The sequence below is a fragment of the Litorisediminicola beolgyonensis genome (assembly GCF_042679605.1).
Taxonomy (GTDB): Bacteria; Pseudomonadota; Alphaproteobacteria; order Rhodobacterales; family Rhodobacteraceae; genus Litorisediminicola; species Litorisediminicola beolgyonensis.
Genome location: NZ_JBHTMU010000005.1, coordinates 55,786 through 109,851, shown reverse-complemented (window position 1 = coordinate 109,851; position 54,066 = coordinate 55,786). Strand labels below are relative to the sequence as shown.

The window sequence follows — 54,066 nt, the reverse complement described above, 5'->3', positions numbered from 1 at the left end:
AGGCCGAGCTTGAGCTCGACCACCACCGGATCGTCGCCGTCGCGGCAGGCGACCAGATCGGCGGCACCGACCTCGCCCTTCACTATGTATCCTGCCCGTTCGAACAGCGCCTTGACCGGCGCGTAGAGGTCCTGCTCGCGTGTCATCCCCCAAGTCTCGCGCGGCGCCTTGCCGGTGACAAGATCCGCCTCTAGCCTGAACGCGTTTCCCCTGCACCTCCCGGAGCCTTCGCCATGCGCCGTCTCGCCTGTTTGCTTGCCCTGCTCTTTTCCGCCAGCGCGCTTGCCGCCGCGCCCTGCCAGGGCACCGACCTGCGCCCGACGCTGACCGAGAGCGAGCGCAGCGAAATCGACGCCGCCGTCGCGGGCCATCCCTACATGACCGGCAACCACTGGATCGCGCGCCGCGGGGACACGACGCTGCATCTGGTCGGAACGATCCATGTCGACGACCCGCGGCTCGATGGTGTCGCCCAGCGCCTTGGCCCGGTGCTCGAGAGCGCCGATCTGCTGCTTCTGGAGATGACGCTCGAAGACCAGGAGACGCTGCAGACCGAGCTGATGAACGACCCCGAACTCCTGCTCCTCGCCGACACGACGCTGCCCGAGATCATGTCCGAGGACAGCTGGCAGGCGCTCTCGAGCGCCCTGGCCCAGCGCGGCATGCCCGGGTTCATGGCGGCCAAGATGCGGCCCTGGTATCTGGCGATGATGCTGTCGCTGCCGTCCTGCGCGCTCGACGGCGCGCAGGCGGGCAAGTCCGGCCTCGACCAGCGCCTGGCCGAAGCGGCCGAGGCGGCCGATGTGCCCACGGCGGCGCTTGAGGATTTCCGGACGATCTTCCGGACCTTCAACGCCGCCCCCATCCCCGAGCAGATCGAGATGCTGGAAGCCGCGCTCTACGCCGCCGACGAACAGGGCGACGGGCTCGCCACGCTGCGCGCGGCCTATTTCGACGAGCAGATGGGCGAGAGCTGGGCGCTCTCCAAGGTGATCGCGCGACGCCATTCGCAGCAGAGCCGCGAAGAGATCGACCGCAGCTTCGACGAGATGGAAGAAGGCCTCCTGATCGCCCGCAACCAGGATTGGATGCCGGTGATCCTCGAGGCCGCCGAGGAGTACGACCTTGTCGTGATCGCCTCGGGCGCGGCGCATCTGCCCGGGCCGCACGGCCTCCTGACGCTCTTGGAGGCCGAGGGCTTCACCCTCGAACGCGCCCCCTTCTGAGAGCGGACGGAGGAACGCCCCTCCGTCCTATCAGCACTCTCAGCCGCTCAGGCCGCCAGCCCCCGCCCCTTCAGAAGCGCGTCGACCCCCGGCATGCGGCCGCGGAAGCCCATGTAGAGATCCTCGGCCTCGGCCGAGCCGCCCTTGGACAGCACGAACCGCTCGAGCCGCTGCGCCACCTCCGGGTCGAACGCGCCGCCCGCCTCGGTGAAGGCGGCGAAGGCGTCGGCGTCCATGACCTCGGACCACATGTAGCTGTAATAGCCCGAGGAATAGCCGTCGCCTGCGAAGACATGCGCGAAATGCGGCGTCGCGTGGCGCATCGCGATGGCCTCGGGCATGCCCATCTCGGCCAGAACCTCCTGCTGCCGCGCCATTGCATCCGCGGGCGGCGTGCCCTCGTGGAAATCGAGATCGACGAGCGCCGAGGCGACATATTCGACCGTCTGGAACCCCTGATCGAAATTCGCGGCCTCAAGCACCGTCTCCAGCATCTCGGGCGGCATCGCCTCGCCGGTCTCGACATGGGTCGCGTAATCGCGCAGCACCTCGGGCACTTCGAGCCAGTGCTCGTAAAGCTGCGAGGGAAGCTCCACGAAATCGCGGGCGACGCTCGTCCCGGCGACCGAGCCGAACTCCACGTCCGACAGCATCTGGTGCAGCGCATGGCCGAACTCGTGGAAGAGCGTGCGCGCGTCGTCATAGGACAGAAGCGCCGCTTCGCCCGCGCCGGGCTTCGAGAAGTTGCAGACATTGACCACGATCGGCGTCTTCTCTTCGGGCCGCCGCGCCTGCATGCGCATTGCCGAGCACCAGGCGCCCGAACGCTTCGAGGCGCGCGCGAAGTAGTCGCCCACGAAGACCGCCACATGGCGCCCGTCCCGGGTCACGTCCCAGGCGCGGCAATCGGGATGGTAGAGCGCCGCGTCGAGCGGCTCGAACTCGAGCCCGAAGAGCCGCGTGGCGCAGCCCATCGCCGCCTCGAGCATCCTGTCGAGCTGGAGATACGGCTTCAGCCCCTCCTCATCGAGATCGAACTCGTCCTTGCGCCGCTTCTCGGCGTAGTAGCGCCAGTCCCAGGGCATCAGCGCACCGTTATAGCCGTCGGCCTGCATCCGCGCCTCAAGCGCCTCGGCATCGGCCAGGGCGCGGGCCTTGGCGGGCTCCCAGACCTGCATCAGGAGAGACCGCACCGCTTCGGGGGTCTTGGCCATCTCGGTCTCGAGCTTGTAGGCCGCGAAGCTCTCGTAGCCCAGAAGCGCGGCCCGCTCGCGGCGCAGCTCGAGGATCTCGTTGGCGATGGCGCGGTTGTCGGTCTCGCCGCCATTCGCACCGCGCGAAGTGAAGGCGCGCCAGGCCCGTTCGCGCAGATCGCGCCGCGGCGAAAACTGCAGGAACGGCACGACGAGCGACCGGGAGAGCGTGATCACCGGCCCCTCTGCCCCGCGCTCGGCCCCTGCCGCACGCGCCGCCGCTTTCAGGAATCCGGGAACACCGTCGAGATCGTCCTCGCTGAGCTCCATCTGCCAGCTCGCCTCGTCCGCCAGAAGGTTCTGGGTGAATTGCGTGCCCAGCACCGAAAGGCGCGACTTGATCGCCCGCATCCGCTCGGCCTCGCCGCCGGACAGACCCGCACCGGCGCGCACGAAGCTGCGATGGGTGAGCATCAGCACGCGCGTCTCCTCGGGAGACAGGCCGAGAGCATCGCGCCCGTCCCAGAGAGCCGCCACGCGGGCGAAGAGATCAGCATTGCTGGTGATCTCGGAATAATGCTCGGCGAGCTTGGGCGAGAAATCGCGCTGCAATTCCTGCCGCCGCGGCGTGCTGTCGGCGCCCGCAAGCGAGAAGAAGACCGACAGGACCTTGTCGAGCGCCCCGCCTGCGCCTTCGAGCGCGACGATGGTGTTCTCGAAGCTCGGAGGCTCCGGGTTCTGCGCAATCGCCGCGATCTCCGCCAGGTGTTCGATCCGCGCGGTCTCGAAGGCGGTCGGGAAATCCTCGTCCGAGATGGCATCGAAGGGCGGCAGGCCGAACGGGGTCGTCCAGTCGGCGAGAAGCGGGTTGGCCATGAAGATCTCCTGAAGCGTTTCGCCAGAGGTAAGCGCTCCGCCCCCGGACGACAACGTCCGTCAGCCGATCCGGGAGCCGCCTCCGCAGACCGCGCAATCGGCGCGGCGCTTCAACGCGATCTTGCGGGTTTCGCCCCAGAGCGCGTCGTAGATCAGCATCTCTCCCCGAAGCGGCTGTCCCGCTCCGGTCACGAGCTTCACCGCCTCGACCGCCATCATCGCGCCGATCACGCCCGGCAGCGGTCCGATCACCCCGGCTTCGGCGCAGGACGGCGCGAGCCCGGCGGCGGGCGGTTCGGGGAAGATGCAGGCGTAGCAGGGCGCGCCCGAGGCCGGATCGAAGATCGACAGCTGCCCCTCCCACTGGCTGAGCGCGCCCGAGACGAGCGGCCTTCCTGCCGTCACGCAGGCCGCGTTCGCGCGGTAACGCGTGTCGAAATTGTCGGTCCCGTCGAGGACGAGATCGTACTCGGCCACCAGCTCTTCGGCGATCTCGTCATCGAACCGGCGATGATAGGGCTTGATGTCGACATAAGGGTTCAGCGCCTTGAGCGCCTTTTCGGCCGAGAAGACCTTGGGCTGGCCGATGGCGTCGTCTCGGTGGATGACCTGGCGTTGCAGATTGGCGTTCTCGACCACGTCGTCGTCGATCACGCCGACAGTGCCGACGCCCGCGGCGACCAGATACTGCAGCGCCGGAGCGCCCAGGCCGCCCGCGCCGATGACCAGCACCTTGGCCTCCTTGAGCGCCTTCTGGCCGGGTCCGCCGATCTCGCGCAGCACGATATGGCGCGCATAGCGCTCCAGTTCCGCGGGACGGAAGATGCCGCCCCGCGGCGCCGGTGTCTCTGCCGCCTCGCGCGCTTCGGCGCGCGCTTTCAGGCGGCGCAATCCCGCGCGGTAGAAGAGCGCAAGCGCCAGGAAACCGCCGAGGATCAGCCACTCGGCCGCGCTGCCGCCGGTCGCCTCGCGCAGGGGATGGCCTGCCGGAAAGATGATCTGTACCGCGAGAACCGCGACATAGAGAAGGCCCAGCATCAGGACGCGCGCCTGTCGCGGCGCGCCCATCACATGCCCCACGCCCCAGAGCGCCGCACCGAGACCCAGCACCAAGACCATCAGCCGCGCCCCGTCGAGCCGAACCCGCCCGCGCCGCGCGTGGTGTCATCCAGCGTCTCGGCAATGGTGAACCGCGCTTGCACGACCGGCGCGATCACGAGCTGCGCGATCCGGTTTCCGTGGCGGAGCGTCACCGGCTCCTGCCCCGCGTTCATCACGATCACGCCCAAGGGGCCGCGATAGTCGCTGTCGATGGTGCCGGGCGCGTTGGGAAGCGTGAGCCCGTGTTTCAGCGCAAGCCCCGAGCGCGGCCGCACCTGCGCCTCGAAGCCCGGAGGGATGGCGATCCTGAGACCGGTCGGCATCAGCGCGCGCGCCCCCGGCAAAAGCGTCACCTCGCCCCTGTCGGCAAGGTTGGCGCGCAGGTCCGCCCCCGCCGCGCCGGAGGTCGCGTAGACCGGCAGGCCCAGAGACTGGTCGGCCTCGTCCGTCCAGGCGAAGAAAACCTCGACCACGCCCGTCACCCGGCCTCCAGCGCCTCGGCGATGCGGCGCGCGAGCCGCGAGGCGACCTCGGTCTTGGTCATCCGCGGCCATTCCTCGGCGCCCGCGTCCGAGATCAGCACGATCGCATTCTCGGTGCCGCCCATGATCCCGGTGCCCGCCGAGACATCGTTGGCGAGGATCCAGTCGCAGCCCTTCCGCGCGCGCTTCTCGGTGGCGTGGCGGATCACATCGTCGGTCTCCGCCGCGAAGCCGATGACAAGCGCGGGCCGTGAATCTTCCAGACCAGCGACGGCTTTCAGGATGTCGGGGTTCTCGGCGAACTCGAGCACCGGAAGGCCGCCCGCGGTCTTCTTCATCTTGGAGGTCGCCTCTTTCGCAACGCGCCAGTCGGCGACCGCGGCGGCGAAGACCCCGGCATCGGCGGGCAAGGCCGCCATGACCGCGTCATGCATCTGGCGCGCCGTTTGAACCTTCACGAGCGTCACGCCTTCGGGCGGCGGCACCTCGGCGGGGCCGGTCACGAACACGACCTCCGCGCCCAGCGCGACCAGCGCGCGTGCGATGGCCGTGCCCTGCGCGCCCGAGGACCGGTTGGCGATGTAGCGCACCGGGTCGATGGGCTCGTGCGTCGGCCCCGAGGTCACGACGATGCGCCGCCCCGCGAGAGGTCCGCTGGCAAGCCGCGCCTCGATGGCCGCGACGATCTCCAAAGGCTCGGCCATGCGCCCGGGCCCATGTTCGCCGCAGGCCATGTCACCCGAGTTCGGGCCGACGACCGCGACACCATCTCCCTGCAAGGTGGCGAGATTGCGCTGGGTCGCGGGATGCTCCCACATCCGCACGTTCATCGCCGGGGCGATCAGGACCGGCGTGTCGGTCGCCATGAGAAGCGTCGAGGCCAGGTCGTCCGCCTGCCCGCCCGCCATCTTGGCCATGAGGTCGGCGGTCGCCGGGGCGACGACCACGAGATCGGCGACACGCGAGAGCTGGATGTGACCCATCTCGGCTTCCTTGGTCAGGTCGAAGAGATCGCGATGCGCCTCTTCTCCCGCCAGTGCCGAGACCGAAAGCGGCGTGACGAATTCTTCGGCCGCGCGGGTCAGCACGGGCGTCACCGACACGCCACGTTCGCGCAGCCGCCGGATCAGGTCGAGGCTCTTATAAGCCGCGATCCCCGCCGCGATGATCAGAAGTATGCGTTTGCCAGCCAGCATGAATGCCGTCCCGTCCGGTTCCGGTCTGCAAGTCGTAGGACGGGAGCGGTCGACGGGCAAGCGCCTCCCGGAGATCGCGGCAGAAGCCCGGCAACACGATCGCGTGGCGGGTCCAGCGTCTGAGCAGGTAGCGGCGCGACGCGATGCAGACGCGGTCGCCCGTTCGCAGATGCAGAAGCGGATCGCCGGTCGGCAAGGCCCGCCGCATGCTCTGACCCCAGGACACCACCACCAGACGCTCGGCCATGGAACCGCCGGGCAGCTGCAGCACGTCTTCCACCCGGCCGACGCTGTGCTCGACATGGGTGATCATGTCGTAGCGGATCAGCCCCGCGGCGGCGATGGCCGCAAGACATGCCAGGACAAGGGGAAAACCGCGGAACTGGCGCAGCCGGAGGATCGGGTCGGAGCGATGCATGACACCGGTCTGACCGGAGAAAGCGACAGAAGCTTGGCGCATTCCCGGCCTGCCGGTGGCGCGCGGTCAGCGGAACGCCTCGCAGGGATCGCCACGGTCGACATCCGGGGCGATCTCGACCAGATCGAACCCGCCATCGGGGTCGCCCGATCCGGTCTCGCCCTGCCCGAAACTCGCGACCGAAACCTCGGGCGCCGCGCGTTTCAGAACCGCCGGAGCGCCCCAGTCGAGCCGCGCATGACCGTTTCCGGTGATGACGACCACCGGCCCGCCCGATGCCTCCAACGCCGCAAGGGCGACCCGCGCAAGCTCGGCGTCCCGCAGGCGCTGGATCTCGACCATGCTGGGCAAGAGCTCTTCGGGAAGGGCGTCGCAATGCGCCGCGCGCTGCAGGTCCTCGCGCCGCTCCTGGTCTTCGGGCAACAGCGCCTCAGTCAACCCGAAGCGCGTCGCATCCCCGGCGAACGCCGCCGCGCCGCCGGTCTCCATCGCCGAACGGGCCGCCTCGCGGGGTACGGCGGCGCCGAAGACTTGCGCATCCGGAGCGGCGGCAAAGATCGGATAATACATCGCGAAATCGGGCCAGCCGCTGTCGTTCCAGCCAAGCGTGGCTTCCAAGCCAGCCTCGTCGCCGACCAGCTCTGGTGTCACGCGTCCGGCCTGCTCTTCGGTCAGCATCTCGAAGACCAGCGCCCGAGGCGCGATCTCGGCGACCAGGTCGGCCTGCCGCGCGTGATGCGCCGGATTGTCGTGCTGCTCGCCGAGGAAAATGACGTCCCTCCCCGCAAAAACGCCCCCGTCGGCAAAAGCCGCGGAGGCGATGAACATGGCGGCGAGAGACAGTCTCACACGAGGAATGCGCGCACCTCGCGCGACTGCGATTCCAGGGTCTTCCGCATCTTGGCGAAGGCTGCCGCTTCGAGCTGACGCACCCGCTCTTTCGACAACCCAAGCTCGTTGCCGAGGCTCTCGAGCGTCCGGGCATCGTCGCGCAGCTTGCGCTCGCGCACGATGAACCGCTCGCGGTCATTAAGCTGACCCATCGCGACGACGAGCCACTCGCGCAGACGTTCGGTGTCGTGGCTTTCCTCGACGAGCTCCGCCGCCTGGGCGCTGTCATCCTCGAGCGCGTCGATCCACTCGCGGCCCTCGTCATCGACCGACTGGGTGGCGTTCAGCGAATAGTCGGAGCCGGACAGACGCCCTTCCATCATCTCGACATCGTGCAGAGGAACGCCAATCTCGGTCGAGATCATCTGGCGCAGCTGGTGCCGGTCCAGAAGCTCACCCGAAGCCGCCGCCTCGCGCTCGAGTCGCGCCTGAACGCGCCGCATGTTGAAGAAGAGCGATTTCTGCGACGAGGTCGACCCGGTCCTGACCATCGACCAGTTCCGCATCACGTAGTCCTGGATCGAGGCCTTGATCCACCAGACGGCGTAGGTCGAGAAACGGACACCGCGGTCGGGGTCGAACTTGTCGGCCGCCTTCATGAGACCGAGACCGGCCTCCTGGATCAGGTCGTTCATCGGAGCGCCGTAGCGTTTGAACTTGGACGCCATGGAGATGGCGAGACGCATATAGGCGGTGATCAGTCGGTGGAGCGAGGCTTCGCAGCGGTCGTCGCGCCACGCGTAGGCAAGTTTGAGTTCGGTTTCGGCGTCGAGCAGTTCCGCCTTCATTGCACGGCGTGACAGGGTCTGATCGTTGAATGCGTCCAGTGCCATCTTCACTCCCCAAGTGAACTTTGCTGTGTCCTTATTTCGGACGCCCGGCTGTGCGGGCTTTACTCGGCGTGAACGCGCCGAACGGGAAATGGTTTCAAAAAAATTTCCGCCCCGCACTCGACAAGCGTTGGCAGAGACTTAACGCAGCGTGATGAAGTTCATCAGGAATTGTCGTTTTGCCGGGGCGCTGGAAGGGCTTAACGGTGGTCGCGGTATCGGAGATCATGTCATGCAAAACATTCTCGTTCTGGGCGACTACAGTTATTCGAGCTGGTCGCTGCGCGGTTGGCTGCTGTTCGATCGTTGGGGCATCGACGTCTCGACCCGGATGATCGATTTCTTCGAGGACGCCTCGGTCGGGGCGCGGCTCGCCGACCTGCCACCCGCCAGGACCGTTCCGACCTGGGTCACGCCCGAGGGCACGGTCATCTGGGACAGCCTCGCCATCGCCGAGGAGCTGGCCTCCCGGTTCCCGGATCGGGGCTACTGGCCCGCAGATCCCGCGGCCCGCGCCGTGGCGCGCAGCCTGTCGGCGGAGATGCATTCGGGGTTCACGACGCTCCGCTCCGACTGCCCGATGAACCTGCGCGTCGCCTATCGCGATGTCCCGGTCTCCGACGCGCTGGCCGCCGATCTTGCCCGGCTCGAGACGATCTGGAGCTTCGCGCGCGGACGGTTCGGCGTAGACGGCCCCTGGCTCTGCGGCGACTATTCCATCGCCGATGCGTTCTACGCGCCGGTCGCGGCCCGGACCGCGGGCTACGGTCTGCCGGTCAGCGAGACGGCGCAGGCCTATGTCGACGCGCATCTCTCGGACCCATCCTTCGTCAAATGGCGCGCGATGGGCCTCGCCGAGGGCGCCGATCTGCCCTGGTACGCCAAGGACTTCCCGCAGGTCGCCTGGCCCGGCCCGAGCGGCGATTAACCCCCTGCTAACCCTGTCCGGCGCACAGTCGGCGGGGTCGGTTCGGAGGGGTCATGGTGTCGCAAGCCCATACGGTCGCGTTCCTCGGCGTCGAGGCGCGGCCGGTCGAAGTGCAATGCGCGGTCACTCCGGGCATGCCCGCCTTTTCGATCGTCGGCCTGCCGGACAAGGCAGTATCAGAGGCGCGCGACCGCATCCGCGCAGCACTTGCCGCGATGACCATCGCCCTGCCCTCGAAGAAGATCACCATCAACCTCGCGCCCGCCGACCTTCCCAAGGAGGGCGCGCATTTCGACCTGCCCATCGCGCTCGGCCTGCTCGCGGCCCTCGACATCCTGCCCCGCGACGCGGTGGATGGGGCCGTGGCGCTTGGCGAACTGGCGCTCGACGGACGGCTGATGCCCGTGCAGGGCGCCCTGCCCGCCGCGATGACGGCGGCGGAGGACGGGCGCTCGCTTCTCTGTCCCGCCGCGTCGGGGGCAGAGGCCGCCTGGGTCGCGGCCTGCACGGTCATCGGCGCCCGCTCGCTACTCGAATTGGTGCAACACCTGACCGGACAGGCTCCGATCGCCGCATCCGAGCCCGGGACGGTGGACGCCGGCGATCTCTCCCGCGACATCGCCGAGGTGCGCGGACAGGAACGTGCCAAACGCGCCTTGGAGATTGCCGCGGCAGGCCGTCACCACCTTCTTTTCGTCGGACCTCCCGGCTCGGGCAAATCGATGCTCGCGGCGCGCCTGCCCGGCATCCTGCCGCCGCTCTCGCCTGCCGAGGCGCTCGAGACCTCGATGATCCACTCCATCGCCGGTCTGATCGACGCGGGCGGCATCTCGCGACAGAGACCGTTCCGCGAGCCGCATCACACCGCAAGCCAGGCCGCGATCATCGGCGGCGGGCGGCGGGCCGGACCGGGTGAGATCAGCCTCGCGCATAATGGCGTCCTGTTCCTCGACGAGTTGCCCGAGTTTCCGCGCCAGGTGCTCGAGACGCTGCGCCAACCCATCGAGACCGGCGAGGTCATGGTGGCGCGCGCCAACGCGCATGTGCGCTACCCGTGCCGCTTTCTCCTGGCCGCTGCGGCGAACCCCTGTCGCTGCGGCCACCTTTGCGATCCCGAGCGCGCCTGTTCCCGCGCGCCGAATTGCGGCGAGGAGTACATGGCACGCCTCTCCGGCCCGCTGATGGACCGGTTCGATCTCAGGATCGAAGTGCCCCCGGTGTCGATGTTCGATCTCGAGCGACCGCCCGAGGGCGACAGCTCGGCAGTGGTCGCCGCGCGGGTGGCCGATGCTCGCGACCGGCAGACGGCGCGCTTCGCAGACCATCCGGGATGCCGCACCAATGCCGACGCAAGCGGCACGCTTCTCGACGAGATCGCCGAGCCGGACACGGAGGGCAAAGCGCTGCTCCTGCGCGCGGCGGACCGGCTGGGGCTGTCGGCGCGGGGCTATCACCGCGTCTTGCGCGTCGCGCGAACGATTGCCGATCTCGACGGCGAAGACACGCTCCGGCGCGCCCATGTCGCCGAAGCCCTGTCCTTCCGCATCGTCGGGGCGCGCGAGGATTGACGGTTTAAGCTCTCAGGAGTGCGGAGAGCGCGGCCCGCGCTTCAGACCGCCGCTTCTGCGGTGAAGCGGTACTCGACATCCGAGAACCGGTCCTTCGGGAAACCGTAGAGGAAGCGCAGACCGTCGGGACCCGCGACCGTGCCGTGCTCGGCATCCGACGGGATGAAGAGCGCGACGCCCGGCGCCAGCTCATGCGCGACACCGTCGATTGTCACTGTGCCAAACCCGGTCAGTCCGAAATAGAACTCGGCAGGCTCGTGGCGGTGCGGCTTCAGCGTGCCCTCGGGGCCGAACTCGGCGACGCCCAGAACCATGCCCTGCGTCTCGGTGCGGTCCGACGAGAAGAGCGTCCGCCAGCGCACCGTTCCAAAGGCCGGATCCTCGCCGCCTTCGAGAGGCGCGTGGTCGGCATTGGCAACGACCGGCAGGGCCCGCATCAGAGCGGTCGCGTTCATCATCGGCGCCAGTTCGGCAGCCATTCCTTCCATGACGTCCTGCATCGGGCCCTCCTTGGATCACAGGGCCCGGATATCGCGGCGCAGGAGATCCGGTCGCGTCCATGAACGACGCGCTGCGCGTCGAATTCAGACGGCCTGAAAGCGACGCCATGTCGCTTTCAGATCACGCGCGGATGCGCCAGCCGGTGCGGAAGATCCACCAGATCACGCCCAGGCAGAGCGCGGTGAACGCCGCGATCGCCAGAAGAGACAACCCGACCGGCACATCGGCCAGACCGTAGAACGACCAGCGGAAGCCCGAGATCAGGTAAACCACAGGGTTGAAGAGCGCGACGGTCTGCCAGATCTCCGGCAGCATCGAGATCGAGTAGAACGCGCCGCCGAGGAAGATCAGCGGCGTCACCACTAGAAGCGGCACCAGCTGGAGCTGTTCGAAATTCCCCGCCCAGATACCGATAATGAAGCCCAAAAGCGCGAAGCTCGTGCAGGTCAGCAGCAGGAACGCCACCATCGCGACCGGGTGCTGGATGGTCACATCGACGAAAAGCGCCGCCGTCCCCAGGATCACCACCCCGATGAAGAGCGCCTTGGTCGCCGCCGCGCCCACGAACCCGAGGACGATCTCGAGAAACGAGATCGGGGCCGAGAGGAGCTCGTACATGGTGCCGATGAATTTCGGGAAATAGATCCCGAAGGACGCGTTCGAGATCGCCTGCGTGATCACCGACAGCATGATCAGCCCCGGCACGATGAAGGCGCCGTAGCTCACCCCTTCGACCTGGTCGATCCGGCTGCCGATGGCCGCACCGAAAACGACGAAATAGAGCGAGGTCGAGATCACCGGAGAGATAAAACTCTGCATCAGGGTGCGGAAGAACCGCGCCATCTCGAAGCGGTAGATTGCGCCGATCGCGGTCCAGTTCATGCCGCGTCCTCCCCGTCATGCACCAGTCCCACGAAAATCTCCTCGAGCGAGCTCTGCCGCGTCGAGACGTCCCTGAGCACGATCCCCTTCTCGGCCAGCGCCGCGATCAGCCGCGCGATGCCCGTCCGCTCCGCGGCGGTGTCGTAGCTGTAGACCAGCGCGCGGCCCTCGTCAGCGAGCGCGAGATCGTAATCCGAAAGGCTCTCCGGAATCGCGTCCAGCGGCGCCTGCAACTCGATCCGCAATTCCTTGCGCCCCATCCGCGCCATCAGCGCGGATTTTTCCTCGACGAGCAGCAGCTCGCCCTTCGAGATCACGCCGATCCGGTCGGCGATGGCCTCGGCCTCTTCGATGTAATGGGTGGTCAGGATGATGGTCACGCCATCGGCGCGCATGTCCTCGACGATCCGCCACATGTCGCGGCGCAGCTCGACATCGACGCCCGCCGTGGGTTCATCAAGAAAGAGAACGCGCGGGTCATGCGCCAGCGCCTTGGCGATGAGCACGCGGCGCTTCATGCCACCGGAGAGCTCCTTGATCTGGTTGTCGCGCTTGTCCCAGAGCGACAGTCGCTTGAGGAGCGCCTCGATATGCGCGTCGTCGCGCGGCTTGCCGAACAGCCCGCGCGAGAACCGCACCGTGTTCCAGACCTTCTCGAAGGGCTCGAGATTGACCTCCTGCGGCACGAGCCCGACCAGGGACCGCGCCTCGCGGTAGTCCGAGACCACGTCGTGTCCGCCCACGCGGATCGCTCCGCCGCTCGGCTGCGATATTCCGCAGATGCAGGAAATCAGCGTCGTCTTGCCCGCCCCGTTCGGACCGAGAAGCGCCAGGATCTCGCCTTCGCGGATCGACAGAGTCACCCCTTTCAGCGCCTCGAACCCACCCTCGTAGGTCTTCATGGCGTTGTCGATCTCAACCATTGCCGACATGCCGTCCCTCCTGCCCGCCGTTTGGCGCCAAGCTATCGCGGCTGGCGCGCGTGACAAGGCGCTGGTCCCGGGCATGCGCGCACGCTAGGACGCCGCTCATGCACAGAGCCGACCGCCCGGCCCTCGGGATCCTTCTCATCCTTCTCGGCGTGACCGCGATCTCGATCAACGACATGCTGATCAAGTCGTTGTCCGACGCTTACCCCTTGCACGAGATCGTCGCGATCCGCTCGGTACTGGGCCTGATCGTGACGCTGACGCTTCTGCGCTGGGATGGCGGGATCGGGGCGCTCAGGACCAGGACGCCGGGACTGCACCTCATGCGCGGGCTTCTGATCGTCGCGGCCAACATGACCTTCTACGCCGCGGTCGCCGTGCTGCCGCTGGCGCAGGCGACGGCGCTCTTCTTCGTGGCGCCGCTCTTCATCACGCTCCTGTCGATCCCGCTTTTGGGCGAGCGGGTCGGAGCGATCCGGCTGGCCGCCGTCGCGCTCGGGTTCCTCGGTGTCCTGGTGATGGAGAGCCCCGAGAACAGCGGAGCAGGTGCCGCGATCCTGGTCCTGCCGATCCTCGCGGCGCTTCTCTACGCGCTGACGCAGGTGATGACGCGCAAGCTTGGCCTGACCACGACCGCCGCGGCGCTTGCGGTCTATATCCAGGCGACCTTCATCCTCGTGTCGCTCGGCGTCTATCTCGTCGCCGGAGACGGCCGTTTCGCGGAAGACGTGCAATCAGACAGCCTCGTCTTCCTGCTGCGCGCCTGGAGCGTGCCGCCCTCGAGCGACTGGCCCGTCCTGGTGGGCCTTGGTCTGCTGTCCGGGCTCGTGGGCTATTGCCTCGCGGCGTCCTATCGGCTGGCCGACGCCTCGGTGATCGCGCCCTTCGAATATGTGGGGCTGCCGCTCGCGGTGCTCTGGGGCTGGCTGGTCTTCGGAGAATGGCCGACGCTCTCGACCTGGGCGGGATGCGCGCTGATCACGGCCGCGGGGCTCGTCGTCTTCCTGCGGGAGCGACAGCCGCGACCCGGCACACGGGCGCGGCTTTTCCGGCGATAGCGCTCTAGACTACGAAGAGGCCTGCCCTCAGGCCGTCGCCCGCACGGTGTCGATCATCAGCTGGACGTTCTCGGGACCCGCATCGGGCGTGATGCCGTGGCCGAGATTGAAGATATGCGGGCCGCCCCGGAACGCTTCGACCACGCGCCGCGTCTCGGAAACTAGCTGGTCGCCGCCGGTCACCATATGCGACGAGGCGAGATTGCCCTGCACGCAGCCCGAGACCTGGACATGCGCCGCCGCCCATTCGGGGCTGACACCATCGTCGAGCGCGATGCAGTCCGCGCCGATGGCCGCATGAAGCCCCTCGTAGCTTTCCCCCGCGCCGCGCGGGAAGGCGATGACCGGCAGGCCTGGATGACGGCGCTTGAGCTCTTCGGTGATGATCCGCGCCGGGCGCACCGCGAAAGCCTCGAAATCGGCACCATTCAGAGATCCGGCCCAGCTGTCGAAAAGCTTCACCACCTCGGCACCCGCCTCGACCTGCCGCGAGAGATACTCGATCGTGCCTTCGGTCAGCCGGTCGATCAGCCCTTCGAAGAGCGCGCGGTTCTCGGCCTTGAGCCCATGCGCCGGGCCTTGATCCGGCGTGCCCCGCCCGGCGATCATGTAGGTCGCGACGGTCCAGGGTGCTCCGGCGAAGCCGATCAGCGTGGTCTCCTCGGGCAGATCGCGGGAAAGATTGGCAACCGTCTGGTAGACCGGCCCGAGCGTGTCGTGGATATCCGTGACCCTGCGAAGCTTGCTGAAATCCTCTTCGGTGGTCACGGTCGAGAGACGAGGTCCCTCCCCGGTCACGAACCACAGATCGAGCCCCAGCGCCTGCGGCAAGAGCAGGATGTCAGCGAAGAGGATCGCCGCGTCGAACCCGTAGCGCCGGATCGGCTGCAGCGTGACCTCGGTGGCGAGCTTGGGATTGTAGCAGAGCGACAGGAAATCCCCGGCCTCGGCCCGTGTTTCACGGTATTCCGGCAGGTAGCGCCCGGCCTGACGCATCATCCAGATCGGCGGCGAGGGCAGGGTTTCACCGGCGAGCGCGCGCAGGATGGTCTTGGTCATCGGGTTCTCCTCTCCGGTCGGGCACTCTCGTCCCGCGTCGCAGGACACAAGTCAAGCCCGGTTGTCAGGCTGTCTGGACGCGTCTAAGCATCTGATTCATGACCCTTGCGCTCCCAACCCCCGACGCTCCGCTGAAGATCGGCACCCGAGGCTCGCCTCTCGCACTGGCCCAGGCCAACGAGACCCGCGACCGGCTGGCCACCGCGTTCGACCTGCCCTTCGAGGCGTTTTCCATCGTGGTGATCAAGACCACGGGCGACCGGATCATCGACCGGCCGCTCAAGGAAATCGGCGGCAAGGGCCTGTTCACCCGCGAGATCGAGCAGGCCATGCTGGCCGGTGAGATCGACATCGCCGTGCATTCGATGAAGGACATGCCGGTGCTGCAGCCTGAGGGTCTGGTGCTCGAGTGCTACCTGCCGCGCGAGGACCCGCGCGACGCCTTCATCTCGCCCGCCTATGGCGCCATCGCCGAATTGCCCGAAGGCGTGACGGTCGGCACCTCGTCCCTGCGCCGTCGCGCGCAGCTTCTGGCCCGGCGGCCCGATCTCGACGTGGTGGAATTCCGCGGCAATCTGCAGACGCGTCTGGCCAAGCTGGCCGATGGCGTCGCCTCCTGCACCTTTCTCGCCATGGCCGGTCTGAACCGCCTCGGCATGCACGACGTGCCGAGCCATCCGATCGACGAGACCGACATGCTGCCCGCCGTCGCGCAAGGCGCCATCGGCATCGAACGGCGCGGCGACGATGCGCGCGCCGAGGAGATGCTCGACGCGATCCACGACCGCGCCACCGGAGAGCGGCTGGCCGCGGAACGTGCCTTCCTCGCGGCGCTGGACGGAAGCTGCGAGACCCCCATCGCGGGGCTGGCGACGCTGCGGGGCGACCGCCTTTATCTTCGGGGCGAAGTTCTGCGCCCCGATGGCAGCGAAACGAATGCCGGAGAACGCGAAGGCCCTATCGCCGAAGGCGCCGAGATGGGCCGCGACCTCGCCCGCGAGCTTCTGGAACGGGCGGGGCCGGGTTTCTTCGATTGGATCGAGCCCCGCTGAGCGCGGGGCCTTACTCGGGCACCTCGAAGGTCAGCGACGCCCAGAGGCTCTCCCACTCCGCGCCGTTGGTCTCGGCCGGATCGGATTCGCGCAGGACCACCGAATCCACCAGGTATTGGTGACCGGGCGCGACGGGGATCGTCACGCGGCCCTCGCCGTCGGTGCGGTGCAGCGTGACCTCGACGGTGCCGTCCGGGGATTTGGCGAAGAGCTCGATCTGCGCGTCTGCCCGCGGCGCTCCCTCGAAGAGGACCTGCACCGGCAGCCCGTCGGCAGGATCGATCGTGTAGGGGTTCGCCTCGGCCACGATCTCGATCAGAAGGCCGCGGTCCTGATCCATGCCACCGCCGTCGCCTATGGCGATCAGGCTCTTTGCGTATCGGATGTAGCTCTCGCGCACCGGCTCGTCCGCCAGCCCGCGCTCGACCCGACGCGCGACGGCCCATTCGGCATCCTTGTGTCGCACGAAACTCTCGAAGTTCTCGACGCTGTCATAGGTCAGATCATAGGCGCGGGTCTCGTGGATCACCGTCAGAAGACCCTCGGCATCCGGCGGCACCATGTTGAGCGCGGGACGGTCACCGGGCCGGCCCTCGACAGCGACGACGGTGTCGCCCATCGCGAGATCGAAGCGCACGAAATTGGGCGGAAGGAACGAAAAGGCCGCGCCCTTGAAGTTCTCTCCGACGCGGAGATCGGCCACCGCGGGCGCGCTCGGCGCCACTGTGTAATCGACCGGCGAGATCCAGAACTCGTGGGCGGAAAGCGGTGCTGCGGCGAAGGCCAGCAGAGCGGCGAGGATGTAACGCGCGCTCATGATGCGGCCTCGCAGACCTGGCGTTGACGACCGAGACCCTCGACTTCCATCTCCAGCACATCGCCGGGACGCAGGAAGCGCGGAGGCTCCTGACCCATGCCGACACCCGAGGGCGTGCCGGTGACGATCACATCCCCGGGCAGCAGCGTCATGAACTCGGAAAGATGCGAGACGATCTGCGCGACGCCGAAATGCAGCTGCTCGGTCGAGCTGTCCTGCTGGCGCTCGCCGTTGAGATCCGACCAGATCTTCAGGGCCTGCGGATCCGGCACCTCGTCGGCGGTCACGAGCCAGGGGCCGAGCGGACAGAAGCTGTCATGCGACTTGCCCTTCACCCACTGGCCGGAGCGGCGCAGCTGGAAATCGCGCTCGGAGACGTCATTGGCTGTGGCGTAGCCCGCGACGTGATCCATCGCGGTCGCTTCGGTGACGTATTTCGCGCGTGTGCCGATGATCACCGCAAGCTCGACCTCCCAGTCGGTCTGCACCGAGCCGCGCGGGATCTCGATGGGATCGTCGGGGCCGGACAAGGACGTCGTGGCCTTCATGAAGACGATCGGTTCCTTGGGCAGCTTCGCCCCAACCTCGGCCGCGTGATCGACATAGTTGAGGCCGATGGCGATGATCTTCGAGACGCCCGCGACACAAGGGCCAAGCCGCGGAGTGCCGTCGACGTTCGGCAAGCTCTCGGGATCGAGTGCGCGAAGGCGGTCGAGCCCGTCCGGTGACAGCACGTCCCCGCCAATGTCGTCGATCTCGCCCGACAGATCGCGCAGGTTGCCCGCCGCGTCGATCAGTCCTGGCTTTTCGGCACCCTTCGGCCCGTAGCGCACAAGTTTCATGCTGCGTTCCCCATCTACTCTACTGACGGGCAGCTTAGCGCATGGGTCTGGCGCGGCAATCGCTCCCTCTGGCGGGGTCAGGCGGACCGGCGTATGCGCGCTTCGAGCTCGCGGGCCAGACCGGTCGAGCGGGCGTGCAGCTTCTTCTCGATCGTGCCGCGCGCCAGCTTGAGCGACTGCACCATGATCCGCGCAGACAGCGTCCGGGGCTGCAGAACGATGTCGATGGCCACGCGGGTCCGGCTGCGCGAGAGCGCGACAAATTCCATTTGCGTGAGCACTTCGAGACCGTCGAGCCGCGACTCGAACACCATCAGCGACGGCGGTTCGTATCGCGTCAATGTGATCTCCGCCCGGCGCTTCTTGCCGCGAAAGGTGAAGCCCGCCTCCCAGCTCGCGCCTGCCGCCGGTGCGCCCAGCGTGTCGGTCCGCCGAACATCGATTCCGCGGCGCAGGACCTGGCGCTCGATGGATTCGAAATCGCTCATCTGGGCGAATGTTTGATCGAGCGTTCCCTCGATATCCTCGCGGATCGCGAATTCCATGCCTGCACCTGCACTCTACACGTTTACCGAAATATGTCGCCTCGATCCAAACGGTCTGCAAGCCAGTTGCGCAGCAGAAACTGCGCGATGGCCCCCTTCCGTGCGGGCAGGAGCGTCTTGTCCTCGCCCGCCATCGCGGCGACGATCTGTTCCCGCGTGACCCAGCGCGCATCCTCGAGCTCCACCGGGTCGAGAACGATCTCTTCGGTTTCCGCCTCGGCGTGGCAGCCGATCATCAGCGAGGCCGGAAACGGCCAGGGTTGGCTCGCCAGGTAGCGCACCGCGCCGATCCGGATACCCGCCTCTTCCGCGACCTCGCGACGGACCGCACCTTCGAGGGTTTCGCCCGGCTCCACGAACCCGGCGAGACAGGAATACATGCCCTCCGGCCAGCCGGGCGACCGCCCGAGAAGCGCATAGGGTCCCCGCGTGACCAGCATGATCACCACCGGATCGGTGCGCGGGAAATGCGCGGCGCCGCAGGACCCGCAGCGTCTCTGCCAGCCCGCCTGCGCCATCTCCGACGCAGCGCCGCACTTGGCGCAGAACCCGTGCGAGGCATGCCAACCGATCAGCGCCCGATGGGTCGCGGCCAGTTCCGCATCCCGCGGCGACAGGCGCGTCATCACCCGGCGCAGTTCGGCGAAAACCAGATCGTCGCCCAAGAGCGGGTGACGCTGCTCACTCGGATCGGCGAAGCTGTTCAGCGCCGCCTCGTCGAGATCATCGGGCGACCATCCAAGAAGTTCACGACCGAATATCAATCCCTCGTCCTCGCGGCCGAGAAGGATCGGCGGCCCCGCCGTCTCGAACACCGGATGGTCGAGCGGCAGCCGGACGATGTCGCGGGTGTCACCATCACTGACCAGAGGTTTGCCGCGCCAGATCAGGACACTGCGGCTTCCGGGCGCTCTCATCGCCTCGGCCAGAGCCTCGGGTTGTCCGCGCAGGTCATCGGCCCGATCCAGGCCGGATCCGCCAAAGGTGACGTCTTCCGCGTGTCGCATGATCCCTCCTCGCATCCTGCGCCACGCGGCATCTGCCACGCCTTTTGTCACAACACAATCTGGAGACGCGCCCGTCGATCTATCTGAGGTTGTTAATTGCATGTCGAGATGTCACCTTAGCGCGACTACGCCCGCGACAGTCAAAAGAAGCGTTTGTTGACGAAGCCTCCGCACTCCTCTCGTCACACTGCCCCGAAGCGCCCGAAGCGCACCCTCACGGTCCGGCTGCTGGCGCTGACCGATTTGCACGGATCGCTCCTGGGCTTCGACTATCTCGCCGACAGAGCGCGCCCGGGAAGATCCCTCGCCGCGCTCCTGCCCAAGATCGCCCAAGCACGCGAGGAGGCCGATCTCTGCCTGCTCTTCGACAATGGAGACACCTTTCAGGGCACACCGCTGGCCGATCGCGCGAGCGACGCGCCGTTCGGGCCCCATCCGGTCGTCTCCGCGCTGAACGCGATCGGGGTCGATGCCGGAACGATCGGCAATCACGACCTGAATTTCGGGCTCGACAAGCTGCGGCGCACCTTGGCGGATGCGCGCTATCCCGTGGTCTGCGCGAACCTGCTCTGCCTGACGTCCGGGGGGACCTACCTGCCGCCCTCGGTGATGCTGGAGCGATCCGTGCCCGGCCTGTCGCGACCGCTCCGCATCGGTGTCACCGGAACTCTGCCGCCCGAGGTGATGGTCTGGGACGGCGACCGCCTGTCCGGCAAGGTCGACGCCATCGATCCGGTCACCGCCATCCGCCACGAAGCGAAGCGGCTGCGCCACGCGGGCGCCGACATCGTCGTCGCGCTTTGCCATGGCGGGCTCGAGGATCTGGACGGGCACCCGAGCTCGGAGCATCCGGGCCGCGCCGTCGCTGCGATCGACGAGGTGGACGCGCTGGTGCTCGGCCACGCGCATGACAGGTATCCGACGCCCGAGACCAGCGACGCCGGTCTTATCGACGGAACGCCCGTCGTCATGGCCGGAGCCTTTGGCAGCGATCTCGGAGTGATCGATCTGAACCTGGTGCAGACGCCGCGGGGCTGGCGTATCACCGGGTCACGCGCCGCGCTGCGTCCCGCCGCTCCGGTAGAGGCCCCGCTCTCCGAGGACACCCGTCGCGCCCATCTCCGGACGCGTCACCGGCTTGCGCAACAAATCGCAGAGTGTCCGGACGCGCTGACCAGCTATCTGTCCCTCGTGCGGCCTGACGCGCTCGGCGCTCTGATCGCCGAAAGCCAGACCTCGGCGGCCGCCCGGGGTTTGGCAGGCAGCGAGATGGCCGAGCTGCCGCGCGTCGCAATGGTCACGCCGTTTCGCTGCGGCGGCTCGGATGGACCCGACGCCTATGTGGCACTGGAGGCCGGACCGCTGCGCGAGCGCGATATTCTCGGCATCCTCCCCTACTCTGAGCCGCTCTGCGCCGTGGCGGTGACAGGCGCGGAGCTGCGTCAGTGGCTGGAGCGCTCCGCCAGCCTCTACGCGCAGATCGCTCCGGGCGCACAGGACGCGGGTCTTCTCGATCCTCTGGTCCCGAGCTTCAATTTCGACGCGCTCTACGGTGCAGACTGCGAGATCGACCTTGCGAGACCGCCGGCCTACCGCGCCGATGGCGCTCCGTTACAGGGCGGCGGGCGGCTGGGTGACATCCGGATCAGCGCTCGGAACCTGCAGGCGGAGGACAGGCTGATCGTTCTCACCAGCGGCTTCCGCGCCCGGGGCGGCGGGCGCTTTCCCGGGCGCGATGGGCGCGGCGTGATCTGGCGATCGGAGGTCGATACCCGCGCGATCCTGCGCGATCACCTCGTCACGCGGTCGGGCCCGATGCCATCCGCCGAAGACGGCTTCCGGTTTCGACCGCAGCCGGGAACGACCGCAATCTTCGACAGCTCCCCGAAGCTCGCGACCCAGCTGGAACCGGACAGCACGATCGAACATCTCGGCCCGACGGACAAAGGATTCGCGCGCTACAGGCTGCATCTCTGATCGGGTCACGGGTTGCGAATCTGGTGCGTTGCGCCTATCTGGACAGTGAGAGGTTGGTGCGGGCAGGCGCCTCGCCAACCCGGTCAGGTCCGGAAGGAAGCAGCCGTAACGAGCCCCGCTTGGGTCGTTTTCCAGCCTCTCACCCTTTCCCCTCTTCATCCTCGGCCAGAGCCCAGCGCATCTGCGCGCGGGTCTCGATGGCGCAGGGCCGCACCCGGCGGAGCCGTTCCAGCGCGGTGTCCGGCTCTTCTCCGAGCGCGATCATCAGCCGGAGCGCCACCGCGCCCGACCGGCCACAACCGCCCTGGCAGTGCAGCAGGACCCGCCCGCCCCCGGACAGAACCTGCGAGACCGCAGCGACGAGATCGGGCCAGACATCCATGAAATGATCGTCGGGCGTTCCGTAATCCTCGATCGGCAAGTGCACCCAGACGATTCCCGCGGCCTGCAAATCCTCGCCCAGTGTCGCCGCGCGCGCCCGGCGCAGCTCGCCATTCGAGGTGAGCGAGACGACGAGTCCCGGCTCCCAATGCAGGATATGATCGAGATCGCCGTCATAGTCGCGGGTTGCGCCCGGCACGGGTCCGATGGCGAGAATGCCGCCCGCGAGGGACAGCGCAGACAGGGTCGTCACGGGTTCAGAGGCTCCGGGCCGAGAAGGTATCGCAGTCGTTGATATCCCCGCTCCTATACCCGTTGGAGAACCAGCGCGAGCGCTGTTCCGAGGTTCCATGGGTGAAGGTATGCGGTTGCGGCACCCGGCCTGCCCGCTTCTGCAGCGTGTCGTCGCCGATCTGCCGCGCGGCGTTCAGCGCTTCGTCCAGATCGCCCGGCTCCAGAAGCCCCTCGACATAGGACGCCCAGACCCCGGCGATGCAATCGGCCTGCAGCTCGAGCCGCACGGTCGCGGCATTGGCCTCGGTTTGGCTTGCGGTCTGCCGATAGCGGTTGACCTCGGCCAGGATGCCGAGCTCGTTCTGGACGTGATGGGCGACCTCATGCGCGATGACATAGGCGGCGGCGAAATCGCCACCTGCGCCAAGCTGGCGCGCCATGGTCGCGAAGAACTCTGTGTCGAGATAGGCTTTCTCATCCGCGGGGCAGTAGAACGGGCCGGTGGCTCCGGACGCGCCGCCGCACGGCGACGAGGTGGTGCCCGAAAAGAGCACCAGGACAGGCGGCGTGTATTCGAGACCGGCCTGGTCGGGAAGGATGCGGTTCCAGACCTGCTCGGTCGTCCCGAGTACCGCCGCGGCGAACGCCCCGGCTTCTTCTTCGTCCGGCGACAAGGTGCGGTTCGTGGTGGGCGCCGATTGCTGGTCGAGCCCCTGCAGGAGCGGAGTGACGTCGATTCCCGCGAAATAGCCGACGGCGAGCACGATCAGGAGACCGACGCCGCCGATCCCTCCGACCCGCGCGCCTCCGCCCATGCGGCGGCGGTCTTCGATATTCGAGCTTCGTCTAACCCCACGCAACCGCATCTCGCACCCTCCGCTTCTGAACGCGTCCGCCTTATATAGCGTGACGTCGCTTCTGAGGCGAGAAACTGGTTCGCTGAGGGTGACCTGCTACCTTGTCGGCAATGACCGACGCGGAGATTTCCCAGACGTTGATGGCATTGGCCCGTTCGCGCGGGCCCGGGAAGAGCTTCTGCCCCTCCGAGGCGGCAAGGGCGCTGTCGTCGGACTGGCGCCCTCTGATGCCCGAGATTCGCCGCGTGGCGGCGGGCCTTCCCCTTGAGGCGACGCAGAAAGGGCAGCCGGTCGATCCGGAGACTGCCAAGGGACCGATCCGGCTGTCGCTCAGGACCGACGCATCGCCTCAGTCCCGGCGCGGATCGCGGGGATAGGTGCCGAGGATCTCGAGCATGTCGGTGAAGTAGTCGAGCTCCTCGAAGGCCAGTCGGACACCCTCGTCCTCGGGGTGGCCTTCGATGTCCGCGTAGAATTGCGACGCCTCGAAGCTGCCGCCGACCATGTAGCTCTCGAGCTTGGTCATGTTGACGCCATTGGTCGCGAAGCCGCCCATCGCCTTGTAGAGCGCGGCGGGGATGTTGCGGGTCTGGAAGACGAAGGTCGTCAGCATGCCATGCGCGCCACGGCGCGACATGTCGGCCGCGCGCGACATCACGAGGAACCGGGTCGTGTTGTTGCCCTCGTCCTCGATATGACGGGCGAGCACGTCGAGCCCATAGATCTCCGCGGCCAGATCGCCCGCCAGCGCGGCCAGCGCCGGATCGCCGGTCTCGGAGACGATCTTGGCGGACCCCGCGGTGTCGGCGCCGGTCACGCGATGGATGTCGTGCTTGGCGAGGAAGTTCCGGCACTGGCCGAGGAGGACCGTGTGGCTCATCGCCCGCTCCACGGTCTCGATCGTGGTTCCGGGAACGCCGAGGAGATTGATGTGAACACGCACGAAGGCTTCGTCGATGATGTGCAGGCCCGAGCGCGGCAGCAGCGTGTGGATGTCCGCCACCCGGCCATAGGTCGAGTTCTCCACGGGCAGCATCGCCAGCTCTGTCTCGCCGGATCGGCAGGCCTGGATCGCGTCCTCGAAGGTGCGGCAGGGCACGGGATCGTGGTCGGGACGCGCGACGCGGCAGGCCTGATGCGAATAGGCGCCGAGTTCTCCCTGGAACGCGATCTTCGGTTTGGCGCTCATGACGGACCTCCCTTCCCGCGCGATTGACGCTGCACGGGCGTTTGGTCGCGGCTACTATACCTTGCCAGCGGGGAAGGGAACCAATAGATACCGGCATCAAACAGGACTTTACGGACGGATAGGCGACCGATGTTTGACACGATGACGTTCACCAAGGTGATTGGCGGCTTCTGCGGGACGCTTCTCGTCTTTCTTCTCGGCGGATGGGTGGCAGAGACCGTGTATCACGTCGGCGGCGACAGCCATGGCGAGGGCGAAGAGCACTCCGCCTACCTGATCGAGGTCGACGAGGGCGGCGAAGGCGGCGGCGAGAGCGAAGAGCCCGCCGATTTCGAAACGCTTTGGGCCTCGGCCGATGCCGGCGCTGGTGAAAAGGTCTTCGGCAAGTGCCGCGCCTGCCACAAGCTCGACGGTTCGAACGCCGTTGGCCCGCATCTCGATGGCGTGGTCGGTCGCGATGTCGGCGCGGTGAGTGGCTTCAGCTATTCCGGCGCGCTGTCGCAGGCCGCCGATGTCTGGACGCCCGAGAATCTCTTCCACTTCCTCGAGAACCCGGGCGGCTACGCCTCCGGCACCACCATGAGCTTCGGTGGCCTGAAGAGCGGCGAGGATCGGGTCAACCTGATCGCCTATCTCGAGAACGCCGGAGGCTGAGCCCGCGAGAAGATTTCGGATCGAGACCGGGCCGCCTTCGGGCGGCCCGATGCGTTTTGGAGCCCCTAGATAGATTGCAGGCTGGTTACGGCCCGATCACGCAGACTCAACTTGAACATGGCGCGTCCGCCCTCTTAGCTTACATCCGCAGAAGGATGATCGAGCTGACAAAAGGGAAGACCATGATGCAGACCCGCGCCCGCGCGAGGGCCCGCGCCCACGCCACGACCGCCCCTCAGACCTGGCGTCTCTTCCTGATATCGCTCTTTGCCCTCGGCCTGGCCGTCGCGGCCACGATGGTCCGGGCGGAAAGCCAAGAGACGATTATCGAAAGCCACGGCATCTCGTCCTTCGGCGAGCTGAAATACGAGGCCGACTTCCCGCATTTCGACTATGTGAACCCCGACGCCCCCAAGGGCGGGACGTTCTCGACCTGGGCCTTCGGGACTTTCGACAGCCTCACGCCCTACATCCTCAAAGGCAACGCGGCGGCGCTCTCGACGATTTTCTACGACACGCTGATGACCGGTAATCTCGACGAGCCGGATTCGATGTACGGGCTGGTCGCGCATACGGTGGAATATCCCGAAAGCCGCGAATGGGTGATCTTCCACATGCGCCCCGAGGCGATGTTCCGCGACGGATCGCCGGTCACCGCCGAGGACGTCGTCTTCACCTTCAACACGCTCCTCGAAAAGGGCCAGCCCGCCTATCGCGTGGCGCTGAAGGATTTCCAGACGGTCGAGGCGCTCGATCCCCACACCGTCAAGTTCACTTTCAACCCCGAAGGCCCGCTTCGCGAGCTTCTGATGACCGCGGGCGGCCTGCCGATCCTGTCCAAGGCCTATTACGACGAGGTCGATTTCACCGAGTCGAGCCTCGAGCCGCCGATGGGCTCGGGCGAATACGAGCTGCTCTCGGTCGATCCGGGCCGCTCGGTGTCCTACAAGCGGCGCGACGATTACTGGGCCAAGGATCTGCCCGTGAACGTGGGCCAGAACAATTTCGACGAGATCAAGATCGAGTATTTCGCCGACTACACCACCGCCTTCGAGGCCTTCAAGGCGGGCGCCTATCTCTTCCGCGAGGAATACCAGTCGAAGATCTGGGCCACCGGCTATGACTTCCCGGCCATCGACAAGGGCTGGGTGAAGCAGGAGGTTCTGGACGACGGGCGGCCCGCGGGCACGCAGGGCTTCTGGTTCAACCTCCGCCGCGAGACCTTCCAGGATCCGCGCGTCCGCGAGGCCCTGGGCATGGTCTTCAACTTCGAATGGTCGAACGAGAGCCTCTTCTACGGCACCTACGAGCGCACCAATTCCTTCTGGGAAAACTCCGACGTGCTGCAGGCCGAAGGCATGCCCTCCGAGGACGAGCTTGCCCTGCTGGAGCCGCTGCGCGGCCAGATCCCCGAGAGCGTCTTCACCGAAGAGGCCTTTGTGCCGCCCACGAGCAGCGCCTCGGACCTGGGTGACCGCAAGACCCTCCGCGCCGCCGGGCGGCTTCTGGAAGAGGCCGGTTGGGAGGTCGGAGATGACGGGCTCCGCCGCAAGGACGGCAAGGTCCTGAGCGTCGAGATCCTGAACGACGCGCCGGGCTTCGACCGGATCATCAACCCCTATGTCGACAACCTCAAACGTCTGGGCGTCGAGGCCAAGATGACCCGCGTGGACAATGCCGAGGCCAGCGAGCGCGAGAAGGTCTTCGATTTCGACGTGACCGTGCGCCGCTACGCCATGTCGTCGACCCCCGGCGACGAGCTGCGCTCGATCTTCGGCTCCGAGAGCGCCACGGTCGACGGCTCCGCCAATATCGCGGGCATCGCCGATCCGGCCATCGACAGCCTGATCGACACCATCGCCAAGGCCGAAAGCCGCGAGGCGCTGACCACCGCGGTCCATGCGCTCGACCGGGTGATGCGCGCCAATCACTACTGGGTGCCGCAATGGTACAAAGGCTCGCACACCATCGCCTATTTCGATGTTTTCGGCCGACCCTATGGCGATACCCCCCCGCCCTATGGCATGGGTGAGGTGAGCATCTGGTGGTGGGACGCCGACAAGGCCCAAGCGCTCGAAGCCGCGGGCGCGTTCTGAGCCCGATCATCCGAAAAGGACCGTCATGGGCGCGTATATCCTTCGCCGCTTGCTGCTGATCATCCCCACGTTGCTCGGCATCATGGTGATCAACTTCGCGCTGGTGCAATTCGTGCCCGGTGGACCGATCGAGCAGATCATTGCGCAGGTCCAGGGCGAGGGCGACGTCTTCCAGGGCATCGCCGGCGGCGGCGCCGAGGGTGGCGGCGGCAGCGGCGGGGCCTCGGACGACTATGCCGGGGCGCGCGGCCTTCCGCCCGATTTCATCGCCGAGCTGGAACGCGAGTTCGGCTTCGACAAACCGCCGCTCGAGCGCTTCCTCGGCATGATGTGGAACTACATGCGCCTCGATTTCGGCGAGAGCTATTTCCGCTCGATCTCGGTGACCGATCTGGTGCTCGAGAAGATGCCCGTCTCGATCTCACTCGGTCTCTGGTCGACGATCATCGCCTATATCGTCTCGATCCCGCTCGGCATCCGCAAGGCCGTCACCGACGGCACGAGCTTCGACACATGGACCTCGGGCGTGATCATCGTGGCCTACGCGATCCCCGGATTTCTCTTCGCGATCCTGCTCTTGGTGCTCTTCGCGGGCGGCTCCTACTTCCAGATCTTCCCGCTGCGGGGACTGACCTCGGACAACTGGGACCAGCTGTCGCTTCTGGGCAAGATCGGCGACTATTTCTGGCACATCGCGCTGCCGGTCTTCGCCTCGACCATCTCGGCCTTCGCGACGCTGACGCTTCTGACGAAGAACAGCTTCCTCGACGAGATCAAGAAGCAATACGTGATGACCGCTCGCGCCAAGGGCCTGAGCGAGCATCGCGTCCTTTACGGTCACATCTTCCGCAACGCGATGCTGATCGTGATCGCGGGCTTCCCGGCGGTCTTCATCGGCGTCTTCTTCTCGGGCTCGCTGATCATCGAGACGATCTTCTCGCTCGACGGGCTGGGGCGTCTGGGCTTCGAGGCCGCGGTCGCGCGCGACTACCCGGTGATCTTCGGCACGCTCTTCATCTTCGGCCTGATCGGCCTGGTCGTCGGGATCCTGTCGGACCTGATGTATGTCCTCGTCGATCCGCGCATCGACTTCGAGAAGCGGGAGGGCTGAGCCGATGGTGGCCGATCCGCAGCCCAACAACGTCATCCCCGAACCTATGCCGGGCATGCCCGTCGCGCCCGAGCCGCCGCGCGGCCGCTTCGCGCTCTCGCCGCTAAACCAGCGGCGCTGGCGGAACTTCAAGAAGAACCGCCGCGCCTTCTGGTCGCTCTGGATCTTTGCGCTCCTGTTCGGACTGTCGCTCTTTGCCGAGTTCCTCGCCAACGACAAACCGATCCTCGTGAGCTATCGCGGCGAACTCAGGATGCCGATCTTCTCGTTCTACGCCGAGACGGATTTCGGCGGCGATTTCCGCACCGAGGCCGCCTATCGCGACCCCGAGGTCAAATGCCTGATCGAGACCGGCGGGCTGGTCGATTGCTTCGACATCCCCGACGAGCTGATCGCCGCCGCGCAGGCCGGAGAGATCGAGGACCCCGAGTTCGAGAAGGGCTGGATGCTCTGGCCGCCGATTCCCTACAGCTACACCACGCCCGTCGACCGTCCCGGCGCGGCCCCCCTGCCCCCCAACGGACAGAACCTTCTGGGCACCGACGACACCAAGCGCGACGTGCTCGCGCGGGTGATCTACGGCTTCCGGCTCTCGATCCTCTTCACGCTGATCGTGACGGTGCTCTCATCGGTCATCGGGATCGTCGCGGGCGCCGTGCAGGGCTTCTTCGGCGGCTGGGTCGACCTGATCTTCCAGCGCATCATCGAGATCTGGTCGGCGACACCGTCGCTCTACATCATCATCATCCTCTTCGCGATCCTCGGCCGATCCTTCTGGCTTCTCGTCGCGCTCACCGTGCTCTTCGGCTGGGTGGCGCTGGTCGGCGTAGTCCGCGCCGAGTTCCTGCGTGCCCGGAACCTCGAATATGTCCGCGCGGCCAAGGCGCTCGGCGTGTCGAACTGGAAGATCATGTTCCGCCACATGCTGCCGAACGCGATGGTCGCCACCGTCACCATGCTGCCCTTCATCGTCACCGGCACGATCTCGACCCTCGCGGGCCTCGACTTCCTGGGCTTCGGCCTGCCCTCCTCGGCCCCGTCGCTGGGCGAGCTGACGCTGCAGGCCAAGCAGAACCTCCAGGCGCCGTGGCTGGCCTTCACCGCCTTCACCGTCTTCGCGGTCATGCTGTCGCTTCTCGTGTTCATCTTCGAAGGCGTCCGCGACGCGTTCGATCCGCGGAAGACCTTCTCGTGACCCGTCCGTCCCCCTCGACCAGAGAGGTCGCATGACCCGAGTGCTCGACGTCCGCGACCTGCGTGTCTCCTTCACGCAGGACGGTGCCACGACCGAGGCCGTCCGCGGCGTGTCCTTCCATATCGACAAGGGCGAGACCGTCGCTCTGGTGGGCGAATCCGGCTCGGGCAAATCCGTCTCGGCGCTGTCGACCGTGCAGCTGCTGGGGCCCTCGGCCAAGGTCACCGGCTCCGTGACCTATTCGGGACAGGAGATGATCGGCGCCAGCGAGGCGCAGCTGCGCAAGGTGCGCGGCAACGATATCAGCTTCATCTTCCAGGAGCCGATGACGTCGCTGAACCCGCTCCACACGCTCGAGAAGCAGCTGGCCGAAAGCCTGCTCTTGCACCAAGGCCTGAGCGGGGCCGCCGCGCGGGAGCGCATTCTCGAGCTTCTCCACAAGGTCGGCATCCGCGATCCCGAAAGCCGCCTGACCGCCTATCCGCACGAGCTGTCCGGCGGGCAGCGGCAGCGCGTGATGATCGCGATGGCGCTCGCCAACGGGCCGGAGCTTCTGATCGCGGACGAGCCGACGACAGCGCTCGACGTCACCATCCAGGCGCAGATCCTCGAGCTTCTGGCTGAGCTCAAGCAGGCCGAGGGCATGAGCCTTCTCTTCATCACCCATGACCTCGGGATCGTGCGGCGCATCGCCGACCGGGTTTGCGTGATGAAGAACGGCGAGATCGTCGAAACCGGCCCCACCGCCGAGATCTTCGCCAACCCCCAGCATCCCTACACCCAGATGCTCCTCGAAGCGGAATCGACCGGCACACCCGAGCCGGTCAAGGCGGGCGCGGAAGAGGTTGCGCGCACCGATAACCTGAAGATCTGGTTCCCGATCCAGAAGGGTCTCCTGAAACGCACCGTCGGCTATGTGAAAGCGGTGAACGACGCGAGCATCGCGGTCCGCGCCGGTGAGACCATCGGCATCGTGGGCGAGTCGGGCTCTGGAAAGACGACGCTGGCGCTGGCGATCATGCGGCTGATCCAGTCCGAAGGCGGCATCACCTATCGCGGCCAGGACGTCCGATCCTGGTCGACCAGCGAACTCCGCCGCCTGCGCTCGGAGATGCAGATCGTCTTCCAGGACCCCTTCGGATCGCTGTCACCGCGGATGACATGCGAACAGATCATCTCGGAAGGCCTGGGCGTTCACGGCTCGCCAGACGGCCGCATTTCCAAGGACCATGTGGTCGAGGTGATGCAGGAGGTCGGTCTCGATCCCGCGACCATGCACCGCTATCCCCACGAGTTTTCCGGCGGTCAGCGCCAGCGCATCGCGATTGCGCGCGCCATGGTGCTGCGGCCGCGCCTCGTCGTGCTCGACGAGCCGACATCGGCGCTCGACATGACGGTGCAGGTCCAGATCGTGAACCTGCTTCGAAATCTGCAGAGGAAATACGACCTCGCCTATCTCTTCATCAGCCACGACCTCAAGGTCGTGCGCGCCATGAGTCACAAGGTGATCGTGATGAAGCAGGGGGATGTGGTCGAGGCCGGCGAGACGTCTGACATCTTCGAGCGTCCTCAGACCGAGTATACGAGGACGCTGATTTCGGCGGCTCTGTCTCCGGCCGGATAGGACGCACGGGGCTCGACGGGCCGCGTGCGCCCTCTTGGCTTACTGGATCGGCAGACACCCGGGCGCGGCAAGAGTTAGCGCGCCGCCCTGATCCGCGGCATGGTCCGCCGGGGTCTCGGATGCCCGTGTCGCCAGTCCTCTGCCGCGTCGAGACAGCGGCCAAGCTGCTCGGCGACATGGCGCAGACCGAGATCAATCATCGTCACGTCCTTCGGTCCAGATCGACGGCACCCAGGTCCGACCGGGACGGGTCCGCTGCGGTTCTGCCAGGCGCCGACCGCGACGATCCTCGCTGTCGAGCCGCGTTGCCGTGGCGAAGCTCTTCGCAAAAATTCCTAACATGGCACGTCTCCTTTCATCGCGCTGATGTCAGTAAATATTGCTTTTATCCCCGCGCCATGCCACTCAGGGATTTTCAGAACGTGTAAGCTGGGATTACATGATGGACTGGCTGAACCTGCCCCCGCTTTCCGCCCTTCGCGCCTTTGCTGCCTATACCGAGACGGGATCGGTCAGTCGGGCGGGAGACCTTCTCAATGTCAGCCACGCTGCCATCAGCCAGCAGCTCAGAAGTCTCGAGACCCGGCTGGGCGTCGCCCTGATCGACCGCAGCGGCCGCAGCCTGAAACTGACCGAGGAAGGCCGACAACTGGCCGATGCGGTGGAGGCCGGGTTCGGGCGCATCGGTCACGCCATCGACGCGCTGACCGGAGCCGAGCTTGACCGCCCGCTCGCGGTCTCGACCTCGCCGAGCTTTGCTGCCAACTGGCTGATGTCGCGGCTCGGAGAGTTCCAGGTGCTCCATCCCGAGATCGACATCATGATCAGCCCGACGCCGGCGCTCGTCGATCCGAGCCCCGGCGGGATCGACCTTTGTATCCGCTACGGCGCCGGGACCTGGCCGGGGGTGGAGAGCGAGCGGCTTTTGACCTCGCCCATCACCGTCGTCGCGGCCCCGTCCCTGATCGGAGATTTGGATCCGCAGACCCCCGAAGACCTGCTCCCATTCCCGTGGATCGAGGAGCTCGGCACCAATGAATCGACGCTCTGGCTGGAAAGTCGGGGGGTCTTCACGTCGCTCCGGCGCTCACGCATCCAGGTGCCGGGTAACCTCATGCTCGACGGCGCGCGGAACGGTCAGGGGATCGTCGTGTCGACACTTGTCGCGGTCGAAGAGGACGTGCGCGCCGGACGTCTGCGGGTCCTGTTCGAGGACAGGATGGACGACGGCTACCACCTGATCACGCGCCCGGGCGTGCATCGCCCGCCGCTCAAGGCCTTCCTGCGCTGGATTCGAAAGAGCGCGCGCGAAGAAAGCCGCGCGCGCGTCACCGTCAGCTCGGACCGATCATGAAGCAGGTGACCTGGCGCGCCTGCAGGCGACGGCAGGCCAGATCGGCCATCTCGCGCGTCATTCCAAGGAAGTTCGCGTCGAACCCGCTCTTGCGGTCGACCACCTTGCGCAGCGATCCGTCAAGCGCGCTCATCTCGGACAGCGCGGTGGTCAGCAGCATCTTCTCGGCCGCGTAGCGCGACGGGAAGCGACCGACATTCACCCCCCAGTGGCGTCCACCGGAGGTGGAGATGCGGCTCACGACCTCGGGCTGGGCGATCTCGGTGCCGCCCGCGGAGGCGAGAACGACGTTGCCCGAGTTGCCGGGGCGGCGCTGCGGTTTGACCGACGCGTCGGGGGCGACGCCGGAATCGTCACCCGTGACCACCTGCGCGATCGTCGCCGCGATCGATGCCGCCTGCGCCGGGGCGGTCGGCACGGTGGCGGCCAGGGCCGCGACCCCGACCCCGCCTGCCGGCACGCTGACGGTCGCGATCTGCGCCTCCTCCAGCACCGCCCGGATATCGTCGCCGAGACCCGCGACGAGCGGTTCGGAGGTGACGCTGGGCACGTTCCGCGCCTGCGGCCGCAGGCTCCGGCCGACCGCGGCGGCGGCGACGCGGATGGTCTTGCCGTGAAGACCCGCGGGGTCGGGATTGGAGCTGGTGGCGATCAGAGCGCCGCCGGTCGGGCCGCGATAGGCGGGCTTTCCGGGCGAGCGGAAGGCGACACGGGTCGGCGCCTTTCGGAAGCCGAGATCGAGAAGCTTGGCGACCTGCGCGTTGCGGGTCGCGGTCGATTTGCCGCCGAAGACGGTCGCTATCACGCGCTCGCCGCCCCGCTCGGCCGAGGCGACCAGGTTGAAACCCGCCGCGCGCGTGTAGCCGGTCTTGATCCCGTCCGCGCCCTTGTAGCTTTCAAGCAGGCGGCGGTTGGTGTGCGACACGTGCCGGACGCCCGCGTCGGCGGTCACCCGGCTGAAGAGGTTGTAGTATTCGGGGTAGTCATAAAGCACGTGGCGACCGAGGATGGTCATGTCCCGCGCCGTCGACAGGTGCCCGCTTTCGGTCAGGCCATGGGCGTTCTTGAAGGTCGTCCGCGTCATCCCGAGCGCCGCGGCGGTCCGGTTCATCCGGCGGGCAAAGGCCGCCTCGGATCCTTCGAGCGCCTCGCCGATCGCGGTGGCCGCGTCGTTCGCGGATTTCACCGCCGCCGCACGCAGCAGGTATTTGAACTCGATCTTCTGTCCCGACCGCAAGCCCAGCTTCGAAGGCGGCTCGGATGCCGCGTGCTTGGAGATGGTCACCTTGGTATCAAGCGAGATCTCGCCATGCTCGACCGCTTCGAACGCGATGTAGAGCGTCATCATCTTGGTGAGCGACGCGGGGTGCAGCCGCGTGTCCGCATTTTCGCTGTAATAGACCTCGCCCGTGCGAGCATCCATGACCATTCCCGCATAGGGAGCTGCCATCACGCTCAGGGGCAAGATGACCAAGAACCAAATTGCGGTGAAGAAAAACAGGCCCCATTGGCCCGGCCTAATACGCCGTCCCGTCACTGTATCCGCCTTTTCTGCCTCGACGCGCCTACATTCTTGCAGGTCACGATTATTATTTCCTTACGAATACCACATAAACTAGCACCCATAAAGCCTTAAACAGACTGGAAAAACTTAAAGAGTTGTTAAAATCTCACCAAAATATTGGGGCACTACTCGGCCCGCCCCACAAGCTGGGCGAATGCGGCGAAAATAAGGCGAAAAAATGGCCATTCTCGGCCCTGGGAGACGACTCAGATCTGCTCGATCCTGTCCACCAACCCCGGAAGCTGACCGAGATGGTCGATCTCGCGGAAGCGCGGTGCCTCGGGCGGATCGGCGGCCTCGAAGGCCCATTCCAGCTCATGCGGAACGAACACCCCCCAGGCCCCGGCATCGATGGCGGGACGAACGTCGGATTTCATCGAATTGCCGACCATCATCGCGCCCACCGCGCCGCCCGGACAGCCCGCGAAAATCGTCGAGTAGACGGGCGCTTTCTTGTCCGAGACGATCTCGACCCGCTCGAACATCTCGCCCAGCCCCGATTGCGCCAGTTTGCGCTCCTGGTGCAGGAGATCGCCCTTGGTGATCAGCACGAGATGGTGGGTTCCGGCAAGGCGTTCGACCGCGTCCTGTGCATGCGGCAGAAGCTCGATCGGATGGGCCAGCATGTCGCGCCCGACAGCGAGAAGCTCGCCGATCACGTGGCCCGGAACCCGCCCGTCGGTCACCTCGACCGCCGTTTCGATCATCGACAGCACGAAGCCTTTCACGCCGAAGCCATACTGGCCGAGATTGCGACGTTCTGCCTCGGTCAGCCGCGCTTCGAGCGCCTCGGCCTCGGCATGATCGGCCAAAAGCTCCAGAAACCGGTCCTGTGTAAGCCGGAAGAAGCGTTCGTTGTGCCAGAGCGTATCGTCCGCGTCGAAGGCGATCGTCTGCAATTTGCGCACCATTCCCGGCCTCCTCGGCAGCCCGCCCCTTTTCTCGGAGCGCAGCGCGGTTATATAGTCGCCACACTCCGCCCGATGCAAAGCCGAAGCCGACACTGGCCCGTGATCATGTCCGATCTTCTTCAAGACACGCTGTCAACGAACGGCGCACGCCCTCCCGGCGACGGTGAGGGCGAGACCGGCGTGGTGGTGGACACCAAGCCCAAGACCAAGCGTCCGCCGCTCTACAAGGTGCTCCTGCTGAACGACGACTACACGCCGATGGAGTTCGTAGTTCACGTCCTTGAGCGGTTCTTCGGCATGACCCATGCGCAGGCCTTCGAGATCATGCTGACGGTGCACAAGAAGGGCGTCGCCGTGGTCGGCGTCTTCAGCCACGAGATCGCCGAGACCAAGGTCGGCCAGGTGATGGATTTCGCCCGCAGGCACCAGCATCCGCTGCAATGCACCATGGAAAAGGAGTGATCCGGACGCGTCCGGATTGCCCGTTATGGCACAGTCCCGACTGAGTTACGCACGCGAGACCGGCGCGCTCACCCTTCCCGACGAGGGCCGGATCGCGCTCTTCGAGCCGCCCGCGGACATGTTGGGCGACGACCTGCCCCGAGAGCGGTGCGAGGTGATCACCCGCTATGCGACGACCGATCAGGCGCTGTCGTCCCGGGGTTTCGCGACATCGCGCAGGCCGTCCGGTCCCTATGCCGCCGCGCTCGTCACCCTGCCCCGCGCCCGGGCCCTGGCAGAGCAGCTTCTGGCGGAGGCCGAAGCGGCCGCGCCGGGCGGGTTGGTTGTTGTCGACGGTGCCAAGACAGACGGTTTCGATGCGACCCTGAAAGCGCTCAAGAAACGCCTGTCTCTGGCGGGCACGGTGTCCAAGGCGCATGGCAAGATCGCGTGGTTCGAGGCGGCGGATGCGCTGAGCGACTGGCTGAGGCCCGAGCGGCAGCGCATCGAGGGCGGGTTTGCCACGGCGCCCGGCGTGTTCTCGGCGGATGGGGTCGATCCGGCCTCTGAAGCCTTGGCAGAGGCGCTGCCCGATCACGTCGGCGATCTTGTGGCCGATCTGGGCGCGGGCTGGGGCTACCTCTCCTCGCGGCTCTTGAAAGACCCCGCGCTGACACGGCTTTTCCTCGTCGAGAACGATGCCGTGGCGCTCGACTGCGCGAAGGACACGCTCGACGATCCGCGCGCCGAATATCACTGGGCCGATGCCACCCGCTGGACCGCGCCCGCCCCGCTCGACGCCGTGGTGATGAACCCGCCCTTCCACCAGGGCCGCGCGGCCGATCCGGGCCTTGGCCGCGCCTTCATCGAGGCCGCCGCGCGGATGCTTGCGCCGCATGGCAGGGTTTGGCTGGTCGCCAACCGCCATCTGCCCTATGAAGACGTGCTCGACCAATGCTTCGGGCAGCACGAGGAGACCGGCGGAGACCGCCGCTTCAAGATTCTTTCGGCCAGCCGCCCGCGCCGTCGGCGCTGAGCCCGCCCCCTTCCCCAGGAGCCATCGCATGTCCTTTTCCATCGAAGGCAAAACCGCCATCGTCACCGGCGCCGCGAACGGCGTCGGTCTCGCCATCGCGCGTCACTTCGCCCAGAAGGGCGCCAACGTGATGTTCGCCGATCTCGACGAGGGCCGCCTCGCCAAGGAGGTCGGCGACACGCGCGACGACGACACGATGCGCTATTTCGCGGGTGACCTGCGCGAACGGCTGACGCTCGCGAACTTGCTTTCGGCCACGCTCGACGCCTTCGATCGGGTCGACATCCTAGTGAACGGCTCGCGCCAGATGATGCCGACCGATCCGCTCGACCCCGAGGACGACTCGATCGAGGCGCTGCTCGATCAGAACCTGATCACCGCCTTCCGCCTGTCGCAGATGGTGGCGAAACGCATGATCAAGCAGGCGGAAGGCCAGGACGAGGGCCAGGCCGGGGCGATCATCAACCTCTCCTCGATCGCCGCCCGCCGCACGCACCCGTCGCTTCTGGGCTACTCGGTGAGCTGCGCCGCGCTCGACCAGATGACCCGGTCTCTGGCCGTGGCGCTGGCCGCCCAGCGCATCCGCGTCAATGCGCTGGCTTTCGGATCGGTGATGTCCGCAAGTCTCAAGGACACGCTCAAGACCCATCGCGAATATCGCGGCGACATCGAAGAGCACACGCCCCTCGGGCGCATCGCCGCGCCGGACGAGCTGGCCGAGGCCGTGCAGTTCCTGGCCTCCGACAGCGCGCGGTTCCTGACCGGCCAGATCATGACCATCGACGGCGGCCGGACGCTCCTCGACCCGGTCGCGGCCCCCGCGCACTGACCTACCGCCTCGGGATCATTCGCTTGCGGGCCAAGCGCGGCAGCGGCTAGACAGTCCCCGGCAGGGTCAGGAGGGCTTCATGAGCGACGAATTGCTGGAGGAACGCGCCCGCGCGAGCGCATGGTTCCGCGAGTTGCGCGACCGGATCGTCGCCGCCTTCGAGGCGCTCGAAGAAAGCCATTCCGAAGGTCCCTTTGCCGATGCGCCAGCAGGCCGCTTCGAGGTGACCGAGACCAAGCGCGCCTCCGAGGACGGGGCCGATGCGGGCGGCGGCCTCATGAGCGTCCTGCGCGGCGGCCGCGTCTTCGAGAAGGTCGGCGTCAACGTCTCGACCGTCTACGGCACGCTCGGGGCCCGGGCGCAGGCGGCGATGGCCGCGCGCAAGGGTATCCCCGGCATGGCCGAGGATCCGCGCTTCTGGGCCAGCGGCATCAGCCTTGTTGCGCATATGCAAAACCCGCATGCGCCTGCGGTCCACATGAACACGCGGATGTTCTGGACCCCGCATGCCTGGTGGTTCGGCGGCGGATCGGACCTGAACCCCTGCATCGAATACGCAGAGGACACCGCGCATTTTCACGCCACCCAGAAAGCCCATCTCGATCCGCATGGCGCCGAGTTCTACCCGCGGCTCAAGGAATGGGCCGACGAGTATTTCTTCGTGCCCCATCGCGGTCGTGCGCGCGGCGTCGGCGGCATCTTCATGGACGACCACAATACCGGCGACTGGGAGGCCGACTTCCGCCTGATCCAGGATATCGGCAGCGCCTTTCTTCCCGCCTATCTGCCGCTCGTCGAGAAACGCCGGGTGATGCCCTTCGGCGAGACCGAGAAGGACGCGCAGCTCATCCATCGCGGCCTCTACGCCGAATACAACCTTGTCTACGACCGCGGCACCAAGTTCGGGCTGGAGACCGGCCATGACGCGAATGCCGTGCTGATGAGCCTGCCGCCGCTCGCGAAATGGGTGTGACCGGTCGGGCGTGAGGTCTCGCGGCGTTTCAGACGCTGCGCCACCGGCCGGGCTCGAGCCCGTCGAGCGTCCAGTCTCCGACGCTCCAGCGCACGAGCCGCAGGCAGGGCAGACCGACATGCGCGACCATGCGACGAACCTGGCGGTTGCGCCCCTCGGTGATCGTCAGCTCCAGCCAGGCATCCGGCACCGTCTTGCGAAACCGCACCGGCGGGTCGCGCTCCCACAACTCGGGCGTCTCGATCCCGCGCACCTGGGCGGGCCGGGTCGGACCGTCCTTGAGCGTCACGCCCAGCCGAAGCGCGGCAAGCTGATCTTCGGTCGGTGTGCCCTCGACCTGCACGAGATAGGTCTTGGGCTTCTTGAATTTGGGCGACGCGATCCGCGCCTGCAGCTTGCCGTCATCGGTCAGGACCAAGAGCCCCTCGCTGTCGCGATCCAGTCGGCCGGCCGGGTAGACGCCGGGCAGGTCGATATAGGCCGAGAGCGTCGGGCGCGGCGAGCCTTCCGTCCCGCGATCGGTGAATTGCGAGAGCACGTCGTAGGGCTTGTTGAAGAGGATGACTTGCGACATCAGCCGTCCCGCCGCGCTGCGAAGAACTCGCGCAACAGCGCTTCCGCATCGCGCGCCGCAAGCCCGTCATAGACCTCGGGGACATGGTGGCATTGCGGGTGGGAGAACACCCGCGCGCCTTGGGCCACCCCTCCGGATTTCGGATCCGCCGCCCCGTAGCAGAGCCGCGCGATACGCGCGAAGGAGATCGCCGCGGCGCACATCGGGCATGGCTCGAGCGTAACATAGAGCGCATGGCCCGGCAGCCGTTCGGAGCCCGCCGCCGCGCAGGCGGCGCGCAGGGCGAGGATCTCGGCATGGGCGGTCGGATCCGACAGCTCGCGCGTGCGGTTGCCGGCCTGCGCGACCACGAGGCCCGCAGGCGACACGACCACCGCCCCCACGGGGACCTCACCGCGCGCGGCGGCGGCACGCGCCTCGTCGAGCGCCAGGGACATGTGCGGGGCAAAGCTCATGCCGCGTTGATGCCCCGCTCCGTGCGCGGAGACAAGAAGCGCCAAGACGCGGCTTCTCATCGCGCGCGTGACGGGATAGAGCGACGGGATGAACGACACCCCTCCTCCCGGCGACCGCATCGCCAAGGTCATCGCCCGCGCCGGGCGCGCGTCGCGGCGCGAGGCGGAGCGGCTGATCGCGGAAGGCCGCGTCCGGGTCAACGGCAAGCTCATCGACAGCCCCGCGCTGAACGTGACGGGCAGCGACCGGATCGAGGTCGACGGCACGACGCTCGCCGCGCCGGATGCGCCGAGGCTCTGGCTTTATCACAAGCCCGCGGGCCTCGTGACCACGAGCAAGGACGAACTTGGTCGCAAGACGATCTTCGACGCCCTGCCCGAGACCATGCCGCGGGTGCTGAGCGTCGGGCGGCTGGACCTCAATTCCGAAGGGCTCCTGCTCCTGACCAATGACGGGGAACTCAAACGGCGGATGGAGCTGCCCGCGACCGGCTGGCTCAGGCGCTACCGCGTCCGCCTGCGCGGCACGCCCGACGAGGCGGCGCTCGCGCCCTTGCGCGAGGGAATGACCGTCGAGGGCGTCGTCTACCAGCCGATGCAGGTCACGCTCGACCGTCAGAAAGGCTCGAACGCGTGGCTGACCATCGGCCTGCGCGAAGGCAAGAACCGCGAGATCCGCCGCGCGCTCGCGGCCCAGGGCTTCGAGGTCAACCGCCTGATTCGCCTGTCTTACGGCCCCTTTCAGCTCGGAAGCCTGAAAAGCGGCGAGGTCGAGGAGATCAAGCCGCGGGTTCTGCGTGACCAACTCGGCCTGGAGGCTCCGGAGCCGACCCCGGCCCCGAAATCGCGCGGAAAATCCGGCCCGAAATCGCGCCGACCGCGCGGCAGAAATTAACGAATCGTTATCTTTCCAGTGCAATTCCATGGGGATGCCGCGTTTTCGCCGCGATTCTCGGTGATCCAAGGAGCATGCTGATCACCGTCATAGCCATTGCCGTCATGTGTCTCTCCGCCGCCGCGGTGGCCATGAACCTGCGCGCAATGGCCTCGGACACTCTGGCGATGGTGCGGGAAGGTGCGGGACGCGCCCTCAGAAACGGGCGGCTCGTGCCCAATCTCGCTTTCGGCAGTCTTTGGGCGATGATCTTCCTGCTGAGCTATTTCTGAGGCTTCCGTGATGCTGCCGCGTGTCTCTTCCTATTCCGGTTCGCTGTCCTCGACGGCCGATACCGGCTTGCCGCTCCTGTTCCTGGCCGCCTGCCCCATGCTTCTGTGGCTCTTCGACGGCTCGGCCACGGCCATCGGCGCGGTGGGCGTGCATTTCGGCCTGATCGCCCTGGCGATCCGCCTGATAACGCGCGGTCGCATCGAAAAGGCGCGCTTTGACGCGGCGAAATCGGCGACCCGCCCGCGGGTGCCGCGCCTGATCCTCGGCGCCATGTCCTTGGGGTTCCTCGTCTTTCTCCTTGCCGCGGGCCAGTTCACGACGCTTGTTCCGGCCCTCGGCTTCGGCGTCGCGGGCACCATCGCGTCCCTTGGCGCCTTCGGCGTGGACCCGCTCCGCCACAAGGGTCTGGACGACCCCGAATACCTCGCCCGCAAGGAAGCCGAGCATGTGATCGCAACAGCCGATGCCGCCCTGGTCAAGGCGGTGACACGCGTCGCGCAGCTCGACGAGCCGGAGCTGACCTTGCGCATCGAATCGGTGCGTTCGGCGATGCTCAGGCTGTTGCGCGCCTGCGGCACCCAGCCCGACGAGGTCGCGAACCTGCGCAAACCGCTCGAACGCTTCATCGAGCTGATCGCTGCGGAGACCGAGCGGCTCGAGACCGAGTTCGCGATCGAGCCCAAGACCGCCGGACGGCGCTACGCCGCGAGAATCGCTCTGCTGAGCGACGGGTTCGAAGCACGGGCACGCCAGAAGAAGAGCCGCACCAGCGCCGACGCCTTCGCATTCGACGCCGACCTGCTTGCCGAGCGTCTCGAAGAACGGCACGCCGCCTGACGATCGGCGCGGTCCGAGGCGGAGAAGACCACCGCTGCCCCTTTTAAGCCTGGGACCGATCGCTTACCTTCCCTCACGAGACGCGGCAAAGTGGCGCGGTCGGTTTCGAGGGGACGCATGTCTGGCAAAGCGGCGCAGAAATTCGCTTATCTGCTCCTTCTCCTTGTGATGAGCGGTCTCGCGACCGGTCTTCTGGGAGGACTCTGAGCCATGGCGCGCCGGTATGGCGGAAGCTACAGCCCCGATCCGGCTGCGCGCCCTGAGCCCGGCGCTCCCCCGGCCTATGCGAACGCTCCGATCAATCAGGTGGGCGCGCGCGCCAACCTGATGGTCGTCCCGCCGATCCTCCTGGCGCTCTTTTCGCTCGGGTCCGGAGCGGCCGGATTGCTCTTCGGCCTCATGGGCGCGGGGCTCTGGCTCGGCGGCGCGTGGATGCTGCGCGAAGGCCTCAAGGCCGAAGCCGCCTTTGCCGAGCGCAAGATCGCCCGCCCGCCGGCGCTGCCGCGCAAGATCCTCGCGGCGCTTCTCTGCGCGGGCGGAGCCGGGCTCGCCACGCTCAGCAACGAGGGCGGCGTGGTCGCGGCGACGCTCTTCGCCATCGTCGCAGGCGGCCTGCATCTCGGCGCCTTCGGCGTCGATCCGATGCGCGGGAAAGGCCTCGAGAGCGTCGATGCCTTCCAGCAGGACCGCGTCGCGAAGGTCGTCGACGAGGCCGAGGCGTATCTCGCCGATATGGCCCGCGCGGTCGAGACGATCCGCGACCGCGCCGTCACCGATCGCGTCGCGCGCTTCCGCATGACCGCGCAAGAGCTCATCCGCACGGTCGAGGACGATCCGCGCGACCTGACCGCGGCGCGCCGCTATCTCGGGGTCTACCTGATGGGCGCGCGCGACGCGGCCCGGAAGTTCTCGGACATCCAGGCACGGCGCGACGACGAGACCGCGAAAGCCGATTTCATCAAGCTGCTCGACGATCTCGAGACCAGCTATGGCAGCAAGACGCAGGCGCTGCTGACCGACAGCAACAGCGATCTGAAAGTGGAAATTGACGTGCTGCGCGACAGGCTGCAGCGCGAAGGCGTGCGGCTCGACCGCTCCGCGACTTAAACGAGGAAAGAGGTACCCATGTCCCAAGAGACCCGCGTCAAGGCGCAGACCGAGGCCGCCGAGATCGAGACGGTCGCCGGAACCACCTTGCCCGAGCCGGTCTCGGCCCAGGAGATCGTGGCGCTGGACACGGCCCCGCAGCCCACCGCCGACGAGATTCGGGCGCGGATGGACGAGATCGACATGGCCGACACCCAGTCCATCGTCTCGTTCGGCTCGGCCGCGCAATCGGAACTTCAGGAAATCAGCCAGTCGATGCTGACCGGTGTGCGCAACAAGGACGTGGGTCCCGCCGGGGACAGCCTGAGATCCATCGTGGCGACCATCCGCGGCTTCTCGGTCTCCGAGCTCGACGTGCGCAAGAACCGCAGCTTCTGGGAACGGCTCCTTGGGCGCGCCGCGCCCTTCGCCAAGTTCACCGCCCGGTTCGAAGAGGTGCAGGGGCAGATCGACCGGATCACCGACGATCTTCTGAAGCACGAGCACACGCTTCTGAAGGACATCAAGTCGCTCGACCTGCTCTACGAAAAGACCCTGCAATTCTACGACGAGCTGGCGCTCTACATCGCCGCGGGCGAGGCCAAGCTCGCCGATCTCGACGCCAAGGACATTCCCGCCAAGGAAGCCGAGGTCGAGGCGGCGCCGGAAGGCGAGCAGGTCATGAAGGCACAGGAGCTGCGCGATCTGCGTGCCGCGCGCGACGATCTCGAACGGCGCGTGCACGACCTCAAGCTGACGCGACAGGTCACCATGCAGTCGCTGCCCTCGATCCGGCTTGTGCAGGAAAACGACAAGAGCCTCGTCACAAAGATCAACTCGACGCTCGTCAACACCGTGCCGCTCTGGGAGACCCAGCTGGCGCAGGCGGTCACCATCCAGCGCTCCGCCGAGGCCGCCGAGGCCGTGCGGGACGCCAACGACCTGACCAACGAGCTGCTGACCGCCAACGCGAAGAACCTGCGCGACAGCAACAAGATCATCCGCGAAGAAATGGAGCGCGGCGTCTTCGACATCGAAGCCGTCAAGAAGGCCAATGCGGACCTGATCGGCACCATCGAGGAAAGCCTCCAGATCGCCGACGAGGGTAAGCGCAAGCGGGCTGAGGCCGAGGCCGATCTCAAGAAGATGGAGGCCGAATTGCGCGACACGCTCGCCTCGGCCAAGTCCCGCCGCGACGGCACCGGGGACACGACCGGCACCTCGGTGCCCCCGGCGTCGCAAAGCTGACGTCGATGGCGCGTTTGGGCATCAAGGCACTGGCCGCGCTGGCATTGGGCGCGCTCTTGATCGGCTGCGCGCCCGGTCTGCCCCCGGCTCCGCCCGACACCAAGCCCCAGGCGCGTCCGAACCGCCCGGCGGCCCCGGTCCGTGCGCCCGAACCGCCTCCTGCCCCGTCGGCCGAAAGCCTCGAGCTTGCGCGCTACTACACCCGGCTCGAGACCGATCTCGTGGCGCAGGGTCTCTTGCGCACCGATGGCGGCGGGGTCGATACGCCCTTCACCGCCACGCAGCTGGTGCGGGATTTCGAGCGGATCGCGCTTGCCGACGAGTATGAAAGCGGCGCGGGCCTCAGGCCCGCCTCCGGCGCGTTGGGGCGGGTCAAGAAATGGACCCAGCCCATCCGCTTCGACACCGAGTTCGGTCCGGCAGTGCCCGCCGAGAAGCGCACCCGCGACCGCGCCGCGCTCGAACGCTATGTCGCGCGGCTCGCACGCGTCACCGGGCACCCGATGTCGTTCTCGGCGGCGAACCCGAACTTCCACGTCCTGTTCATGAGCGAAGACGACCGGGCGCGCCTGACCTCGCGGATCAAATCTCTGGTGCCCGGGATCGACCCGGCCACGCTCGCGGTGCTCAACCGCTTGCCGCGCTCGATCCATTGCCTGGTCATCGCCTTCCCCGAACGCCAGGGCGGCTATTCCTACGGCAAGGCGATCGCTCTGATCCGCTCGGAGCATCCCGAGCTTCTGACCAAGACCTGCATTCACGAAGAGATCGCGCAGGGGCTGGGGCTGGCCAATGACAGCCCCGCGGCCCGCCCGTCGATCTTCAACGATGACGACGAGTTCGCACTTCTGACCACGCATGACGAGCTTCTGCTGCGCATGCTCTACGACGCGCGGCTCAGCCCCGGCATGGACGCGGACGAGGTGCGCCCCATCATTCGCGAGATCGCCGTCGAACTGACCGAGCCCGATCTCGCGACCGCGGGTCCGAGCTGACGCGCCAGAACCAAGGAGACCGTTTCATGGGCATCTTCGACTTCCTCTCCGGGCAGTTCATCGACGTCATTCACTGGACCGATGACACCCGCGACACGATGGTCTGGCGCTTCGAGCGCGAGGGCCACGAGATCAAGTACGGCGCCAAGCTCACCGTGCGCGAGGGACAGGCCGCTGTCTTCGTGCACGAGGGCCAGCTCGCCGATGTCTTCACCCCCGGTCTCTACATGCTCGAGACCAACAACATGCCGATCCTGACGACGCTTCAGCATTGGGATCACGGCTTCAAATCACCGTTCAAGAGCGAGATCTACTTCGTCTCGACCAACCGCTTCACCGATCTCAAATGGGGCACCAAGAACCCGGTGATGCTGCGCGATCCCGAGTTCGGACCGATCCGCCTGCGCGCCTTCGGGACCTACACGATCAAGGTCAGCGATCCGGGCCGGTTCCTGACCGAGATCGTCGGCACCGACGGCGAGTTCACCCGCGACGAGATCAGCTACCAGATCCGCAACATCATCGTGCAGGAGGTCAGCCGCGTCCTGGCCTCCTCCGGCGTGCCGGTGCTCGACATGGCCGCCAACACGCGCGATTTCGGCAAGCTCGTCGCCGACGAGGTGTCGAAGACGCTCTTGACCTACGGGCTGATCATGCCCGAGCTCTATATCGAGAACATCTCCCTGCCGCCCGCGGTCGAGACCGCGCTCGACAAGCGCTCGTCGATGGGCATCGCGGGGGATCTGTCGAAATACCAGCAGTATTCCACCGCCGAGGCGATGACGACCGCGGCTGCCAACCCCGGCAGCGCCGGTGGCGGCATGGGCGCAGGGATCGGCGCGGGTCTCGGCATGGCGATGGGCGCGCAGATGACCCGGCAGGGTCCGTGGGGCGCGGCTCCGGCCAGCGCGGCCCCGCCGCCTCCGCCGGTCGAGCATGTCTGGCACATCGCGCGCAACGGCGCGACCGAGGGCCCGTTCAGCCGCGCGCGGCTCGGGCGCATGGCGCAAGAAGGCGATCTGGCGCGCGACACCTATGTCTGGACGGCGGGTCAGGATGGCTGGATGCGCGCCGAGGATGTGACCGAGCTTGCACAGCTCTTCACGGTTCTCCCCCCGCCGCCGCCCGGAGCCTGACGACCCAAGCTCCGCCGTGTCGGGGCCCCAGACAAGACGAGGACCCGTCATGCCGTCGCAACGCCCTGCCTATTCGGCCCTTCAGATCGGCCTCCACTGGCTGACCGCCCTTCTCGTGATCGCCGCCTGGCTGACAAGCGACGGCATGCACCGGGTTCTCGAGCAGAAACTCGAGGGGAGCTATCAGGGCACACCTCTGCACGTGGCGCTCGGCCTCTCGGTTCTGACCGTGGTCGGCATCCGTCTGGTCGTGCGCCTCCGCGAGGGCGCGCCCGGTCCGCAGGAGGACCTGCCTGTCGCGCATGCCCAGGCGCGGCATTGGGGGCACGTCGCGCTCTACGCTCTCATGATCGGCGTTCCGCTCGGTGGCTTCGCCGCGTGGTTTGCGGGATTGGATGTCGCGAGGCTCGTCCACGGCTTTGCCGGAAACACCCTCCTCGCGCTGGCGGGCGGACATGCCGTGATCGCGCTCTACCATCACTACGTCAGGAAAGACGGCACGCTTCTGCGGATGATGCGGCCCGGCGAGTAAGCCCTCCACCTCGCGCCCCCTCCAAGCTTCGCCCAGGACCCTTTACCATGTCCGATCACACGGCAACTCCGACCGAGAGCGATCACCATTTCCCGTGCCCGCGATGCGGCTCGGATCTCAGGTTCTCGCCCGGCGACGGTAAGCTTGTCTGCGATCATTGCGGCTTCGAAGAGCCCATCTCGGCTGGCGGCCCTTGGGGCGGCAGCATCGCCGAGCTCGATTTCGAGCGCGCCCTGGCCGACCTTCTGCCCCTCCAGGAGATGGAGGTCACGCGCGTCACCACCTGCCCGAACTGCGCCGCCCAGGTCGAGTTCGACCCAGACCAGCACGCCGCCGAATGCCCGTTCTGCGCCACCCCCGTGGTCGCAGACACCGGCACGAACCGGCACATCAAGCCCAAGGGCGTCCTGCCCTTCCAGATCACCGAGGAAGAGGCCCGCTCGGCCATGGGCGCCTGGCTCGGCCAGCTCTGGTTCGCGCCCGGCGGTCTGCAGGATTACGCCCGCAAAGGCCGACGGATGCAGGGCGTCTACGTCCCCTACTGGACCTTCGACGCCGACACGCGGTCAAGCTATCGCGGTGAACGGGGCACGGTCTATTACGAGACGCGCCCCGTCATGCGCGATGGCAAGATGACGACCCAGCGCGTCGCCAAGGTCCGCTGGCGGCCTGCCAGCGGTCGGGTCGCGCGCTTTTTCGATGACGTTCTGGTCATGGCCTCGACCTCGCTCCCCAAGCGGTTCATCGACGCGCTGCCGCCCTGGGACCTCGGCCTTCTCGAGCCCTACCGCCCCGAATTTCTCGCCGGGTTCCGGGCCGAGGCCTACTCCGTCGATCTCGACCAAGGCTTCGTCGAGGCCAAGCAGGCCATGGATCGCCAGATCTCGCGAGACGTGAAATTCGACATCGGCGGGGACCAGCAGCGCATCCACCGGATCGACACCGACATGTCGGACATTACCTTCAAGCACATCCTGCTGCCGATCTGGCTCGCCGCCTACAAGTTCCGCGGCCAGACCTTCCGGATCGTCGTCAACGCCCAGACCGGCCGCGTCCAGGGCGAGCGCCCCTGGTCGACCTGGAAGATCGCGGTGGCGGTTGTGTTGGGCCTGATTGTCGCCGGTGCCGTCGGCTATGTGATGGCTCAGCAGTGAGACACATGAGCGACGCGGGCCTCTCAACTTAGGCGTAATCCATACCGATAGAGTGTCGCTCCACCCCGGTAAGCTTTCGTGCGCCTTGGTGAAGCAGGCAATGACGTCGCCTCATCCGTCCCGATCGGCACCCAGCGAGCGCTGCCACTCAACAGCTGCGAAGATCCCCTCCCCAATCCCGCACTCGCACTCGGCCTTGTGCCCGGGCGGCGCTGAAGGCATGTTTGCGCAAACAGTTGGGAAAGGACCCATCGATGATCCTCTGCTGCGGAGAAGCTCTGATCGACATGCTGCCCCGGGAAAGCCGCGACGGCGAGCCGGCCTTCGCGCCCTATTCCGGAGGGGCGGTGTTCAACACCGCGATCGCGCTCGGGCGGCTGGGTGCGCCCTCGGGGTTCTTCTGCGGGATCTCCAACGATCTCTTCGGCGAACAGCTCATGCGGGCGCTCGAGGCGTCCAATGTCGACGCCTCTCTCGCCGCACGCAGCGACCGACCGACCACCTTGGCCTTCGTGACCCTCACCGACGGCCACGCGAAATATGCGTTCTACGACGAGAACACCGCGGGGCGCATGCTGACCGAGGACGACCTCCCGGCCCTGCCCGATGATCTCAACGCGATCTTTTTCGGCGGGATCAGCCTCGTCTCCGAACCCGCGGCGGATGCCTACGCAGCGCTATCGGAGAAGGCGCAAGGCCAAGCGGTCATCATGATGGACCCCAATATCCGCCCTGGCTTCATTCGGGACGAGGCGCGCTACCGCGCCCGGATCGAGGCGATGCTGTCCCGGGCGGATATCGTGAAGGTCTCGGATGAGGACATGGACTGGCTTGGCACCACGGCCGAGGACATCCTCGCCGCGGGCGCAACACTTGTTCTCGTCACGCGCGGCGCCGAAGGGGTCGACGCGGTGACCCGGGACGGCACGATGCGGGTGCCGGCCAAGCCCGCGAACGTGATCGACACCGTAGGTGCGGGCGACACGTTCAACGCGGGCCTCCTGGCGGGACTCTGGCGCGACAAACTGCTGACGCGCGATGCGCTCGGCGCCGCGTCCCATGACGACTTGCGTCCCGCTGTCTCGCTCGGAGCGGCGGCGGCGGCGGTGACCGTCAGCCGGGCGGGCGCAAATCCGCCCTGGGACCACGAATTGTGAGGGCGCTGCTTCAGCGTGTCTCCGAGGCGTCGGTCTCGGTCGACGGCCAGATTATCGGAGAGATCGGCCCCGGCCTTCTGATCCTCGTCTGTGCCATGCAGGGCGATGGTGACGAGGCAGCGACCGCATTGGCCACCAAGATCTCGAAACTGCGCATCTTCCGCGACGAGGCGGGCAAGATGAACAGATCGGTGACAGATGCGGGCGGCTCGGTCCTTGTCGTCAGCCAGTTCACGCTCGCCGCGGACACGAGCCGAGGCAACCGGCCGGGGTTTTCGACCGCCGCGCCGCCAGCCGAGGGCGAGCGGCTCTATCTCCACTTCGCCGAGGCGCTTAGGGATTTGGGGCTGCCAGTCGAGACGGGAGAGTTCGGCGCGGACATGAAGGTGTCGCTCGTGAACGACGGCCCCGTGACCATCTGGATGGACAGCGACGCGTAAGCCGGACGCGTTATCTGAGCCGCGTGATTTCCCTCACGCGCTCCCGTTAGATCACGGCTCGCGCAGGGCTTCGCGGCTCTTCCAGAGCGGTTTGGCGAGATAGCTCAGAACCGTCTTCTCGCCGGTCATCAGCTCGGCCTGCGCCTGCATGCCCGGACGCAGCGAAATCGCGCGTGCCCGACCATCGAGGGCGTCCGGTTCAAGCTCGACCAGAACCTTGTAATGCGGGCGGCTCTCGCGGTCGTCCGGATCGGTCGTGGTATCGGCGGACACGACGCTGACGCGGCCGGGCAGCGCTCCGAAGATCGTGTAGTCATACGCGGTCAGCTTGATATTCGCCTCCTGCCCGCTGCGTATATGCGCAATATCCTCAGGGCGTACACGCGCCTCGACAAAGAGCGCGTCGTCTATCGGCGTGATCTGGAGAAGCTCTTCGCCCGGACGCACGACACCGCCGATGGTCGTGACCGAGATCGTGTTGACCACACCCGGCATCGGGGCACGCAGAACCGTCCGTGCCAACTGATCCTCGGAGGCGCGGAGCGTCTGGCGCAGCGTCGCAAGTTCGCGCAGCGTGTCCGCATGGGCCTGCGCGCGATCGAGCTCGGATTGGGTCACGATCTCCTCGTAGCGCAGGCGCGCGTCGGCATGCGCCTTGCGAGCGCGGGTCACCTCGATCAGCGCGACGACCTCTTCGGCGAAGAGCTTTTCCATCAGCTCGCGCTCGGCCTCGGCCTGATCCAGAACCGCGCGGGCGCCGCTGGCGCGCGCGGCGAAATCCTCGGTCCGGGCGAGCAAAAGCGCGCGTTCGGAGGCCGCGATCAGCGGGTTCCGGTCAGACAAAGAGGCGGGAATGTCGAAGGACGACATCCCCGCCAGTTCTGCCTCGAGCCGCAGACGGCGAATCTCGAGAGCGGTGATCTGATCGCCGAGGTCGCCGACCTCGGAGCTGAAACGGGTGCCGTGCAGACGCGCGAGGATTTGCCCCTCGGCGACGATGTCGCCTTCGCGCACCAGAAGCTCCTCGAGGATTCCGCCCTCGAGATTCTGGATGATCTGCGGACGCGAAGACGACACGATCTCGCCTTCGGCCCGCACGATCTCGTCGAGGCTCGCCACCGCGGACCACCCGATAAAGGTCGCGACGGCCCCCGCCACGAGCCATGTCATCCGCGACGGCCCCTTGAGGGTTTCGCCAAGCTGGCGGTCGAGATCGGTCAGCGTCGCGCTCATGCCTCAGCCCTCCCCGTTCGCCGCGCGGGCAAGATGGTCGAGCACCTCGCGCTTCGGCCCGTCGACCGCGAGCTTGCCGCCCGACAGGATGACGGTGCGCTCCACGAGGCTCAGGATCGGCACGCGATGGGTCGCGATGATTGCCGTGCGACCGTCGAGCCAGGTCTCGAGACGCGACACCAAGGTCTTCTCCAGCGTCTGGTCGAGCGCCGCGGTCGGCTCGTCGAGCAGACATACCGCGGGGTCCTGCAGCCAGAGACGCGCCCAGCCGACCGACTGCCGCTGCCCGACGGACAAGCCCGCGCCACCGTCGCCGATGACAAGGTCCAGACCTTCCGGATGGGCTTTCACGAACTGGCCGAGTCCTGCGAAATCAAGCGCTTCGTAGAGACGCGCGTCGTCCGTATCGGGGTTCGCAAGCGTCAGGTTCTCGCGCAGACTGCCGGAGAAGAGCCGCACATCTTGGCCGAGATACCCGATCCCGCGCCGCAGGTCGCGCGGATCGATCTGCGCCATCTCGACACCGTCGAGCAACAGCCGCCCGCTCTCTTGCGGATAAAGCCCCGAGAGCACCTTGAGGAAGGTGGATTTGCCGGAGCCGTTGGCGCCCAGAACCGCGACGCGCTGCCCGGCAGGAATGGCCAGGGCCGTCAGATCGAGCGCCGGAGCGCCCTCGCGATAGCGGAACGTCACGCCGCGCAACTCGAACCGGCCGTCAAGGTTCGGGCGGCGCAGATAGGTGCGCGCGGCATCGCGATCCTGCGGCGCGTCCGCGATCTCGTCCAGCGCATCGAGCGCGGTTTTCACATTGGACCAGCGTGCCAGGATGCCGGTCAGTTGCGTGAGCGGAGCCAAGGTGCGCGAGGTCAAGATGCCCGTCGCGATGATCGCGCCCACCGTGAAACTGCCCGAAAAGACAAGATAGGTCCCGGCGATCACGGCCCCGATATAGGTCGCCTGCTGCACACCCTGCGCCCAGACGGTGAGCGCCGCGGCAAGCCGTCGCTGGTCGGAGCTTTTCAGCGCCTGGACGGCGGTCAGCTCGGCCCAGAGACGCTCCATTCGCGCTTCGCCGCGCTGGGTCTTGAGCGTGTCGAGATCGCCGACCACCTCCTGCAGGAGCCGCGATTGCCGGACCGAGGCGCCCTGCATATCCTCGGTCATCCGGACCATGCGGCGCTGCATCAGAAGGCCCGGCAGGATCATCAGCGCGGCTCCGGCCAGCACGAGCCAGACCACGGGCCCAGCGATCACCGCGATGAGGACAAGGAAGATGGCGAGGAACGGCAGGTCCGCCAGCGCCCCGACGGTCGAGGCGGTGAAGAACTCTCTCACGGAGCCGAAATCCCGCATCGCGGCAAAGAGGCGCGCCGGAGATTTGGCCGCGATGTCGGACCGCATACCCGCGAGGCGCGCCATGAGGTGACGCTGGGCCGCGGCCTCCAGTTGCCGCCCCGTCCCGTCCAGCAGCCGCCCCCGCGCCAGCTTGAGCGCGCCCTCGAAGATCAGCGCCGCCATGGCTCCGGCAGCCAGAACCCAGAGGGTTGCCTCGGATTGATGCGGGATGACGCGATCATAGACCTGAAGCGCGAAAAGAGCTGTGGATACTGCCAGTATATTTGCAACAAAGGAGCCGATAGCGACTTCGGAGAGCGGCTTTCTGAAGCGGGCGAAGAGGCCCCAGAACCAGTGAGCGTCCCGGGCCGACGATGTCAGCTTTTCCGCGATGTTTGCGATGGGCGGCTCACCCTGAACCCAGAGGCCGGAGAAATACTCTAGAAATACCTCGCGTTCGATTGACGTAGGCTCGCCTGCAGTCTGCGGGTCGACAGCGATGATCTCATCGCCTTCGACCCCAAGAACCAGAGTGATTTCGCCAGACTTCAGAACCGCAAGCGCCGGGAGTTCAACGTCACCAGGAGCCGCCCTGTGTTTCGTCGCAATTAGTCCCGCAGCGCGGGCACCGGCAAGCGCGGCGTCGGCGGCACTGCGCTCGCGTCCAACCGCGTCTCGAATATCGCTCAGAACCGGCTCGAGGCCTCTGCGACGGGCAAGTCGCCGGATCGCTTCGGCGCATGCGTCCGCATCCGCTAGGGCAATCTGCCCGCCATCATCCGCACCGCCCTTCCCCAAGATCGCCCCGAGAATGCTGCGGCCTGCGGTCTGAGCGAGAGCGATCACAGCGCGCCCCCATCCACCAGCTGACCGCGCATGTGGGCGATCGCGATATCGGTGCGCGCCAACCGATATTTCAGGTCAATCGCGGATTCGAGCGCCGATGCATATGTCTCGTATACACCGACGACATCCATCACGCGCCGCTGACCGTAATCGTACTGCTTCTGAAACTGGTCGAGATTGGCCTTCGCCGCGCGGGTCAGCCCCTCGGCCTCCTCCCCCTGGCGCTTCAAGGCGCTGCGGTCCCGCTCCAAGGATGCGAGCCTGCGATTGGCGTCCTCGCGCGCTTCCGCGACGCGCTTGACCGCGGCCTCCTTGCGCGCTTCCAGCGCCTCGAGCGAAGCCGGCGTCCCGAAGCCGAACCCGGTCTCGGCCTCGACGCCCAGCGCCGATTGCGTCTCGCGGCCATCAAACGCGGCGCTTGCCGAAAGTCCGGGCAGATGGGCGGCGCGGTCGATCCGCACCTGCGCCACCGCGATGTCACGCTCGGCCTCGGCGCGACGCACGGCCAGCGGGTCCACCGGCGAGGACGGCGCCACCGATCCGATGCCGTGAAGGTCGGAGAGCGGGCGCGCCGACATCGCGGCCAACTCGGCCTCCGCCGAGAGCGCGCGCTCTTTCGCACGATCGCGATTGGCGCGGATATCGGCGAGCTTCTGGCGCAGGATATTAAGGTCGGAAGGATCGGACACGCCGCCCTCGACACGACGCAGCATGACATGCTCGAAGCGGCTCATGTCACCCAGCGCCCGGTCGAAATGCGCGCTGGCCTCGCGACCTTCCTCGCGGTCGAGATAGAGGGTCAGCGCGTCGTGGACGCGATCGTTGCCGTCTTCCACCAAGTCGACGGCGGCGAGCTCGACCTCGCCCCGGGCGCGCTCGCGCTCGGCTTCCTTGCGGCCGTGATCGAACAGCACCTGGTTCAACACGAGATCGCTGACCACGTCGCCGAGACCGGTCAGCGTGATCCGCGGACCGATCGTCGGCAGCCAGTTCTTGTCGGCCGCCTTGCGACGCAGCTCGGCCGCGCGCAGCTCGGCCTCGGCCACCCGCGCATCCGCCGCCATGACCGACGCCGCGACCTCGGCATAAGACGAGCCGGGCACCAGCACGCTCCGGCGCGCGACGAGATCCGAGATCAGGGGCGAGCGATACTCGGTCGATTGCGGCTCAGGCGTTTGCGCGTCGGTGGAGAGGTCGGCCGGGGTCGATGCCGCGGCGGGAGATTCGGCAAGCGGAGATTGCCCGAAGCGCGTCGCCGCCTCCGGGCTCACCGAGCCCAGGCAGCCCGACAGCGCCAGCGTCGCGGTCAATGCCGCAACGCCGTTATGCCGTCTTGCACATGCCATCCGTCGCCTCCGCAATCGCTGTGCCCCGAAGGGCGGCCGCGCGCCGGGAGACCCGGCGCACGCTGCGATCAGATCACCACCTGGGTGATGTCGTCGTCGATCTTCAGAACCGCGTCGCCGAAGGCGAAGGTGTTGAAGGTCTCGCCGTTCACGGTCTCGGTGCCGGTTGCCTCGGCGCCGGAGATGGTCACCACGTCGTCGGCCCCGCCGATCACCGTCAGCTCGTCGCCATCCGCCGCAAGCGCCTTGATCTGCGCCTCGGTGATGGTGAGCTGGCTTTCCTCGGCGAACTGGAGGTCGATCACACCGATCTCGTACTCCGACAGCGTCTGCGCCAGCGCATCCGTCATCGCCACTTCCGAGGTCGTCGTGTCGTCAACCACGAGGTAGGTGCCCGCGGTGTTGCCCGCCGCGTCCGTCGTGGTCACGACGAGATGCGAGCCGTCCGGCACGACCTCGGTGAAGCCCAGGGCGGTTTCGCCGAGCGCGACCAGATCGGCCGAGGAGAAGTCCACCTCGCTCACCGATCCGTCGGCCTCGACATGGCCGAGCGCGACCTCGGCCTCGGTGCTCTCGATCGAGATGCCGCGCAGGCCGGTGTGATCGCGGGTATAGCTCTCGATCACCGGCGCGTCGGGCGCGATGGTGTCAAAGGTGATCGATTGGCTGAGCGTGGCGCTGTTGCCGGCGCGGTCGG

Annotated in this window: 57 protein-coding genes and 1 other RNA gene (2 of these 58 cut by a window edge); 29 read left to right on the top strand and 29 right to left on the bottom strand. The window is 66.9% G+C overall.

The genetic code is table 11. The features are described 5' to 3' along the window. Positions 1-146: the beginning of a DUF2161 domain-containing phosphodiesterase gene (locus tag ACFQ4E_RS04550; RefSeq protein WP_386801752.1), read on the bottom strand. The gene continues 526 nt to the left of window position 1, outside the view; only the first 146 of its 672 coding nucleotides appear in the window; the start codon lies at positions 144-146; the stop codon falls past the left edge of the window. A gap of 87 nt (positions 147-233) precedes the next feature. On the opposite strand from ACFQ4E_RS04550, the gene ACFQ4E_RS04545 reads away from it, so the two are divergent. Next, on the top strand, positions 234-1,226 hold the full coding sequence (locus ACFQ4E_RS04545; RefSeq protein WP_386801751.1) for a TraB/GumN family protein: 993 nt from the start codon (positions 234-236) through the stop codon (positions 1,224-1,226). A gap of 47 nt (positions 1,227-1,273) precedes the next feature. Here the strand turns inward: ACFQ4E_RS04545 and ACFQ4E_RS04540 are convergent, their stop codons facing one another. The 7 genes from ACFQ4E_RS04540 to ACFQ4E_RS04510 form a co-directional block, all read right to left on the bottom strand. Next, positions 1,274-3,295, bottom strand: coding sequence for a M3 family metallopeptidase (locus tag ACFQ4E_RS04540; RefSeq protein ID WP_386801750.1), 2,022 nt, complete (start codon positions 3,293-3,295; stop codon positions 1,274-1,276). 60 nt (positions 3,296-3,355) lie between these two features. Further along, positions 3,356-4,414 (bottom strand): HesA/MoeB/ThiF family protein, encoded by a 1,059-nt coding sequence (locus tag ACFQ4E_RS04535; RefSeq protein WP_386801749.1) that lies wholly within the window; start codon positions 4,412-4,414, stop codon positions 3,356-3,358. After that, positions 4,414-4,869: a dUTP diphosphatase gene (gene dut / locus ACFQ4E_RS04530; RefSeq protein WP_386801748.1), complete on the bottom strand. Its 456-nt coding sequence runs from the start codon at positions 4,867-4,869 to the stop codon at positions 4,414-4,416. The genes ACFQ4E_RS04535 and dut overlap by 1 nt, the downstream gene beginning before the upstream one ends. Before the next feature lie 5 nt (positions 4,870-4,874). Further along, complete coding sequence (gene coaBC / locus ACFQ4E_RS04525) at positions 4,875-6,074, bottom strand: bifunctional phosphopantothenoylcysteine decarboxylase/phosphopantothenate--cysteine ligase CoaBC (RefSeq protein ID WP_386801747.1); 1,200 nt, start codon at positions 6,072-6,074, stop codon at positions 4,875-4,877. Then, entirely contained in the window at positions 6,019-6,492 is a 474-nt protein-coding gene (locus ACFQ4E_RS04520; protein WP_386801746.1) for a hypothetical protein, read from the bottom strand. Before ACFQ4E_RS04520 ends, coaBC begins: the two co-directional genes overlap by 56 nt. A gap of 66 nt (positions 6,493-6,558) precedes the next feature. Further along, positions 6,559-7,341 carry a ChaN family lipoprotein gene (locus tag ACFQ4E_RS04515; protein ID WP_386801745.1) on the bottom strand — a complete coding sequence of 261 codons (783 nt, stop codon included), beginning with the start codon at positions 7,339-7,341 and terminating at the stop codon, positions 6,559-6,561. Beyond that, positions 7,338-8,216 (bottom strand): RNA polymerase factor sigma-32, encoded by an 879-nt coding sequence (locus tag ACFQ4E_RS04510; protein WP_386801744.1) that lies wholly within the window; start codon positions 8,214-8,216, stop codon positions 7,338-7,340. The genes ACFQ4E_RS04515 and ACFQ4E_RS04510 overlap by 4 nt, the downstream gene beginning before the upstream one ends. Before the next feature lie 229 nt (positions 8,217-8,445). Here ACFQ4E_RS04510 and ACFQ4E_RS04505 point away from each other — a divergent pair, with 229 nt between their 5' ends. Both ACFQ4E_RS04505 and ACFQ4E_RS04500 read left to right on the top strand, forming a co-directional pair. Further along, complete coding sequence (locus ACFQ4E_RS04505; protein WP_386801743.1) at positions 8,446-9,141, top strand: glutathione S-transferase; 696 nt, start codon at positions 8,446-8,448, stop codon at positions 9,139-9,141. A gap of 53 nt (positions 9,142-9,194) precedes the next feature. Further along, complete coding sequence (locus ACFQ4E_RS04500; RefSeq protein ID WP_386801742.1) at positions 9,195-10,709, top strand: YifB family Mg chelatase-like AAA ATPase; 1,515 nt, start codon at positions 9,195-9,197, stop codon at positions 10,707-10,709. Positions 10,710-10,750: 41 nt separating this feature from the next. Here ACFQ4E_RS04500 and ACFQ4E_RS04495 read toward each other — a convergent pair whose 3' ends face one another. The 3 genes from ACFQ4E_RS04495 to ACFQ4E_RS04485 form a co-directional block, all read right to left on the bottom strand. Further along, positions 10,751-11,209 carry a cupin domain-containing protein gene (locus tag ACFQ4E_RS04495; protein ID WP_386801741.1) on the bottom strand — a complete coding sequence of 153 codons (459 nt, stop codon included), beginning with the start codon at positions 11,207-11,209 and terminating at the stop codon, positions 10,751-10,753. 121 nt (positions 11,210-11,330) lie between these two features. Then, the gene (locus ACFQ4E_RS04490) at positions 11,331-12,092 is read right to left on the bottom strand and encodes an ABC transporter permease (protein WP_386801740.1); all 762 of its coding nucleotides are present in this window, start codon (positions 12,090-12,092) and stop codon (positions 11,331-11,333) included. Further along, entirely contained in the window at positions 12,089-13,024 is a 936-nt protein-coding gene (locus ACFQ4E_RS04485) for an ABC transporter ATP-binding protein (RefSeq protein WP_386801739.1), read from the bottom strand. The genes ACFQ4E_RS04490 and ACFQ4E_RS04485 overlap by 4 nt, the downstream gene beginning before the upstream one ends. Positions 13,025-13,122: 98 nt before the next feature. Here ACFQ4E_RS04485 and ACFQ4E_RS04480 point away from each other — a divergent pair, with 98 nt between their 5' ends. Further along, positions 13,123-14,079 carry a DMT family transporter gene (locus ACFQ4E_RS04480; RefSeq protein ID WP_386801738.1) on the top strand — a complete coding sequence of 319 codons (957 nt, stop codon included), beginning with the start codon at positions 13,123-13,125 and terminating at the stop codon, positions 14,077-14,079. A gap of 27 nt (positions 14,080-14,106) precedes the next feature. On the opposite strand, the gene hemE is transcribed toward ACFQ4E_RS04480, so the two are convergent. Further along, positions 14,107-15,138 carry a uroporphyrinogen decarboxylase gene (gene hemE, locus ACFQ4E_RS04475; RefSeq protein ID WP_386801737.1) on the bottom strand — a complete coding sequence of 344 codons (1,032 nt, stop codon included), beginning with the start codon at positions 15,136-15,138 and terminating at the stop codon, positions 14,107-14,109. A 98-nt stretch (positions 15,139-15,236) separates the two neighbouring features. Between hemE and hemC the strand changes: the two genes are divergently transcribed. After that, positions 15,237-16,190 carry a hydroxymethylbilane synthase gene (hemC, locus tag ACFQ4E_RS04470; protein WP_386801736.1) on the top strand — a complete coding sequence of 318 codons (954 nt, stop codon included), beginning with the start codon at positions 15,237-15,239 and terminating at the stop codon, positions 16,188-16,190. Positions 16,191-16,200: 10 nt separating this feature from the next. Here hemC and ACFQ4E_RS04465 read toward each other — a convergent pair whose 3' ends face one another. The 4 genes from ACFQ4E_RS04465 to nudC form a co-directional block, all read right to left on the bottom strand. Beyond that, a complete protein-coding gene (locus tag ACFQ4E_RS04465) occupies positions 16,201-17,007 on the bottom strand; it encodes a DUF4198 domain-containing protein (protein WP_386801735.1) in 807 nt (268 codons plus the stop codon). Beyond that, entirely contained in the window at positions 17,004-17,849 is an 846-nt protein-coding gene (locus ACFQ4E_RS04460) for a fumarylacetoacetate hydrolase family protein (RefSeq protein ID WP_386801734.1), read from the bottom strand. The genes ACFQ4E_RS04465 and ACFQ4E_RS04460 overlap by 4 nt, the downstream gene beginning before the upstream one ends. A 77-nt stretch (positions 17,850-17,926) precedes the next feature. After that, positions 17,927-18,394: an SRPBCC family protein gene (locus ACFQ4E_RS04455; RefSeq protein WP_386801733.1), complete on the bottom strand. Its 468-nt coding sequence runs from the start codon at positions 18,392-18,394 to the stop codon at positions 17,927-17,929. 23 nt (positions 18,395-18,417) lie between these two features. Continuing rightward, the gene (gene nudC, locus ACFQ4E_RS04450; RefSeq protein WP_386801732.1) at positions 18,418-19,401 is read right to left on the bottom strand and encodes an NAD(+) diphosphatase; all 984 of its coding nucleotides are present in this window, start codon (positions 19,399-19,401) and stop codon (positions 18,418-18,420) included. 156 nt (positions 19,402-19,557) lie between these two features. On the opposite strand from nudC, the gene ACFQ4E_RS04445 reads away from it, so the two are divergent. Together ACFQ4E_RS04445 and ffs are read left to right on the top strand one after the other, a co-directional pair. Further along, on the top strand, positions 19,558-21,378 hold the full coding sequence (locus ACFQ4E_RS04445) for a 5'-nucleotidase C-terminal domain-containing protein (protein ID WP_386801731.1): 1,821 nt from the start codon (positions 19,558-19,560) through the stop codon (positions 21,376-21,378). A gap of 47 nt (positions 21,379-21,425) precedes the next feature. Then, an RNA gene (gene ffs, locus ACFQ4E_RS04440) (signal recognition particle sRNA small type) lies at positions 21,426-21,522 on the top strand. Here the strand turns inward: ffs and ACFQ4E_RS04435 are convergent. Together ACFQ4E_RS04435 and ypfJ are read right to left on the bottom strand one after the other, a co-directional pair. After that, on the bottom strand, positions 21,518-22,012 hold the full coding sequence (locus tag ACFQ4E_RS04435; protein WP_386801730.1) for a protein-tyrosine phosphatase family protein: 495 nt from the start codon (positions 22,010-22,012) through the stop codon (positions 21,518-21,520). The genes ffs and ACFQ4E_RS04435 overlap by 5 nt on opposite strands. 4 nt (positions 22,013-22,016) lie before the next feature. Further along, positions 22,017-22,859, bottom strand: coding sequence for a KPN_02809 family neutral zinc metallopeptidase (gene ypfJ / locus ACFQ4E_RS04430; RefSeq protein ID WP_386801729.1), 843 nt, complete (start codon positions 22,857-22,859; stop codon positions 22,017-22,019). 101 nt (positions 22,860-22,960) lie between these two features. Here ypfJ and ACFQ4E_RS04425 point away from each other — a divergent pair, with 101 nt between their 5' ends. Next, positions 22,961-23,227: a DUF3253 domain-containing protein gene (locus ACFQ4E_RS04425; protein ID WP_386801728.1), complete on the top strand. Its 267-nt coding sequence runs from the start codon at positions 22,961-22,963 to the stop codon at positions 23,225-23,227. Here ACFQ4E_RS04425 and ACFQ4E_RS04420 read toward each other — a convergent pair. After that, positions 23,200-24,039, bottom strand: a complete 840-nt coding sequence (locus ACFQ4E_RS04420; RefSeq protein WP_386801727.1) for a prephenate dehydratase — start codon at positions 24,037-24,039, stop codon at positions 23,200-23,202. The two genes, ACFQ4E_RS04425 and ACFQ4E_RS04420, sit on opposite strands and share 28 nt — an antisense overlap. A gap of 129 nt (positions 24,040-24,168) precedes the next feature. Between ACFQ4E_RS04420 and ACFQ4E_RS04415 the strand changes: the two genes are divergently transcribed. From ACFQ4E_RS04415 to ACFQ4E_RS04395, 5 genes are all read left to right on the top strand, one after another. Next, positions 24,169-24,693: a c-type cytochrome gene (locus ACFQ4E_RS04415; protein WP_386801726.1), complete on the top strand. Its 525-nt coding sequence runs from the start codon at positions 24,169-24,171 to the stop codon at positions 24,691-24,693. A gap of 182 nt (positions 24,694-24,875) precedes the next feature. Continuing rightward, positions 24,876-26,789, top strand: a complete 1,914-nt coding sequence (locus ACFQ4E_RS04410) for an extracellular solute-binding protein (protein WP_386801725.1) — start codon at positions 24,876-24,878, stop codon at positions 26,787-26,789. 25 nt (positions 26,790-26,814) lie between these two features. After that, positions 26,815-27,900: a microcin C ABC transporter permease YejB gene (locus ACFQ4E_RS04405; protein WP_386801724.1), complete on the top strand. Its 1,086-nt coding sequence runs from the start codon at positions 26,815-26,817 to the stop codon at positions 27,898-27,900. Between the two features lie 55 nt (positions 27,901-27,955). Beyond that, a complete protein-coding gene (locus tag ACFQ4E_RS04400) occupies positions 27,956-29,095 on the top strand; it encodes an ABC transporter permease (protein ID WP_386801789.1) in 1,140 nt (379 codons plus the stop codon). A gap of 31 nt (positions 29,096-29,126) precedes the next feature. Continuing rightward, positions 29,127-30,719, top strand: a complete 1,593-nt coding sequence (locus ACFQ4E_RS04395; RefSeq protein WP_386801723.1) for an ABC transporter ATP-binding protein — start codon at positions 29,127-29,129, stop codon at positions 30,717-30,719. 74 nt (positions 30,720-30,793) lie between these two features. Here the strand turns inward: ACFQ4E_RS04395 and ACFQ4E_RS04390 are convergent, their stop codons facing one another. Both ACFQ4E_RS04390 and ACFQ4E_RS04385 read right to left on the bottom strand, forming a co-directional pair. Continuing rightward, positions 30,794-30,919, bottom strand: coding sequence for a hypothetical protein (locus ACFQ4E_RS04390; protein ID WP_386801722.1), 126 nt, complete (start codon positions 30,917-30,919; stop codon positions 30,794-30,796). After that, a complete protein-coding gene (locus ACFQ4E_RS04385; protein ID WP_386801721.1) occupies positions 30,912-31,061 on the bottom strand; it encodes a hypothetical protein in 150 nt (49 codons plus the stop codon). Before ACFQ4E_RS04385 ends, ACFQ4E_RS04390 begins: the two co-directional genes overlap by 8 nt. Before the next feature lie 100 nt (positions 31,062-31,161). Between ACFQ4E_RS04385 and ACFQ4E_RS04380 the strand changes: the two genes are divergently transcribed. Beyond that, positions 31,162-32,073: a LysR family transcriptional regulator gene (locus ACFQ4E_RS04380; protein WP_386801720.1), complete on the top strand. Its 912-nt coding sequence runs from the start codon at positions 31,162-31,164 to the stop codon at positions 32,071-32,073. Here the strand turns inward: ACFQ4E_RS04380 and ACFQ4E_RS04375 are convergent. Together ACFQ4E_RS04375 and ACFQ4E_RS04370 are read right to left on the bottom strand one after the other, a co-directional pair. Beyond that, a complete protein-coding gene (locus tag ACFQ4E_RS04375; protein WP_386801719.1) occupies positions 32,054-33,496 on the bottom strand; it encodes a D-alanyl-D-alanine carboxypeptidase family protein in 1,443 nt (480 codons plus the stop codon). The two genes, ACFQ4E_RS04380 and ACFQ4E_RS04375, sit on opposite strands and share 20 nt — an antisense overlap. A gap of 347 nt (positions 33,497-33,843) precedes the next feature. Then, entirely contained in the window at positions 33,844-34,548 is a 705-nt protein-coding gene (locus tag ACFQ4E_RS04370) for an HAD family hydrolase (RefSeq protein ID WP_386801718.1), read from the bottom strand. 105 nt (positions 34,549-34,653) lie between these two features. On the opposite strand from ACFQ4E_RS04370, the gene clpS reads away from it, so the two are divergent. The 4 genes from clpS to hemF all read left to right on the top strand — a co-directional run bounded on the left by clpS (position 34,654) and on the right by hemF (position 37,827). Continuing rightward, positions 34,654-35,010, top strand: a complete 357-nt coding sequence (gene clpS / locus ACFQ4E_RS04365) for an ATP-dependent Clp protease adapter ClpS (protein WP_386801717.1) — start codon at positions 34,654-34,656, stop codon at positions 35,008-35,010. A 25-nt stretch (positions 35,011-35,035) separates the two neighbouring features. Next, positions 35,036-36,025, top strand: a complete 990-nt coding sequence (locus ACFQ4E_RS04360; protein ID WP_386801716.1) for a class I SAM-dependent methyltransferase — start codon at positions 35,036-35,038, stop codon at positions 36,023-36,025. 28 nt (positions 36,026-36,053) lie between these two features. Continuing rightward, the gene (locus ACFQ4E_RS04355) at positions 36,054-36,854 is read left to right on the top strand and encodes an SDR family NAD(P)-dependent oxidoreductase (RefSeq protein ID WP_386801715.1); all 801 of its coding nucleotides are present in this window, start codon (positions 36,054-36,056) and stop codon (positions 36,852-36,854) included. Positions 36,855-36,933: 79 nt separating this feature from the next. Continuing rightward, on the top strand, positions 36,934-37,827 hold the full coding sequence (hemF, locus tag ACFQ4E_RS04350) for an oxygen-dependent coproporphyrinogen oxidase (protein WP_386801714.1): 894 nt from the start codon (positions 36,934-36,936) through the stop codon (positions 37,825-37,827). A 28-nt stretch (positions 37,828-37,855) separates the two neighbouring features. Here the strand turns inward: hemF and ACFQ4E_RS04345 are convergent, their stop codons facing one another. Beyond that, positions 37,856-38,401 (bottom strand): pseudouridine synthase, encoded by a 546-nt coding sequence (locus tag ACFQ4E_RS04345; RefSeq protein WP_386801713.1) that lies wholly within the window; start codon positions 38,399-38,401, stop codon positions 37,856-37,858. Continuing rightward, entirely contained in the window at positions 38,401-38,856 is a 456-nt protein-coding gene (locus tag ACFQ4E_RS04340; RefSeq protein WP_386801712.1) for a nucleoside deaminase, read from the bottom strand. The genes ACFQ4E_RS04345 and ACFQ4E_RS04340 overlap by 1 nt, the downstream gene beginning before the upstream one ends. Before the next feature lie 88 nt (positions 38,857-38,944). Between ACFQ4E_RS04340 and ACFQ4E_RS04335 the strand changes: the two genes are divergently transcribed. The 11 genes from ACFQ4E_RS04335 to dtd all read left to right on the top strand — a co-directional run bounded on the left by ACFQ4E_RS04335 (position 38,945) and on the right by dtd (position 48,609). Further along, complete coding sequence (locus ACFQ4E_RS04335; RefSeq protein ID WP_386801711.1) at positions 38,945-39,751, top strand: pseudouridine synthase; 807 nt, start codon at positions 38,945-38,947, stop codon at positions 39,749-39,751. A gap of 74 nt (positions 39,752-39,825) precedes the next feature. Beyond that, positions 39,826-40,023, top strand: a complete 198-nt coding sequence (locus ACFQ4E_RS04330; protein ID WP_386801710.1) for a hypothetical protein — start codon at positions 39,826-39,828, stop codon at positions 40,021-40,023. Positions 40,024-40,033: 10 nt separating this feature from the next. After that, positions 40,034-40,861 carry a hypothetical protein gene (locus ACFQ4E_RS04325; RefSeq protein WP_386801709.1) on the top strand — a complete coding sequence of 276 codons (828 nt, stop codon included), beginning with the start codon at positions 40,034-40,036 and terminating at the stop codon, positions 40,859-40,861. Positions 40,862-41,071: 210 nt separating this feature from the next. Further along, complete coding sequence (locus ACFQ4E_RS04320; protein ID WP_386801708.1) at positions 41,072-41,968, top strand: 5-bromo-4-chloroindolyl phosphate hydrolysis family protein; 897 nt, start codon at positions 41,072-41,074, stop codon at positions 41,966-41,968. Positions 41,969-41,986: 18 nt separating this feature from the next. Beyond that, positions 41,987-43,195 carry a toxic anion resistance protein gene (locus ACFQ4E_RS04315; protein WP_386801707.1) on the top strand — a complete coding sequence of 403 codons (1,209 nt, stop codon included), beginning with the start codon at positions 41,987-41,989 and terminating at the stop codon, positions 43,193-43,195. Positions 43,196-43,200: 5 nt separating this feature from the next. Then, positions 43,201-44,190 (top strand): DUF2927 domain-containing protein, encoded by a 990-nt coding sequence (locus tag ACFQ4E_RS04310; RefSeq protein WP_386801706.1) that lies wholly within the window; start codon positions 43,201-43,203, stop codon positions 44,188-44,190. Positions 44,191-44,216: 26 nt separating this feature from the next. Then, the gene (locus ACFQ4E_RS04305) at positions 44,217-45,326 is read left to right on the top strand and encodes an SPFH domain-containing protein (protein ID WP_386801705.1); all 1,110 of its coding nucleotides are present in this window, start codon (positions 44,217-44,219) and stop codon (positions 45,324-45,326) included. A 49-nt stretch (positions 45,327-45,375) separates the two neighbouring features. Further along, positions 45,376-45,858, top strand: coding sequence for a cytochrome b (locus ACFQ4E_RS04300; RefSeq protein ID WP_386801704.1), 483 nt, complete (start codon positions 45,376-45,378; stop codon positions 45,856-45,858). A gap of 47 nt (positions 45,859-45,905) precedes the next feature. Continuing rightward, positions 45,906-47,012, top strand: a complete 1,107-nt coding sequence (locus tag ACFQ4E_RS04295) for a TFIIB-type zinc finger domain-containing protein (protein WP_386801703.1) — start codon at positions 45,906-45,908, stop codon at positions 47,010-47,012. A 254-nt stretch (positions 47,013-47,266) separates the two neighbouring features. Further along, positions 47,267-48,169 carry a carbohydrate kinase family protein gene (locus ACFQ4E_RS04290; RefSeq protein WP_386801702.1) on the top strand — a complete coding sequence of 301 codons (903 nt, stop codon included), beginning with the start codon at positions 47,267-47,269 and terminating at the stop codon, positions 48,167-48,169. Next, entirely contained in the window at positions 48,166-48,609 is a 444-nt protein-coding gene (gene dtd, locus ACFQ4E_RS04285; protein WP_386801701.1) for a D-aminoacyl-tRNA deacylase, read from the top strand. The genes ACFQ4E_RS04290 and dtd overlap by 4 nt, the downstream gene beginning before the upstream one ends. 51 nt (positions 48,610-48,660) lie before the next feature. Here the strand turns inward: dtd and ACFQ4E_RS04280 are convergent, their stop codons facing one another. From ACFQ4E_RS04280 to ACFQ4E_RS04265, 4 genes are all read right to left on the bottom strand, one after another. Further along, positions 48,661-49,842, bottom strand: coding sequence for an HlyD family efflux transporter periplasmic adaptor subunit (locus ACFQ4E_RS04280; protein WP_386801700.1), 1,182 nt, complete (start codon positions 49,840-49,842; stop codon positions 48,661-48,663). A gap of 3 nt (positions 49,843-49,845) precedes the next feature. Continuing rightward, entirely contained in the window at positions 49,846-52,023 is a 2,178-nt protein-coding gene (locus ACFQ4E_RS04275) for an ATP-binding cassette domain-containing protein (protein WP_386801699.1), read from the bottom strand. Beyond that, on the bottom strand, positions 52,020-53,369 hold the full coding sequence (locus tag ACFQ4E_RS04270; RefSeq protein WP_386801698.1) for a TolC family protein: 1,350 nt from the start codon (positions 53,367-53,369) through the stop codon (positions 52,020-52,022). Before ACFQ4E_RS04270 ends, ACFQ4E_RS04275 begins: the two co-directional genes overlap by 4 nt. A 68-nt stretch (positions 53,370-53,437) precedes the next feature. Further along, positions 53,438-54,066 carry the 3' portion of an Ig-like domain-containing protein gene (locus ACFQ4E_RS04265; RefSeq protein WP_386801697.1) on the bottom strand. Its footprint extends 1,690 nt past the window's final position, so the window shows 629 of its 2,319 coding nt (coding positions 1,691-2,319); the start codon falls outside the window, past its right edge — the gene reads right to left on this strand; the stop codon is at positions 53,438-53,440.

What these genes read in the sequence shown, in the direction of transcription:
- ACFQ4E_RS04495 (WP_386801741.1), bottom strand. Translation starts at nt 11,209, where the DNA reads ATGCAGGACGTCATGGAAGGAATGGCTGCCGAACTGGCGCCGATGATG.
- ACFQ4E_RS04415 (WP_386801726.1), top strand. Translation starts at nt 24,169, where the DNA reads ATGTTTGACACGATGACGTTCACCAAGGTGATTGGCGGCTTCTGCGGG.
- ACFQ4E_RS04395 (WP_386801723.1), top strand. Translation starts at nt 29,127, where the DNA reads ATGACCCGAGTGCTCGACGTCCGCGACCTGCGTGTCTCCTTCACGCAG.
- ACFQ4E_RS04375 (WP_386801719.1), bottom strand. Translation starts at nt 33,496, where the DNA reads ATGGATGCTCGCACGGGCGAGGTCTATTACAGCGAAAATGCGGACACG.
- ACFQ4E_RS04320 (WP_386801708.1), top strand. Translation starts at nt 41,072, where the DNA reads ATGGCGCGCCGGTATGGCGGAAGCTACAGCCCCGATCCGGCTGCGCGC.
- ypfJ (WP_386801729.1), bottom strand. Translation starts at nt 22,859, where the DNA reads ATGCGGTTGCGTGGGGTTAGACGAAGCTCGAATATCGAAGACCGCCGC.
- hemF (WP_386801714.1), top strand. Translation starts at nt 36,934, where the DNA reads ATGAGCGACGAATTGCTGGAGGAACGCGCCCGCGCGAGCGCATGGTTC.
- ACFQ4E_RS04480 (WP_386801738.1), top strand. Translation starts at nt 13,123, where the DNA reads ATGCACAGAGCCGACCGCCCGGCCCTCGGGATCCTTCTCATCCTTCTC.
- ACFQ4E_RS04305 (WP_386801705.1), top strand. Translation starts at nt 44,217, where the DNA reads ATGGGCATCTTCGACTTCCTCTCCGGGCAGTTCATCGACGTCATTCAC.
- ACFQ4E_RS04325 (WP_386801709.1), top strand. Translation starts at nt 40,034, where the DNA reads ATGCTGCCGCGTGTCTCTTCCTATTCCGGTTCGCTGTCCTCGACGGCC.
- nudC (WP_386801732.1), bottom strand. Translation starts at nt 19,401, where the DNA reads ATGCGACACGCGGAAGACGTCACCTTTGGCGGATCCGGCCTGGATCGG.
- ACFQ4E_RS04355 (WP_386801715.1), top strand. Translation starts at nt 36,054, where the DNA reads ATGTCCTTTTCCATCGAAGGCAAAACCGCCATCGTCACCGGCGCCGCG.
- ACFQ4E_RS04290 (WP_386801702.1), top strand. Translation starts at nt 47,267, where the DNA reads ATGATCCTCTGCTGCGGAGAAGCTCTGATCGACATGCTGCCCCGGGAA.
- ACFQ4E_RS04380 (WP_386801720.1), top strand. Translation starts at nt 31,162, where the DNA reads ATGGACTGGCTGAACCTGCCCCCGCTTTCCGCCCTTCGCGCCTTTGCT.
- ACFQ4E_RS04510 (WP_386801744.1), bottom strand. Translation starts at nt 8,216, where the DNA reads ATGGCACTGGACGCATTCAACGATCAGACCCTGTCACGCCGTGCAATG.
- ACFQ4E_RS04425 (WP_386801728.1), top strand. Translation starts at nt 22,961, where the DNA reads ATGACCGACGCGGAGATTTCCCAGACGTTGATGGCATTGGCCCGTTCG.
- ACFQ4E_RS04545 (WP_386801751.1), top strand. Translation starts at nt 234, where the DNA reads ATGCGCCGTCTCGCCTGTTTGCTTGCCCTGCTCTTTTCCGCCAGCGCG.
- ACFQ4E_RS04295 (WP_386801703.1), top strand. Translation starts at nt 45,906, where the DNA reads ATGTCCGATCACACGGCAACTCCGACCGAGAGCGATCACCATTTCCCG.
- ACFQ4E_RS04340 (WP_386801712.1), bottom strand. Translation starts at nt 38,856, where the DNA reads ATGAGCTTTGCCCCGCACATGTCCCTGGCGCTCGACGAGGCGCGTGCC.
- ACFQ4E_RS04370 (WP_386801718.1), bottom strand. Translation starts at nt 34,548, where the DNA reads ATGGTGCGCAAATTGCAGACGATCGCCTTCGACGCGGACGATACGCTC.
- ACFQ4E_RS04360 (WP_386801716.1), top strand. Translation starts at nt 35,036, where the DNA reads ATGGCACAGTCCCGACTGAGTTACGCACGCGAGACCGGCGCGCTCACC.
- ACFQ4E_RS04500 (WP_386801742.1), top strand. Translation starts at nt 9,195, where the DNA reads ATGGTGTCGCAAGCCCATACGGTCGCGTTCCTCGGCGTCGAGGCGCGG.
- ACFQ4E_RS04420 (WP_386801727.1), bottom strand. Translation starts at nt 24,039, where the DNA reads ATGAGCGCCAAACCGAAGATCGCGTTCCAGGGAGAACTCGGCGCCTAT.
- ACFQ4E_RS04300 (WP_386801704.1), top strand. Translation starts at nt 45,376, where the DNA reads ATGCCGTCGCAACGCCCTGCCTATTCGGCCCTTCAGATCGGCCTCCAC.
- hemE (WP_386801737.1), bottom strand. Translation starts at nt 15,138, where the DNA reads ATGACCAAGACCATCCTGCGCGCGCTCGCCGGTGAAACCCTGCCCTCG.
- ACFQ4E_RS04270 (WP_386801698.1), bottom strand. Translation starts at nt 53,369, where the DNA reads ATGGCATGTGCAAGACGGCATAACGGCGTTGCGGCATTGACCGCGACG.
- coaBC (WP_386801747.1), bottom strand. Translation starts at nt 6,074, where the DNA reads ATGCTGGCTGGCAAACGCATACTTCTGATCATCGCGGCGGGGATCGCG.
- ACFQ4E_RS04535 (WP_386801749.1), bottom strand. Translation starts at nt 4,414, where the DNA reads ATGGTCTTGGTGCTGGGTCTCGGTGCGGCGCTCTGGGGCGTGGGGCAT.
- clpS (WP_386801717.1), top strand. Translation starts at nt 34,654, where the DNA reads ATGTCCGATCTTCTTCAAGACACGCTGTCAACGAACGGCGCACGCCCT.
- ACFQ4E_RS04385 (WP_386801721.1), bottom strand. Translation starts at nt 31,061, where the DNA reads ATGTTAGGAATTTTTGCGAAGAGCTTCGCCACGGCAACGCGGCTCGAC.
- ACFQ4E_RS04335 (WP_386801711.1), top strand. Translation starts at nt 38,945, where the DNA reads ATGAACGACACCCCTCCTCCCGGCGACCGCATCGCCAAGGTCATCGCC.
- ACFQ4E_RS04405 (WP_386801724.1), top strand. Translation starts at nt 26,815, where the DNA reads ATGGGCGCGTATATCCTTCGCCGCTTGCTGCTGATCATCCCCACGTTG.
- ACFQ4E_RS04410 (WP_386801725.1), top strand. Translation starts at nt 24,876, where the DNA reads ATGATGCAGACCCGCGCCCGCGCGAGGGCCCGCGCCCACGCCACGACC.
- ACFQ4E_RS04310 (WP_386801706.1), top strand. Translation starts at nt 43,201, where the DNA reads ATGGCGCGTTTGGGCATCAAGGCACTGGCCGCGCTGGCATTGGGCGCG.
- ACFQ4E_RS04490 (WP_386801740.1), bottom strand. Translation starts at nt 12,092, where the DNA reads ATGAACTGGACCGCGATCGGCGCAATCTACCGCTTCGAGATGGCGCGG.
- ACFQ4E_RS04455 (WP_386801733.1), bottom strand. Translation starts at nt 18,394, where the DNA reads ATGGAATTCGCGATCCGCGAGGATATCGAGGGAACGCTCGATCAAACA.
- ACFQ4E_RS04390 (WP_386801722.1), bottom strand. Translation starts at nt 30,919, where the DNA reads ATGATTGATCTCGGTCTGCGCCATGTCGCCGAGCAGCTTGGCCGCTGT.
- ACFQ4E_RS04520 (WP_386801746.1), bottom strand. Translation starts at nt 6,492, where the DNA reads ATGCATCGCTCCGACCCGATCCTCCGGCTGCGCCAGTTCCGCGGTTTT.
- ACFQ4E_RS04540 (WP_386801750.1), bottom strand. Translation starts at nt 3,295, where the DNA reads ATGGCCAACCCGCTTCTCGCCGACTGGACGACCCCGTTCGGCCTGCCG.
- ACFQ4E_RS04280 (WP_386801700.1), bottom strand. Translation starts at nt 49,842, where the DNA reads ATGAGCGCGACGCTGACCGATCTCGACCGCCAGCTTGGCGAAACCCTC.
- ACFQ4E_RS04315 (WP_386801707.1), top strand. Translation starts at nt 41,987, where the DNA reads ATGTCCCAAGAGACCCGCGTCAAGGCGCAGACCGAGGCCGCCGAGATC.
- ACFQ4E_RS04465 (WP_386801735.1), bottom strand. Translation starts at nt 17,007, where the DNA reads ATGAGCGCGCGTTACATCCTCGCCGCTCTGCTGGCCTTCGCCGCAGCA.
- ACFQ4E_RS04400 (WP_386801789.1), top strand. Translation starts at nt 27,956, where the DNA reads ATGCCCGTCGCGCCCGAGCCGCCGCGCGGCCGCTTCGCGCTCTCGCCG.
- ACFQ4E_RS04330 (WP_386801710.1), top strand. Translation starts at nt 39,826, where the DNA reads ATGCTGATCACCGTCATAGCCATTGCCGTCATGTGTCTCTCCGCCGCC.
- ACFQ4E_RS04485 (WP_386801739.1), bottom strand. Translation starts at nt 13,024, where the DNA reads ATGTCGGCAATGGTTGAGATCGACAACGCCATGAAGACCTACGAGGGT.
- ACFQ4E_RS04505 (WP_386801743.1), top strand. Translation starts at nt 8,446, where the DNA reads ATGCAAAACATTCTCGTTCTGGGCGACTACAGTTATTCGAGCTGGTCG.
- ACFQ4E_RS04460 (WP_386801734.1), bottom strand. Translation starts at nt 17,849, where the DNA reads ATGAAACTTGTGCGCTACGGGCCGAAGGGTGCCGAAAAGCCAGGACTG.
- ACFQ4E_RS04345 (WP_386801713.1), bottom strand. Translation starts at nt 38,401, where the DNA reads ATGTCGCAAGTCATCCTCTTCAACAAGCCCTACGACGTGCTCTCGCAA.
- hemC (WP_386801736.1), top strand. Translation starts at nt 15,237, where the DNA reads ATGACCCTTGCGCTCCCAACCCCCGACGCTCCGCTGAAGATCGGCACC.